Below are 57,671 nucleotides of genomic sequence, written 5' to 3'. Positions count from 1 at the left end.
TTTCTCCCAGCATCAATCGCCTGCCGCAGCATCTTCGCCCACCGGGAATTCACGCGGTCGACGCGGCCGATCTGCTGCTCAACCACGCCCGGATTCCACTCGGGATGCAGCAGGACAACGATCCGGCAGCTCTCGTGAAGATTGAGCCCTTCGCGCCCCACAAGCGACTGCGCTACGAGCACGCGCGGGAAGCTGTTCGACCGGTTGAAGGCGAGTTGGATCATACGGCGCGTCTGCAGCTTGGTTTCACCGTACATCAGCCGGGCGAATCCCCCTTGCCGGCTTGTGTACCCTTCCCGCAAATGCTCTTCGAGGACGTTCCAGGCCCTTGCCGCTTGTTCCTCGTCGAATTCCTCTCCTTGTTCCTCGCCGCTATCACGGTCCGCGACCGCTTCTACCAAGGCTCGGAATGCGCTTGCGAGGTCGGCATTAGATGCATCCGGACCGTCGGTATTTGCGGCGATAGCCCGTGCCAGCAGAGCCATGTGGCGCTCGTCTTCTTCATCATCGCCGGTCACGGGCGCCGTCTGGCGTCCGATGGCATCGAGAATGGCGAGGCATTTGCCGTTGGCTTCGTCATGCGCCAGCCCTGCACGCAGACGCACGAGAAGCCCTTCTCGCTGCCTCGCACGCTGGCCGCTTTCCCGGCGAAGTTGGGCCAGGAGGTCGTCGAGCCGGGTCAAGTCCACCTTCGACGCTAACTGGCGGTGTGCGGCGTGCACGGCTGGCCACTCGTCTTCATGCACCTTGGCTTGCGGCCAGGGGGTCGCTTGCTCGACGGCCTTAAGCATCTGCCGCGCATTGAGCAGCCTCACCAGGGCGCGCATGGGGCGGGTAAAGCGTCCAAAGACCAGCACCTTTTCGCCCCGCTCGGTTTCTTCTTCGATGGTTCGGATGGCCGCCAGGATCGCCGGATGATCGAACAGGATGTCCGGATCGTTTCCGAGCGCATTTTGCAGGACGGACGCCCACAACGCAGACCGATTGCCGGCCGGTGGCCTGGCAACCAGATCAAGACCAGACGTTCCCATCTCGTCATCGGCCTGAGCCCGGTCTTCCTCAACCTGCCTCTTATCCTCTTCCTTGTCGTAAAATGCTTGATCGATGACACCAGCAAGGCCATGACCGTTACCGATGGTCAGGCGCAATCGTTTCGTCCGGCTATCCATCACAGGTTCCCGAACAACCGATAGCGCCTCCGCCGCACAAACCGCCTGGCGCCAGGCCGGACTTAGGTCGTTGAACTCAACAGCGACCTCCCGCAGATGCCGATAGTCGTGTTCGGATAGCCCGCTTGCCTCTTTGAACCTGAGCACATCTTCGTCTTCGCGCTTGTCGCGTCGCAAAAGATAAGGCTGGAGCGCATTATGGAACTGTGCGGCGGCCTCTCGATATCCGTCCCGCACTGCGCTACTCGTTCGCCAGCCCAGTCGGAGGCGACGGATCGCCTGCGCATAACGCTCTGTCGCCTCAACGACTGGCTGGCGTTGTTCCGTGGTCGTGGCAATACGTTTGAGCGTCGATTCCCATTGCCCGACATCGAGTTCGATGGGCGTGGCCGTCAGCGCGAGGCGACGGCTATCACCACCTGTAAGGATGACGTTTTCGACCACGGTAGACAGACCGCCGTCCTTCGAGCGATTTTTGTGCGCCTCGTCCACGATGATGAGATCGAAGGCTCCAAGACCCAGCCCGACGACCTTCTCAAACCAAACGCGAAGCGGCTGACAGCTGCCGTAGTTTTCCGCGTTGAGCGGGGCGGGCCATGTCACCTCCGAGAGAAGGCATGAGAGCAGGCAGCGCGCGGGATTGCCTGAGGACGAAGGTACTGCTCCTGCGATTGAATTTGCTGCGGTCACGACACGTTTCACATAGGCGTCACGATAATAGGCATCGTGGTAGCCGCGGGGTACACGCCCTTCTATCAATCGACGGGTTGCCGCGTAGACCTCCGGAAGCAGGCACCATCGCCAAGTCTGCGGGTTCTGTCCGAACCGCCAGTTAGAAAATAGATGGGAAATCATGATGATGGACTGCTGGAACCACGGGGCCGGGCCAGGTTCCTCGTTGTTCCAGGCTTCAAAATAGCCGTGCAAGCTGCGAACCACCGGCAGGACATCTGTCCCGCAATCGCGGAATTCCTTCGTCCACTGGAAGCTCAGGCCGGGCGGGATGACGACCGCTGATCGGCCGCCACTTTGCACGACTGCGGTGGCCACAAAGACCGCAATGCGTGTCTTTCCCATGCCGACCTCGTCGGCGACAATCACACCGTTGCTGCCGATGCGGTCGGCGATTGCCAGAAGGCTTGCGCGTTGCCCGTCATTGAGTAGCCGAGCAAACGCAGACGAAGGACACGCCATGTCTTGGAGGCGGCGCGCAACTTCCGCCCATCCCCGAAACTGCTGCTTCAACGCAGTTCCCCCAGCTTCGCGCAGTTCTCAAGCTGCCAGGCCGCGATAGCCGCATTGAGTGCAGCCTCGTAGCGGACGCCTTGTTGCGTCTGCGCGGTCGCGGCAAAGGCCGGCCGGAAGGCTGGTGCCAACAAAGGGTGTAGCGGATTAAGCGAGATTGACCGGAACGCCCTTACAACCTCGCTGTCCTTCGCCTGCGTCAGTACCTGTTCGAGACGGCTGCACCACATCGCCCAGTCCGTTACTGCGATGGCGATCTGCTTGGCTGCAATATCCTCGACTAGGATCATCATCCGGCGAACCGGGTAGGCGGAAGGCGGTGTTACTTGGGCAACCCCTTCGGCGACGACTCCGTCGATAGCATCCATCGCATCACTGCCCGCCAGTTCCTCATCCTCTGGCGGCATCGGGAAATTGGCGAGCTGGATCCATGCTTCTTCCAAATCGAGCGTGGGCAGATCGGCGGCGCAATAACGGCCATAGCGGTCGATGACCGGCACACTGGCCGTTCGCATACTCCCTTCGACTGACCACGCCACGGTCACCTGCCGCGGACGCTTTCCTGGCCAGGCGAAGCTGCCATTTGCAAGACGCTCGCACGGGCACCCGTCGGGATCGAGCAACTCAAACGCCTCCAATACCTCCCCTTGCGTGGTGAGGCTCACCCCTTCGGGCCACTCGCTCCAGAGGAACAGAGCGACGGGCGCGGCAACGAAGGAGGCATCCCGCTCCGGCATGCCTTGCCCTGCCTGTAGCGTCGGTAAAGGTGTCTCCTCCGCGTCGTCCCAATGAATGGGAAGCAGGTTGGTGACGACATCCGCTCCCTCGTCTTTTTTGCCCTCTACGGACCACCTCAGGGCTTCAGGGGCGAAGACGACACCGGCTTCGAGGTTTCCTACCCAACCTGCCTTGTTCATGAAGCCGGGGTTGGTCAGGTTGCCGGAGCCGAGATAGACCCATGGGCGGCTGCATTTGTTAGACTTTTCGCTCCAATTGGCATTGAAGATGAATTTGGCGTGGAGAGCGCGCGTGAAGGCGCCAAAGTAGGCCGGCATGCAGGCAGCGTGTATGGTCCAGCCCTTTTTCTCGATCCAGGACTGTCGCGCGGCGACTACCTGACAAGCGAGCGGGTTGACGAAGAGGTCCTTTTCGCAGCTCATTGTGACTAGCGATTTCTCTTTCAGAATCTCAAATATCTGCTCAGGGACGAAGGTGTCAATCGCCCCTTCGCCCTCGAAAAAGCCAGACCCCAGTGCAAGATAGTTGCGCCTGACATTGCCCCCGTGATGCCTCACGAGGTCTGGAAGCTGTTCAAATAGGGAGCGCTCCCGACTGTCGAAGAAGTGGGGAGGGTATTCCTTCTGGCGTTTGGCAATCTGGCCAATCCATGCAGCAAACTTGGCTGCAGCACTGGTCGACTCGTTGTCTTTCCCTGCAATGCGTTCGAGCGGGCGAAGATCGAAGAATTGCTGGAGCCAGGACAGGAAATCCCAGGCTGCGGCCAGATCGGTACGGTCCTGAGGAGCGACGTTATTGTTCGTATCCCGGCCGAGGATATCGAGGTGCCAGGCGAGGTCGAGGCTTTCTTCAAGCGTCTGGCGTGTCCAATTGCCGGTTGACACGATGATGCGTAGGACAAAGCGGTCGCTGTCCACGCCCCTGAAGCCGATGACCGCGACCTTGGCGTGCAGGAGTGCAAAGGGCAGATTCGCAGTCTTTACGGGCAGATGCAGAGCGCCCGGTGCTTCTGCGGGCGCAATTTGTGGATTTCCGGGATCGAGCATCACGGCCAACAGAATCCGGCCCTGATAGGCACGTCGAGCCCGGGTCAGGCCGGAGAAGCGTTCAAGGGCATCCTCCAGGAAACCGGCATCGGCCGCGTATCCGCAAAGCCAGCCGAAGATTCCCTGATACTGCTCGGGCGGATCAAAAAGCTGGGCGAGAGAGGCTGGCTTGAAACTCATGCCGCTTCTTCGGCCGCCGGAGGGTTCAGGAAATCTGCAAGTCGTCCCTCAAGGTCCAGATCGAGGAGATAAAGATTGCGGACGCGGCTGGAGATGCCGGCCGGGACAGGCACGCGGCCCGCATTGTCGGCATCTGGTCCCTCGCCTTCATCATCCGAGATTTCCGCTTCAGGCTGTCGGGAGAAAGCCCCGCCCGGCAGCACATCGTTTCCGACCAGCCGCAATACTCGATCATCGCGCCTGACGAGGTTCCGGATGATGGCCGCAGAATCACCTTCTGTGCACTCGCGGCAGAAAATCGTCGCCATGCGCCCTTCAGTCGGGTCTTTGTCCTCATCCAGAAAACGCTGCGCCGCTTCACGTAGTGTCCCAAGCCGCATCTGTACGGGGGAGAGCGTGTACGCGGCGTCTGCAGCGAGTTTCGGCGCAGCCAGCGGCGCCATCTGTGCCTCAATGGCGTTCAACACGTCGATGGCAGCGTCTCGCGCTGCGAAGAATCGGGCGCCCAGCCGAAGATCGTCCCAGTGATTCGCATCAAGTATCGCTGGCTTCGCCTCCCACCCGGCAGGGCGATTCACATCAAGAGAGCGAACCCAGCCAAGGGCGTTCTTCCTTCGGGCCGCTTCGGGGTTCTGGCCAGCACCTTCGCAGAGTTTGTCGCGAACGAGTGCCCGCGCATCAGGCGGCAAAACAATCAAAGGCGAAAGGGCATTCTGCAGATTGTCTGTGTCTCTGATGACGGCACCGTCTTTGGCGCGTCCGAGCAGATAGTCCTCAACGGTGGCGTTATACGGCCTATGTCCGGCCGTGGCGGCTTCGATCAAATCCATGCCGGCTTGTGTACAACGAAAACTATTGAACCGCTGGCTCCCAGGTTCAACGAAGCCAAGATCGACCAGAGCTTCCACGGTCGCCATACGCATGGGCTGAGTGACATAGAATCGTGGCTGGCGCAGTCGCGAGAAGGTCAGGTCGTCTGTGCCGGCCAGCTTTTGGCTGCCGCGCAGCCGGGAGTCACTCGTCCAACCGTTGCTTCTAAATGCACACCAGCACGCCAGCGCCTCCACCGCATTGGCAATCTCTATTGCCTTGACGTTGGTGCTGATGAAGCGCAGCCGATCGGCAATCCGGACGCCAAGCGTCGCCAGAAAAAGTTGCTTGGCAAACCACACCCCGCCCAGGCCAGGCACAGCGAGTTGGTTGAACTTTCGCACGGCAGCCCCCAAACCGAGCGTCCGCGTTCGACGCGATCCCGCAAGCTGTTCGGGTCCAAGCAGCCCCCATCGCATGGCCGGCAGCTGGTCTATCTGGTCCTGCCCAAATGCATCAATTGCCACCTTTCGACGCCTCCCTGATTCCCGTTTCCTCTTTATCTACGCGTCCAAATTACACGGAAATCCACATGCTGACATGATGAAGATCAAGAGAAAATTCATTATTAAAAAACTTTCGGGCAAGAATCTAAGGAAGAGTTTTTAACTAAATAATGCCTGCTATGCGGAAATTACTTCTATCCCCCTACATGTCCGAGATGAAGGCGAAAGCGGTCATACTACTTGACGCCATCCCCCTAAAAAACTTTTCCTTCTACCCGACTTTTTTCTTCTTCCGACCCACAGCCTTTTTCTTCGGTGGTAGCGCTTTCTTACCCTGCATCAGTAACGGCGCAAGGAATTGCCCTGTGTAACTTGCTTTGCACGCCGCAATGTCTTCCGGCGTTCCTTCGGCCACCACCTCACCACCACCACTGCCGCCTTCGGGGCCGATATCGATGATCCAGTCAGCGGTCTTGATGACTTCGAGATTATGCTCGATCACCACAACAGTGTTGCCCTGATCGACCAGCGCGTGCAGCACTTCCAGTAGCTTGCGAACGTCTTCCGTGTGCAAGCCCGTCGTTGGCTCGTCGAGGATGTACATCGTCCGACCGGTTGCCCGACGCGCCAGTTCCTTGGACAGTTTCACACGCTGCGCTTCACCACCGGACAGCGTCGTGGCCTGCTGGCCGAGCGCAACATAGCCGAGGCCGACTTTCTGCAGGATGGCAAGCCGGTCGCGGATACGGCTCTGGGCCTGGAAGTAGGGAAGGGCCTCGTCCACGCTCATGGCCAGCACGTCGGCAATCGACTTGCCTTTGAACTTCACTTCCAGTGTTTCACGGTTATAGCGCGCACCTTTGCAGGCATCGCAGGTCACGAAAACGTCCGGAAGGAAGTGCATCTCGATCTTGATGACGCCGTCGCCCTGACACGCCTCGCAACGACCGCCCTTCACATTGAACGAAAAGCGTCCCGGCTTGTAGCCACGCGCCCGACTTTCCGGAAGTTCCGCGAACCAGTCACGGATTGGCGTAAACAGGTCCGTATAGGTCGCTGGATTGGAACGCGGCGTGCGGCCAATCGGGGACTGGTCGATATCGATGATTTTGTCGAGCAGTTCGAGACCATCCACCCGTTCGCAGGGTGCAGGAGTCTGGGACGACCCCATCAGACGGCGCGACAATGTCTTATAGAGCGTGTCGATCACCAGCGTGGATTTACCGCCGCCGGACACGCCCGTCACACAGGTGAATGTTCCAAGCGGGAACTGTGCGGTCACATCTTTCAGATTGTTCCCTGTTGCACCACGAACTGTCACGAAACGCTTTGGATCGATCGGGCGGCGTTCCTTCGGCACCTCGATGCGTTTACGACCAGAAAGATACGCGCCGGTCAGGCTCTCCTCGCACGCGGCAACCTCGGCTGGCGTACCGCTCGCAATGATCGTTCCACCCTCGACACCCGCTCCCGGTCCCATGTCGATCAGCCAGTCGGCACTGCGAATGGCGTCCTCATCATGTTCGACAACGATCAGGGTATTTCCAAGAGCTTTCAGGCGCTGGAGTGTGACAAGAAGGCGCTCATTGTCGCGCTGATGCAGCCCAATGGAGGGTTCGTCCAGCACATACAGAACACCGGTCAGCCCGGAGCCGATCTGGCTGGCCAGACGAATGCGCTGGCTTTCACCGCCGGAAAGAGTAGCCGAACCGCGCGAGAGCGTCAGGTAATCCAGCCCCACATCGACCAGAAATTTGAGACGATCGTTGATTTCCCGCAGAATACGTCGAGCGATTTCCGCTCGCTGTGGAGTAAGGGTCGACAGAACGCTCTTAAACCACGCATGGGCGTCCCGGATCGACAGATCAGAAGCCTGCGCGATATTGAATCCCGCAACTTTTACCGACAGAGCTTCAGGCTTCAAACGTGCCCCATGACATACATGGCACGGCTTATCCGCCTGATATCGGGAAAGCTCCTCACGTTTCCAGATACTGTCCGTATTTCTCAGACGCCTCTGAAGGCTGGCAATCGCTCCCTCAAAAGGCTTCGTAAGCGTGTGAGACTTACCTCCGTCCCGATAAACGAAGTGTATATCTTCAGTCGTGCCATCAAGAAGGACAGACCGGGCCTCCTCGGGCAGATCACACCACGGAGTATCCATGCGGATACCGAGATGTTTGGCCACGCTTTGCAGAGTCTGTTCGTAGAGCGGCGTCTTGTCGTTTCGCCATGGCGCTACGGCGCCCTGCGCCAGCGACAGACGCTCATCGGGCACAATCAGGCGCGGATCGAAAAACGTCTCACTGCCGATCCCGTCACAGGCCGGGCAGGCACCTTGCGGGGCGTTGAACGAAAACAGCCGGGGCTCGATCTCTTCGAGGGTAAAACCACTGACAGGACAGGCAAACCGCGACGAGAAAACCGTCCGCTCTGCGGGCTCGGCGCTATCGCGCTTCACCTCTTCCGCATAAACCAGACCATCCGACAGGGAGAGCGCCGTTTCGAAACTGTCCGCAAGACGGCTTTCGATGCCGGGCTTAACGACGATACGGTCCACCACAGCCTCGACCGTATGCCGCAGCTTGCGATTCAGATTCGGAACGTCCTCAATCTCGTAGAGCTCTCCGTCAACTTTCGCACGAGAAAAACCCTTGCGCTGAAGCTCGGCCAGTTCCTTGCGATATTCGCCCTTGCGGTCACGAATAACGGGGGCCAGCAGCATCAGGCGCGTTCCTTCCGCCATGGCCATGACGCGGTCCACCATCTGGCTGACCGTCTGCGCCTCGATCGGCAGGCCAGTAGCGGGGGAATACGGCACACCCGCCCGCGCCCAGAGCAGCCGCATGTAGTCATGGATTTCCGTGACCGTGCCGACTGTCGAGCGGGGGTTCTTGGAGGTCGTCTTCTGTTCGATGGAGATTGCCGGAGACAGGCCTTCGATCGAGTCCATATCCGGCTTGCCCATCAGTTCAAGGAACTGGCGGGCATAGGCGGACAGGCTTTCGACGTAGCGACGCTGGCCTTCGGCGTAGATGGTGTCGAACGCCAGAGACGATTTGCCCGACCCGGACAGGCCGGTGATGACCGTCATCTGATCGCGCGGGATATCCACGTCAACGGACTTGAGATTATGGGCGCGGGCACCCTTCACACGGATAGCGGGGCCTGAAACGGGTTTGGCTGTCATCGTCCGGTCGAGTGTCCTTGTGCACAGACTGGACAATATAGGACGAGTTGAGGGAATTTACAGTGAGCAGGAGCACTTTCTTCTCAAACGCTCTTTACTGTCCGCCGTGCGACGGCATTCCAGTATTGCCTGCGCCGATATTCCCATATCCAACGCCGCCACCGCCTGTGTTGCCCCACCCGACGCCTCCCTGCATGGTGCCGGATGCCTGCCCCCCACCCTGACCGCCGCCCTGCGGGGAACTGCCGTTGCTACTGCCGGAACCGCCATAGCTTCCGTAGCCTCCGCCCATACCCGGCGAAATGATCACCTGGGTCGGCGGGGGAGGATATCCCTCGTAGCTCTCTCCACGCGGCGCGGAAGACTGACTGCCGCTGGAATAATCCCATTGCCCCCTGGCCTGCCCCGAGGAGGACGTGGAGTAATCCTGCGCCAGTGCAGGCGTGGCCATGAGGACGAGCCCGGTCGCCATTCCGAAAACAGTCCGCATATTCATGTTCCCCGTCCTCACTACAGTGAACACAGAAAGCCGGATTATTCTTCACAGGAGGTTGATGGCCACACATTTATAATGTGCAGCCATCAGAAGAGTGGAACGGAAAGGCTTCGTTCGCTCCGCTCAGGGTGAGGCTGACAACCGGACGATCAGGCCGTCAGGCCCCCATCGACACTCAGAGCCGTGCCCGTGATGTAGGAAGCCCGTTCACTGGCGACGAAGCCGACCAGATCCGCAACATCGGACACCTCTCCATAAGCGGGGATGGCAAGCTGCGCCCGAAGAGCATCACTGGCGGCACCATCGGCCGGGTTCAGTTCGGTGTCGATCGGTCCCGGCTGGATGACGTTGACGGTGATCCCTTTCGGCCCCAGATCCCGCGCCAGCCCTTTCGCAAACCCGACCAGTCCCGCCTTAGTCGCGGCGTAGATGGAAATCCCCGGTACGGGCACGCGTTCGCCGAAAGCGGAACCGATGAGGATGATGCGACCGCCCTTCGGAATCACGCGCGCCGCCGCGACGGACTCCACGATCACCCCACGCAGGTTGAGGTCCAGCGTGCGGGTGATGTCTTCCAGCTTCATCTCGTCGGGACCACCATAGGGATAGGCACCGGCGTTGCAGACCAGAACGTCCAGACGACCGAGGCCCTTCACCACCTTACCGACCAGCGCTTCGTTATTCTCGAGATTGCCACTGTCGGACTGGATAGCCAGAGCTTTCCGTCCCAGTTTTTCGGCTGCGTCCGTCACGCTTCTGGCGGCGTCCGCATTCCGGGCATAGGTAATGGCGATGTCAAAGCCATCCCGGGCCAGACGCTCGGCGATAGCGCGGCCAATGCCGCGGCTTCCACCGGTGATAAGGGCCACACGACCTGTCATTGAAAACTCCCCGCGATAGAGATCCGTAACCGGGCCGCACGGACGCTCCGCGCGGCCACCGGCTTTGAGTGCCGACCCTCCGGTTTCCCCCGGCGTGATCGGTGACCGGCATATCAGAAAATGTCTTTGATCAGGTCATCACCAATACCGAAGCCCGCGCCGGCGGCGACAGCCTGACCAAAATTCGAGCCAAGGAGATTTCCAAAAAAACCTCCCGATTGCTGCGGCTGCGGGGCTGCCTGCTGAACTGGCGCCTGCGCATAGGCCGGAGCCGCCTGAGGCATCTCGCTGGTCGCTGCGGCATGAATGGCCTGCAAAAGACCCGTCACCTGCTGCTGTTCAGCCTGAAAGGACAGCGCAACTTCACGGAGATCCAGCAACCATTCACGCGCCTGCTGATCGCCGCCATTCGCCGCCGCCTGCAACTTGCCTCCCAATGTCTGGAGAGCCTGCGCTGATTGCTGGGCCTGCGTCTGCAACTGGGTGTAGGTCTGGTCGATCGTCTGCACGTCCATGACTGAACTCCGTCCGGAATGTTGAAGACGGCACCTTAGAGCGTGATCAAAATTTTGTCAGGCGACGGACTGCATTGCCCGGCAAGGAAGAATATCTCAATGAGGGAACGAAATCCCGGCTGGTAGGAGGAGGCCGTCCGGAACGGGAATGGTCCGCAACACGTCACCTGTTTACCGACACATGCCGCAGGGGCCTCAGCGCCCTTATGATAAAGAAAGGAGGCTCGGCCACACTCATTCACCAAAGAAGCCCCTGTATTCAGCGCCGCTTCTCTGAAGCATAATACTGCCCTCACAAATGCCGCCACAACAGGAGCGACATAACGGGAGTGTATTGCACTTCTACATATACAGATTGATTTTATTGGATAAAACTAAAGGCGGATGGTGGAGCTGAGGGGAATCGAACCCCTGACCTCCTCATTGCGAACGAGGCGCTCTCCCATCTGAGCTACAGCCCCGCCTTTATGGACTGCATACATATCGGTATGCTTCCGCTTGTCAAGGGCTATCCACCGCCGGAAACCACGTCATATTGTGCAGGAGTCAGGGCTCTGCGGACCGTGGCCGCCTGTGCGCACACTTCTCGAGAAAGGTATGATTTTCCGTGTATGATCTGTGGCATCTGCTGCTGGTAGTCGCAAGACTCTATGAAGCAGTCATCATCATCTTTTGCGTATTCAGCATGCTTCTTTCGTTCGGCGTGCTTGATACCCGTAACCGTATCGTATGGCAGGCAGGCCGGGCGCTCAGTGCACTGGTGGAACCGTTGCTGGTGCCACTACGGAACATCCTGCCCGCCTTTGGCAACGTGGACCTTTCTCCCCTCGTGATCCTTCTCGTGCTCCAGTACCTTGTCGAGCCCTTCTTCGCCCGACAGATGATGGCCAGCTTCCTGGGCTGAAGCCCTCACCGTTTCTTCCGTAATGACCGGCGAACTAATGCCGGTCACAACTCTCGGTCAGCCGATTGAAATAAAGCCCGGGCGAACATGTGACCACATTGCTGGGCACGGACGGGGCCGCCGGCGCTGAATAAACAGGATAACTGCCATAGCCGCCGTATCCGTAATTCTGCGGAGGCTGCGTGTAGCCCTGATTGTAATCACCGTAAGGCTGAGCATACGGCTGAGAGTAAGGCTGGGCGTAACCGCCATACCCCCCCTGATAATAGTTCCCCGAACCCGAAGCCGCCGCTGCGCCGATGGACATTCCTAGCAGCGAACCGAAGGCGAAGGGTGCACCCCAACCCCAACCCCAGCCCCAACCGCCGTAGCCACCCCAGTAAGGGTAGCCGCCCCAGCCATAATAAGAGGGATAGCCTCCCCAGCCCCATCCCCAACCAGGGCCCCAGCCTCCTCCCCAACCGCCGCCGCCCCAGCCACCGCCGCGAAAACCGCCACCCATGCCGCCGGGACCACCACGAAAACCACCTCCGCCAGGACCACCAAAGCCCCCACCCCCGGGACCACCGCGGAATCCGCCGCCTCCCGGACCGCCGCCCATGCCCCCACCGCCGGGGCCACCACCACCTCCGTGGCCTCCGCCGCCTCCGCCAAAACCACCGCCGCCGCCTCCACCACCGCCACCATGGGCATATGCGGGGGCCACAGCACCCATCACCAATGCCACGGCGGAAACCTGCGACAAAAGCTTGAAACGGTTGATGTTCATGACGCTCCTCCCGGAAGCTAAAGCCGAAAACCCACCCTTAACCCGCAACAGACAACCACCCGGAAACCCGGAATGACAGTGCGGACAGTGGCTTTATCCTGCATATGGGCACTCTTCCCGAGCCATGCCACAGAAAGCCTGCCTCCTCTACGCAACATAACGTAACCCCTACCCGCTGCCGGTTTATGACCGAATAACGACATCTCCGGGACAGCGTGTTCTTATTTGTAACAGGCCATTCCCGTCAGGGATCACCAGAGACCTACGATTTCCGCATTCCTGTTCAGTGGTTTCCGGAAGAAATCGTCACTGTCGGAATTTCTCCAAAACTGTTGTTGCTCCGATCTATGTCGGGGATCACCCTGTCCGGATCGAGAATGGCGGTGCGAACCGGTTGTGTGCCCGCCACATCCACGGTCAGTTCATTCCGGAGCATCCACGTTTCCGTAGGAATCCGGATACGCGCGGCGCTCCCGTCCATCCATGTGACCTGCAACACGACGGGCAGCGGGAGCCAGCCCTTGTTCACCACCCGTACAAGCGCTCCCTTCTTCGGGTCGTTCTCCACATAGGACACGGGTCCAACAGCGTAATCAGGCGCCCAGTTGTTGAAATACCACCCACGCCAGAACCACGACAGGTCCTCACCGGTTTCGCTATTCATGAACCGGAAGAAATCCGATGCCGTCGGATGATGGAAAGCCCACTCACCGACATAGGCGCGGAAGGCCCTGTCGAACCGGTCCGGACCGACAATCTGCTCCCTCAGCAAAGTCAGGCCATAGGCCGCCTTGAAATAAGAGACAGCATGCCGATACTTTTCCGATACCGTGTCTGAAGGCGCCATCAGAACCGGCGATGCCGGATCCATCAGAACACTTACAATATCCACCGCCGGGTTTCCGGAAACAGGAGCGTACTCCGCATCATGCTTCGGCGCGAACTCGCCGCTGTTGAAATGAACGGACGCAAGCACGTCGATGAATGTGTCAAAACCTTCATCCATGAAGGCATGACGACGTTCATTCGATCCCACCACCATCGGAAACCACTGGTGGCCCAGTTCGTGTGTTGTCAAAGAGAAGAATTGCGGACCGCGCGATTTCGCATCTTCGAACGCTATGCCAGGATATTCCATAGCAGCCCCATGCCCGGCAGCATTGATCGCATTGGGCCAGGGGTAGGGAGACCATTGCGAGGAGAAATACTCGATCGCGTGTTTCACATAAGACGTGGAGCGGTCCCAGCCCTGAGCACCGATTCCTTCGACCGGATAGAATGACATGGCAAGACGCGGTTGAGCCTGCCTGTCCTTTTCACTGCCCCCCGGAAGCGGAGGCAGATCGAGTTTCGCGGCATCCCACAGAAAGGCCGCGGATGCCATGAAGGCGACGTCCCGTGTATTGGCCATGTGGAAATGCCATGTTTTCGTTAAAGGCTTTTCCGATCCGGCTGCCAGCTTGTGGTCATCCGGTGTTTTCGGGTCCTTGCCGGCATCCGCCTGCACGGGCACCGGGGGGGCAGCAGGCGCTTCCACTTCAGCCTGCGTGCGGATCATGATGCGCTGCTCACTTTTCGCCGCCTGCGCCAGTCGGTCGCGCTGTTCCTGCGAAAGCACATCTGACGGATTTACCAGCGAGCCGGAACCCGCGACAACGAAAGCAGATGGCACCGTCACACTATAATCGAAATCGCCGTAATCGAGATAAAACTCCTGCCCGAGATAGGGTGCGGTGTCCCAGCCACGAACATCATCATAGACGGCCATGCGCGGATAGAACTGGGCAATCTCGTAAATATCGCCATTCTTGCTGGAAGAAACTGCCGTCCGCCCGCCCCATGCACCTGGTATCGTGTAGTGCCAGACAATCCGGATGCGCCGCTTTTCGCCTTTGTGCATCGCGTCAGAGAGAGAAAGCTGCATCCGCGTGTCGGAGATGACCGGAACCAGCGGCGTGCTGCGTCCTTCGTCCTCTATGGAAACGCTCTCGATCGCTATGCCATCGGTATGAAACTGATGGCGCTCAGGATTAGCGAAATCGGCGCGCGATCCTTCACGGTACATATTCTGATCGAGCTGCACCCATAAAACATCCAGATCGTCCGGACTGTTATTGGTGTAGGTGATGATCTCGCTGCCTGACAGGGTGCGGTTGACCGGGTCAATGGTGACCTTGATGTCATAATCCGTCCTGTTCTGCCACGCCTGCGGGCCTCGCCGTCCGCTGCCGGAGCGGTACATGTTTGCATCTTCCGGATAGGCCAGCGGGGCGAATATCCTTGTCGGGTCGGGAACCGGAGGATTGCCTGCCTCTGCGGCGCAGGCAGCGCCCGAGGAAACAGGAAGAGCCAGAACCGCGAGCACCGCGGCCAGTCGCCACCCTTTTTGTCCTGAGCCTGTGCCCGCCTGCGGAAGAGATCGAGGGGCCGACCTCCTCGAAACGGAAAAGGAAAGGCTGAAAAAACAGGGGCGCTTCACGATTGCAGTCTCCCGACACCAGCCGGAGCGACCAAAACTGCCTGACCGGATGACGTCACCATGGCGAATGCTGTATCGTCCTCCATTGTCATCCTCATGTGAAGGGCACACGATACAGGCCATGATCCGTCGTCTCCTGCCGGCTCTTCTGAGCATCTCATTGTCACACGCTGCCCTCGCGGCATCTATTTCCGGCAACGAAGCGGCGGCCACAGCCACCCGGTTCGAAACCATCCGCGCCGATCCGACGCAGCTTTCGGTGTTCATGAGAGGGTTTCCGAAAGGCGCGGACCTGCATAACCATCTCGTGGGCGCGATCTATGCGGAGCATCTGCTCGAATGGGCACGGGAAGACCAGTTGTGCGTCAATCCGGTCACCGGGGCTATCGGTCCCGCCAAATGTGTTTTCGGCTTTCATGCGTCCAGGGAGGCCATTCCCGCGCAGCAGGTCATTGAGGATTCCGCCCTGTACGCCGGGGAAATCGATGCTCTTTCGATGAGGAATTTCGTTCCCACACAAGAGGAGCATTCCGGGCATGATCATTTCTTCGCGACCTTCGACAGGTTTCTGCCCGCGACGACAACACATGACGCCGATATGCTTGTGGATGCTCTGACACAGGCTGCGCGGGATCACATTACCTATATCGAACTGATGGTTTCACCAGAGTTAAGCGCTGTCGCGCGCCTTGGTTCCTCGACAAAAGTTGCTGATGAAAAAGACATTTCCCACGCGGAAGTCCAGCTCACTCCCCACCTCAGGTCTTTCGTGAAGCTCGCGGGGAGCGAAACGGACAGCATGGAGCACAAGGCCCGTGCGGCCCTGAAGTGCGACACAAAGGACGCCCTGCCGGGCTGCAATGTCACTGTGCGTTACCTCTACCAGACGGTGCGCACGATGCCGCCGGGCATGGTTCTCGCCCAGATCGCGTTCGGTTATGCGCTGACACAGGCCGATCCACGCTTTGTGGGCATCAACATTGTGGGAGCGGAAGACAACCCCATCGCGATGCATGACTACACCCTGCACATGCAGATGTTCCATGTGCTGTCGGAGCACTGGCCTGACGTGAAGCTGTCCCTTCATGCGGGAGAGCTTTCCGAGGGGCTGGTTCCGCCTGAAGGGCTGGACACGCACATCCGGCAGGCCGTGGAAATTGCCGGTGCCTCCCGCATCGGACACGGCGTGGACATCATGCAGGAACGCGACCCCTATGGCCTGCTTGATGAACTGGCCAGACATAATATTCTGGTCGAGATCAATCTGACCAGCAACGCCCAGATCCTGAATATTCAGGGCCCGAACCACCCGTTCATGACCTATCGCGCGCATGGTGTGCCGGTCGCCCTGTCCACCGATGATCAGGGCGTCTCCCGCAGCACGCTCACCAGTGAGTATATCAGGGCCACCATCACCTACGGCCTGTCCTATCCGGACCTCAAAGACCTGTCGCGGATGGGACTGGAACATGCCTTCCTGCCCGGCAAAAGCCTGTGGGAGTCGACGCGACCGTTCCGCATCGCGTCCGTCTGTGCCAGCGTCAGACCTCTCGAGCCGAGCGATAACGGCCCCTGTCACGATCTGCTGAGTCAGAACGAGAAGGCCACGCTGCAATGGAAACTGGAAGGTGACTTTGCGCGCTTCGAACACAGAATGGCTGCTGGCGAGCCGCTGCAAAACTGAAACCGGCTGGTCGTGAAGGGTTTGTCGATGCGTTATCTTCCTGTTCTTGCCTCTGTCGCGGCACTGTTGGCCACTTCCGGCGTCGCTGTCGCGAGTCCGGCGAAAATCCCGGTCAGGGTGGTGCTGGTGACAACATTCGAACTAGGCAAGGATTCAGGCGATATCCCCGGCGAATTTCAGAACTGGGTGGAAAAGCTCCCACTCAGCGAAGAACTTCCCGCGCCGGGAAGCTATCACGAAGTTCTGCGCTACAATCCTGATCTGCACGTTATCGGCATCGTGACGGGAGAGGGGCCGGCGCATATGGCTTCGGCCATGACAGGGCTGGTGCTCGATCCGCGTTTCGATCTGCGCAAGGCCTATTTCATTCTTGCCGGAATTGGCGGCATTGATCCGGAATTCGGCTCTGTGGGTTCGGCTGTCTGGGCACCGCGGGTCATCAACGGCGGGCTGGCGCATCTGATCGATCCTCGCGAAATTCCCTCGGGCTGGTCTGATGGTTTCGTTCCGGTGCAGGGTGACCGCCCGGACCTTGAGCCGGTTCCACCCCTGCACTCACAATGGGGCGATATGGGCTACACGCTGAATCCCGGACTGGTGAACTGGGCCTATGAGCTGACCCGATCCGTCGAACTGCCCGATGCATCATCCCTCCAGGCAAACCGTGTCCGCTACAAAGGTTTTCCGAAAGCACAGACTCCCCCGGCGGTGATGGTCGGCGACACGCTGTCCTCGGAGACATTCTGGGTTGGAGCGCGGATGAACCGCTGGGCAGAACGATGGGTTAAATACTGGACGGAAAACACAGGAACTTTCGCGACGACAGCGGAAGAGGATATTGCTTTCATGCAGGCTCTTTCCGCGCAAGCGAAAGCAGGGCGGGTGGATATCAATCGTGTGCTGATTCTGCGAACGGCCAGTAATTACGATATGCCGCCACCGACGGAAACGGCTGCCAGCTTGCTGAAAGAAGAAGCGAACGAAACGGGCTTTTCAGGCTTCGTGCCTTCTCTGGACAGTGCGTGGCGGGTGGGAAGCGTAGTGGTGAAGGAACTGGCCCTGCACTGGGAAAAATACGAGAATGAGACACCAGAAAACAAGTAAAGACATTTTACTTGCAGCCATTCTGCATGGCTTCGTCTGACCACTCCATGAACAGTTGGAATGCCCAGAATGTTGAAAGATTAAAATTTATATATGATGCGTTTCTGAACGTGACCTTCAAAGCACCTTAATATAACGTTTTCGTGAACACACCGGAAAGCCATGGAAGCTCCGGGTCTGGCTGAAAATTTCTTTTCGGCGAGACAACCATTTAAAAAACAAGACTGTTTCAGGAGACGGTATGTCCACAGTGACATGGACGGGCGCGCAGAGCAGCGTCTGGACGAATGCAGCGAACTGGGACAGCGCCTCTGTTCCGCATTCCTACGATGAAGTCTCATTCGGAGAGGGCGCAAGCGTATTTCTCTCCGCGAACGAAGCAGTCGGGGGCCTTGCCGTGTCTGGCGCCGTCACCATCGCGGCCAGCGGAGAGTCACTCGATAATGGCAACTACAGCCTTTATCTCGAAAAAAATTCAGTTCTCAGATTGCAGAATGTCAATCTGACGACGAAGGATCTCGAGGGAGATGCATCCGAAGCGACGATCATCCTTCAGTCGTCGGGTCTGACCGTACAATACGGAAACACGCTTACCGGCACGGTCATATTTGATGACGTCAAGAATTCGGATGGCACCACAAGCGGTTCCACGATCGATATCGTCTATTATGACAGCAGCAATACATCCAGTGCGGCCATAACTGGCTTCAGCAATTCGGATAAGATCATCATCTCGGGCAATGAACCGACCGATGTGCATCTGGTGCTCAACGGCGATGGTGTCACCTACAGTCTGCAAGGCACACTCTGGGGCGCTACCCAGACCCTGTTCCCCGATATCACCCTGGCCTCGGGCGTCACACCGGCTGACTTCACCTATACAAAAAACAGTGATGGCAGCTATACATTCGCATGTTTCCTTGCAGATTCCATGATCCGCACCGTGCAGGGCGATGTCCCTGTGCAGGATATCCGGATCGGGGACCAGATCGTCGCGATAGTGAATGGCCACCCCACCCTCCGAAAAATCGTGTGGACAGGAATGGCCAGCGTGTCAGTGCGTAGCGGCCTTCCCGATGACGAAGCCGGCTATCCCATCCGTATTCTGAAAGATGCCTTCTCTGACAATGTTCCGTCAAAGGACATGCTGATCACGTCAGAACATTGTCTTTTTCTTCAAAACCGGTTTCTTCCCGCCCGTATTCTGGTGAACGGTCGTTCCATTTTCTACGACAGATCCATCACCACCTATGATTATTATCACATCGAAACCGAACCCCATTCCGTCATTCTGGCGGACAATGTGCCGACGGAAAGCTATCTCGATACGGGAAATCGCTCCTCTTTCCGACAAGCAGGCAAAGTGGCTGTGCTGGCAGCCTCCCGGCACCTGACATGGAAGCAGGATGCTGCCGCTCCGCTGGACGTCACACCAGCTTTCACTGAAACTCTCTACCGGACCATCGAGACACGCGCTGTCCGGAATAGCGTCGAGCGGAAAACGGATATTCTCCAAACCACCAGCGATCCGGATCTTCACCTGATGACCGCTCGGGGCGATATGATCCGCATGGAACGGAAGGCGGGTCGGATTTCTTTCTTCCCGCTACCGGCAGGGGTGAAGTCCGTGCGCCTTCTGTCCCGCACAAGCCGACCACACGATGTCATTGGGCCTTTCGTGGATGATCGTCGCCAACTCGGTGTGCTGGTGGGACGGGTCATGCTCGCTCAGGGACAAAACTACCTTGAGATGACAGAGCATTTCCACAATGAGCAGCTTGCCGGCTGGTTCGCACCGACGTCTCATCAGGCGCGCTGGACAACCGGTGATGCACGGCTCTCGCTTGAAGGTGCTGATGTCACGCGTGAGGGCGTTCTGGCGATCGAAGTGCTCGCGGCTGGCCCTTATCCTGTTCCCCACGATATCGCCCCGGTGATGGCCATTCCGGCCTGACCTCTCAGAGGGAACGGGATTTCAAGAGCCGTTTCCTCATGATGAGGTTTTCAAAAGACACGGACTTTCAAAACAGTTCAGGAACCGGCATCCTTTTCTCTCGCCGTGAACCACGGCGTCATCCGCCGGATCGCCTCTTCGATCAGAGCAGTGGAAACGGCAAAGCTGAACCGCATGAAATGCCGTCCCTCCACCGGGTCGAAATCGACCCCCGGTGCGGTCGCCACGCCCGTGTCCCTCAGCAATCGGATGCAGAAGGTAAGACTGTCACCCGTCAGATGCCCGATATCGGCATAGATATAGAACGCCCCGTCCGGAGGGGCGATGTGGCGCAGCCCCCAGCGCGGCAATGCAGCAAGCAACAGATCACGGTTGCGCTTATAGGTTTTCACATGCTCATCAAGCTCTTCGCGGCAGTCGAAGGCCACCAGACCGGCATGCTGGCTGAGCGAGGACGGGGGTAGAAACAGATTGCCCACACGCGCCTGCACGGCGTCCACCCTGTCTTCCGCCGCGACCAGCCAGCCCAGCCGCCAGGGCGCCATGCTGAAATATTTGGAGAAGCTGTTCACGACCATCGCCGACTGATCATATTCAAGAACGCTGTGCGCGGGCTCGCCAAAGGTGAGGCCATGATAGATTTCATCCGAGACGATGCGGATCTTCTTCCGTCGGCAGACAGCGACGATCGCCGCAAGTTCAGGGTCGGACAGCACTGTGCCGGTCGGGTTGGCGGGGCTGGCGACAATCAGACCTTCTGGCGGTGGCTCCAACGCGTCAATGAGCGCGGCGGTCAACTGGAACCGCTCTGTTTCCCCGCACACGATCTCCACCGGTTCCATGTGCAATGTACGCAATGTGTTGCGATAGGCGACATAGCCGGGGCGCGCCAGCGCCACGCGTGCGCCGGGAATGAAACAGCTCGTCAGGGCGAGCAGCAGAGCGGGAGAGGCACCTGAGGTCAGCACGATGCGTTCGGGGGAGACCGTTACGCCATACTGCTCCATGTAATGACGGGCGATACGCTCCCTGAGCGGCTGGCTCTCCCAGTAACCCATCGGGTCAGTGTCCAGAACATGATGCGCCCGCGCGATGGCGGCCTCCGGCGCGCCTGTCGAAGGCTGGCCGAATTCCATGTGAATGATGCTGCGCCCCTCGGACGCCAGACGATGCGCAACGGTGCTCAGCGAAATGGTGTGGAACGGGTCGATCTGGGGAACGGTCATGAGCAAAAGTCCGAAAGCCGGGCAGGATGGGGCGATCCTGCCTCAAACCGGACGCGCCCGCCATTCGTCCGTTCGGTTTCCTGATGCAATTCTGTATAGCATAGTGCATAATAACGCTCTATCCAGCCGCCACGTGAAAGCCAGAGACCATCGTGCCTAACGCAGACAGCACCCGCCGCAGCCTTCCCGATGTGTTCGCCAGCGTGCATGTTCCCGGCCCCGGCTCGTCCACGCTGAAACGGTTTCTGGCTTTTGCCGGTCCCGGCTATCTCATTTCCGTCGGCTACATGGACCCCGGCAACTGGGCAACCGACCTGCAGGGTGGCGCCCAGTTCGGCTACACCCTGCTCAGTGTCATCATGCTCTCCAACCTGATGGCCATTCTCCTTCAGGCATTGTCAGCGCGGCTTGGCATCGCCACCGGACTGGATCTGGCTCAGGCCTGCCGTGAACGATTTCCACGCGGGATCAACCTGCTGCTCTGGATTGCCTGTGAACTGGCGATCATCGCCTGCGACCTTGCGGAAGTGATCGGCACCGCGATCGCGCTTCAGCTCCTGTTCGGGTTCTCGCTGCTGACCGGCTCCCTGCTCTCGGCGCTTGATGCGTTCATCGTGCTGCTCCTGATGGGACGCGGCTTCCGCTATCTCGAAGCCTTCGTCATCGGTCTGCTGTGCATCATCGCGGTCTCGTTCGCCGCGCAACTGGTCATGGCAGCTCCCCCCGCGGCCGGTATTCTCCACGGGTTCGTGCCGACAACCAGCATTCTGACCAATCACGCGATGCTCTACATCGCCATCGGCATCGTCGGCGCGACAGTGATGCCGCACAATCTCTATCTGCACTCTTCCATCGTGCAGACCCGTGCCTATGAGCGCACCCCGGACGGAAAGCGTGAAGCCATTCGCTTCGCCTCACTCGACAGCACGATCGCGCTGTCACTGGCGCTGTTCATCAACGCAGCCATCCTGATCGTCTCCGCCACGGCCTTTCATGCAACCGGCCACAGTGACGTGGCCGACATCAGCGTCGCCTATCATCTGCTCTCACCGGTTCTCGGCGCAGCGATGGCCTCGACCCTGTTCGCCGTGGCCCTGCTCGCCGCAGGCATGAACTCGACCATCACCGGCACGCTGGCCGGACAGATCGTCATGGAAGGCTTCCTGCACCTGCATCTTCCCGGCTGGGCGCGGCGGCTGCTGACACGCTCGCTCGCCATCATCCCCGTTGTCGTCGCGTCGGTCTGGTTCGGGGACCGGAGCGTGAACGAGCTCCTGCTGCTCAGTCAGGTGATTCTGTCCATGCAGCTTCCCTTTGCCGTCATCCCGCTCGTCTGGTTCGTGACGCGCCGGGATATGATGGGACAATTCACCGTCTCCCGGCCTGTGGCAGTGCTGGCGTGGCTGGTGGCGGCCATTATTCTCGCACTCAATTTCGAACTGCTTTACGGAACGCTGACAGGCTGAGGTCTCGGAACGGCTTGGGCAATCACGGCTAAAAATCTGTTTCAAACGCTCTCTGCTGAGCGAGAACGTCTGTGAGGCCGCGCACGACCGGCGTGTGTTTTTGAGCATTGAAGCGATGCGGCCATGCGGGCCGTGAGCATCCGAGGGGGGAAAGCGCGCGTCCGCTCGCGAGCAGAGAGCTTTGGAAACAACCTTTCAGAGCCTGTTTGGAACTTCACGGATAAGCGTTTTTTCGCATGAGATTAGCACCCATGGCGCCGAGGATCATGGCCTGTGGCCCCGTCGATGTGGCACCCGTAATCACGCGTCACTCATTACCATTTCGTTGTCCATCCGAAGGGTCCGTCCCACAACTCATCGGGATCGAACAGTCTGTCCCCGGCGTGATGCCTTCAATATGGAACATGCGTGCCGCGGAAGTCGTACCGAATGCCGCGCACATCGTCTTCAAATCGTCGCGGGCAGGTCTCGCTTCCGCCTCGCCGCGCAGGAGAGAGATGCAATCTGATGCGGCCCGTCCCGCGAGATAACCAAGCAGCGGCCAGAACGCGTCATCGGATCAGCAGGCATCGTGACTTCAATGATACGCTGTGGCCGACGGTTGGCATCGAGGCGGCAATGGATGATTTCACAAGGACGAAGTTGAGATAAGCCGCCCATGAGCTTGAGGCGGTCAAAGGCCCCATCCGTAAAGAGTATAGTCCCTCACAACCAACGCTTGCAGATATCATCGACACTCATCCGAGCACCTGCGCTGTCCGAAATGTTGCCGGCCGTCAGGTTGACCATCAAAGGGCGTCCATTCGTATCGACGCAATATGGCGCTGACGACCGTCGCCGGCATCATCGCGGGACAGGCAGCATATCCTTCTCCTTCCGCCCTATACTGTCGTGATTTCAGTTGTAAGACCGTCCGCCAGCCACGGCGGAAGACTTTTCTCCACGTGCCCTGACATTGCCGCCTCAACACAGGCGGCAAGACTGCCGAACCGCACCGGGCGTCCTGCAAGCCCCGGTCCGTAATGGGCGTATTTACCAGAATTCGTCATGACGGCCCGTGTGCGGGATGGAAGGACCGGCTCGGAAATCGAGCACCAGCACAGATCCGGCAGAACCCTGACACCCGCCGCCTGTAGCCGTGCCAGCGTCCCCTCCGCCCGCAATTCTCCAATCACAGCCCGACCTGCGGTGACCATCACCTCAACCTCCGGGTGTCGTCGCCGTCCCGCGCCTAAAGCCAGATCGAGTGTGTCAGCCAGCTTTCGGCATTCCGTGACCGACGCATGTGGACTGCCGATCGCGACAAGATCGATCTCCTCTGGTCCTTCATTCAACAGTGACCAGCCCGCAGCCATGTCCCGGATGCCGATCTGCACAACCTCCACCGGTTCATCGAACACTCCGTCCGCCTCCGGCGTGATGCCTTCAATATGGAACATGGGTGCGGCGGAGGTCGTGCCGAATGCCGCGCACATCGCCTTCAAATCGTCGCGGGAGGGTCTCGCCTCCGCCACGCCGCGCAGGAGAGGGATGCAGTCTGATGCGGCCCGTCCCGCGAGATAGCCAAGCAGCGGCCAGAACGCATCATCCGGATCAGCAGGCATCGTGACTTCAATGATCCGCTGTGGCCGACGGTTGGCATCCAGATAGACCCCGGACTGAGGCGCCCGTCCTGTCACGGCAATACATAGATCAAGAAAGTCGGGATGCTTCGCCGTCCGTGCTCCGAGCACAGTATTCGCGAAAATCACCGCATTGGATTCCGACCAGGCGATCACCTCGTCTTCCTGTGGGGCTTCATCCAGAAGATAGGGCGAACAGGTGAACGTCGCCCGACACCCCATCCTCACATAAGCATCCGCCAGCCTCTGCGCCGGAACGCCGAATGCAGGTGGAACGCCTTGCTCGCGCCAGTGGTCACGATCGACGGAGATTGCGTTCATCGTGGTCGGAATGCGCACCCGCGCTTCGGCCTTCTCCATCGCTTCGGCAAAGGTCAGATTGGCCGGGCTGGCGTAAATACAGCCATCGATATGCCCGCGTGTGACATCGACCAGACGGCGGGCACCCTGCTGTGCCGCCATGCCAAAAATGATCCGCATGGCCTGCTGCGCTGCGGGTCCCTCGCGCCCGGCCAGCATGGCGCGGTCGTCTTCCGTAAGGTCGAGTGTTGCGGCCAGTGGCGGCAGAAGAGGGAAGTCCAGAGGGAGACCTTGGGTGTCGCCTCTGATCGCTGCTCCGGTCATCGCCAGATGCTCTGTCTGGAACAGCGTGTCGAAGACCTTTGCCGAGAGGCGGGCTACCGGGACGGTCATGCCGAACATCTCCGCCGCGACGAGTGCTCCCAATGTCAGGACGTCCTCCGCTTCGGAGAAAACGAACGCCGCAGGAGCCTGTCCGTTCAGGATCAGATCGAGCAGCACGCCCGACCCGGAGCAGGACCCCCGGCTTGTGGGCATCAGCAGGACCGCGCCGCTCAGGCACATCCCGTGCAAGGGATGGTGCACATCAATCACACGACCGGTCGCAGGATCGACCCCTCCCCAGAAGCTGAGCGCCTCCCGCGTGGCAATGACCGGGCCCTGCGCCTGACCTGCCAGAACGGCGCGACAGCCTGCCGCCTGATCTTCGGAAACACTCATCGCCACACTTTCGCCTTGTGCAACAGGGCTCGACCCCATACCGTTACGGATACGATATGATCTGGTCGCCGCATAGCCAGCGCATCCACCTTCTTTCGACCCGGGTCCGGGGGAGGCCGCCTGCATGAACAATCCTGACAGCCCAGCCGAAGCACGCCTGAAATCCCGCCATATCGCGATGATCGCGCTGGGCGGCATTCTCGGGGCAGGGCTTTTCGTCGGCAGTTCCACCGTCATCGCGGTCGCCGGCCCCACGGTCATCATCAGTTACCTGCTCACCGGTCTTCTCGTCATGCTGGTTCTCAACCTGCTGGGAGACATGGTGCTCGGCAGACCGGGTCTAGGCACTTTCATTCACTATATTGCCCGTGGTCTCGGTCCATGGGCGGGTTTCACCGCCGGATGGCTCTACTGGTGCTTCTGGGCAATCATCATCGGAAGCGAGGCCATCGCAGGCGCTCTCCTGCTGCAACCATGGATCCCGCTGCCTGTATGGATGGTCTCCCTCGTTCTCGTCGCCGTGGTGACGGGGGTGAATCTGGCTTCACCCGCCTCGTTCGGCGAGGTTGAATTCTGGCTTGCCGCCATCAAGGTCGCCAGTATTGTCGGCTTTCTTTTCCTTGGTCTCGCGTTTGTCTCGCATGTTTTCGGGCATGCGCCGCCTGTTACGGATACCCTCTTCAATCATGGCGGTTTCGCACCGCACGGGCTTGCCGCCATCCTTGTCTGCGTTCCCCTGATCATGTCCTCCATGATGGGATCGGAAATCGCCACTATCGCCGCCGCCGAAAGCGAGGATGCCGAACGCAATCTGGCCCGCGTGACACGCTCCACCGTCCTGCGCGTCTGCACCTTCTATATCGCCTCCGTGGCCATGATCCTGTGCATCGTGCCTTGGGAGACTGTCACGTCAGGTCAGTCGCCCTTCCTCGCGGCCCTTGATCGCATGACCATTCCCGGAGGTGCGACCATCATCCGCATCGTCAGTTTCAGTGCGGTGTTTTCGTGCCTGAATTCTTCGGTCTACGTCACGTCACGCACACTGAGCAGCCTCGCGGCGGCCGGACAGGCGCCGCGATGGCTGGGTGCACCCGGCCCCGGCCGCACGCCGGCGAAAGCCGTTCTGTTCAGCGCGGCCATCGGCATGATGCTTGGTTATACCTCCATCCTCGCACCGGGCGCGGTCTTCGCTTTTCTGATGACGGCCTGTGGCGACATCATTCTTTTCATCTATCTCGCCATGGTGATTGCTCACGGTCGCATGATCCGCAGTGGCGACCTGCCCCGCCGCCCGGGAATTCAGCTTTATCCGTGGGCCAACGTGATCGCCGGTGGCGGCATCGTTGCCGTGCTGACCGGCATCGCTCTTGATTCCGGGCAGCGTCTCACTCTCTTCGGCAGCCTCGGCCTGCTTGCCCTCACCCTTTTATCTTACGGTCTGATCAACCTGCATAAATCCCGGGAACACAGCCCCGGTTCCTCTTCGATCGTGGTCCCGAGCTGAAATGTTGCGTTTGCTGCGGAAACAGCACCATGCCCTTTTGCAACCATGACAGTTTTCAAGAGCAGTGCACCGTGCCCTTCGCTCTCCTGAAGATGCGGGTTGCCCCGGTCTCATCAGAACGCGGCCTGCCCCCAGCCACACCTTATTTATCAGGACCTGAACAAGGTTCCGCACACCTGCTTCCCGGCCGTCTGCCGCATTCAGCGGGTGTGTACGTTTGACTTGCACGCCCAAGCACGGCCATCATAAGGCTGAACCGGAAGCCCGCTCCCGAGAGGCAGCGGGCCATTTCTGTTTCAGCCCTTTCAATCCCTAGATGGACACACGGCTCCGATGATTTCCGCCCTGATGCCGACCTACAACCGCGCTGACCTCGCTTTCGAGCGGGGCGAGGGCGCATGGCTGTACACGACAGACGGGCGACGATTTCTCGACTTCGCGGCCGGCATCGCCACCAGTTCCGTGGGACACGCCAACCCGCATCTGGTGAAGGCCATCGCCGAGCAGGCTGGCAAGGTGATGCATGTCTCCAACCTGTTCCGTGTGCCGCAGGCCGAGCGCCTTGCCGCCCGGCTGGTGGAGGCGACATTCGCGGACAGCGTGTTCTTCTGCAACTCGGGCGCGGAAGCGAACGAAGGCATGGTGAAAGCCGTCCGTCGCGCGCAGGCGAAAAGCGGCCACCCCGAACGGACCCGCATCCTCTGTTTTGAAGGCGCGTTCCACGGCCGCACGCTCGGCATGCTGTCGGCGACCGGCAACCCGACCTATCTCGACGGGTTCGGAGAGCGCGCTCCCGGCTTCGACCATGTGCCGCTCAACAACATGAATGCGGTGCGTAACGCCGTGACGGCGGAAACGGCGGGTGTGATGCTGGAGCCCATACAGGGCGAAAGCGGCATCAAGCCTGCCGATACGCGCTTCCTTCAGGAACTCCGCGCCATGTGCGACGAGTTCGGCCTGTTTCTCGCCTTTGACGAGGTGCAGACGGGCGTCGGACGCACCGGCAAGCTGTTCGCGCATGAGTGGGCGAACGTGACGCCGGATGTGATGTCCTCGGCAAAAGGACTTGGTGGTGGTTTCCCCATCGGCGCGATCCTTGCCCGTGAGGCCGTGGCAAAGCATCTCACACCCGGAACCCACGGCACGACGTTCGGCGGCAATCCGCTCGCCTGCGCCGCCGCCAACGCGGTTCTCGACATCATTCTCGCTCCCGGTTTCCTGGACCGCGTGCAGGAACGCGCAGCCTTCCTCAACACGGAACTGGATGCGGTGATCGGCGACTTTCCGGACGTGTTCTCGGAACGTCGCGGCCTCGGTCTGCTGATCGGCCTGCGCTGCGTGCCCAAAGTGGCTGACGTGCTTGCCGCCACGCAGGCTGCGGGCCTTCTTGCCGTCTCCGCCGGAGACAATGTTCTGCGGCTTGTGCCGCCACTCACCATCTCGGAACAGGATTGCCGCGAAGCCGTGAGCCGCCTGCGGCAGGCCGCTGAAACCGTCCGGGCCGCTACACTGGAGACTGCCTCGTGACCGCCTCTGCCAAACCCGCCTTTCCTGATCAACAGCCTTCGGGGAAGGCCATCCGCCACTTCCTGGACCTGCGTGATCTGGACAAGGCGACGTTGCGGCAGATTATTGACGTGGCAGCAGGCATGAAACGCATGCAGCGCGGTCGCACGCGGCCACTGCACCCGCAAAAGCCACTGGAAGGCCGCGCCCTCGGCATCCTGCTGTCCAAGCCCTCCACCCGCACCCGCGTCTCCTTCGAAGTCGGGGTGCGCCAGCTTGGTGGAGATGCTGTGGTGCTGTCGGCCAATGACACGCAACTTGGTCGCGGCGAGTCCATCCCCGACACGGCGCGGGTTCTTTCCCGCTTTGTCGACGCCATCGTCCTGCGTACCGGCCGAACCGCCGCCCTGCACGAACTGGCCACATGGAGCAGCGTGCCTGTCATCAACGGTCTGACGCCGGACTCTCATCCGGTGCAGATCCTTGCCGACATCATGACGTTCGAGGAACACAAGGGACCGATCGCCGGACGGACGCTGGCGTGGGTGGGAGACGGCAACAATGTTGCAGCCTCCCTGATCGAAGCCGCAGCTTTGTTCGACTTCACGCTGCGGATCGCGACGCCGAAACAACTGACACCAAAGCCTGAAGTGGTGGCCTGGGCCCGCACGCGCGGTGCAAAGCTCCTGCTCACGCATGACCCGCGCGAAGCCGTGGAAAACGCGGACTGTGTCCTGACCGATACATGGGTCAGCATGTCCGACGAAGCCGCCGCAGACCGCATCATCCTGCTTGAACCCTACCGTGTTGACCGCACTCTCATGGCGCTGGCGGGGAAAGACGCCCTGTTCATGCATTGCCTGCCCGCCCATATCGGCGAGGAAGTGACGGAAGAGGTGTTCGAGAGCACGAACTCGGTTGTGTTCGACGAAGCCGAGAATCGGCTGCATGCCCAGAAAGGTCTTCTTGTCTGGGCGCTGTGCGGTGACGACTGGACCCGGTTCGGAGAGGAGGCAAAATGAGCGACAAGACAGGAAACGACGCGGACAAAATCGTGGCGGCGGGACCGGAAAACGGCCCGGCGCTGGTGTCCTCCACGGAAGAGGGACCGGCTGCTCCCGGCTGGCTGGAGCCAGAAGTGGACAAGGCGCTGACCGTGCTCGGTCTTCCGGCCGATAAGCTGCAAACGTTCCGTGATTCCTATATCGACTGCCTTGCCGCCGCGCCGCGCGGGGAGGATCTGGACGTCGCGCATGACGCCTGCCGTCGCGGGCTGCTCGCGGCCCTGAGACCGGCGTTCACTCTGAGCGATGAGACGGAACGCAGGCTTGAACAGGCGCTTGAGGCGGTGGAAACCCGTCTGACGGCAGACCTGTAACACCGACGGGCGCGTCACCATATGTCTGCTTCAGAGGTGGCGACGCCGCATCGAAGAGCAGACACACGCAAGGAGAGGCATGTTGGAAACCCCCGCGTTTCTTGATCGAGGTCGTCCGGAGGTGCCGGACGTGGTGGTGCCGGGGGGTATCACGCCTTTCCATCTTGCGGGCCGTCCCGTTCGCGGACGGCTGATCCGTCTCGGACGACTGGCCGACGCCCTTCTCACACGTCATGACAACAATCCGGCGATCTCCGCCCTTGGGGGGGAGGCCCTCGCGATGGTCGCGGCACTGGCCAGCGCCCTGAAGTTTCAGGGATCGTTCTCGCTTCAGGTGAAAGGTGACGGCCCGGTCAGCCTGCTTCTCGCGGACTCCACCGATACCGGCGCACTGCGGTTCTACGCCCGGCAGGATGAGGACAAGCTCGAACCGCTGCTGGGCTCCGGCAAACCGGTTTCGGACCGGGAACTGACCGGCGACGGCTATATGGCGCTGACTGTTGATCAGGGACCGGACATGGACCGCCATCAGGGCATCGTCGAGATCACCGGTGACAGTCTCGCAGACATGGCGATGCATTATTTCACGACCAGTGAACAGCATGCGTGCTGGCTCATGCTGGCCGCGCGCCACACGGACGCCGGATGGCGCGCCGGCGGGTTGATCCTTGAGCGCATCGCAGACGGGGGGGGCTCCGATGTCTCCGGCGATCCGGATGTTGAGGTCGCGATGGATGAGCGCACGGAAGATGCGTGGGATACCGCTGTCGTGCTGGCGCGCACCCTGACGGACGGGGAACTGCTGGATGACGGCCTGTCGCCGGAAACGCTGCTGTATCGTCTGTTTCATGAGGTGGACCCTGTCCTCGGCCAGCCACGGGCACTGGCCTATGGCTGCCGCTGTTCCAAGGCGAAACTCTCGGATGTGCTGTCACGCTTCTCGGACGATGACCTCGACCACATGACGGAGGACGGCGCCATTACGATGAAATGCGAGTTCTGCAATCATGATTTCCTGTTCGACCGCACGACGGTCGCTCATCGTGCGGAAGCGGACACCTGAGCGTGTTCGCGGATACTTCCCGATTTCAGGTCCAGCAGGGCCTGAGACCGTCACTCAGGCGTTAAGACAGCAGGCAGAAAAGAATGTCCGGGACCTCCGCACAGGATAAAGCCTATCCCGAGGATGATGGTCGTATCATCGTCAATCTCGATGGTCAGTCACACACTCTGAACGTCAACAACCAGCCGCTCAGGCGGTTCTATCCGGGCTGGGCTCCTTTCGCCCTGCATGTGAGCCTGCTGCCAAATCCGGTTCTCCGCCTCCGTCATGATGACGGGCTGGAAGCGTTCTGGATCTTTGACAGGACGTTCAATTACCGCGCCTCCCGCTTCGAGGATCTGACGCCCGAAGAACAGGACACTCTGGTAGACTCTGTCGCCCCCTATTTCAGGACATTGGTGACTACCGCGCTGGAAGCCCTGCGACCGGGCGAGGTTCCGTTAACCGAAAAAGTCCGCAACCTCGGTCGCATCCTGTGTGAAAACCTGCTCTCAGCTTGGTTGCAGCGCTTCCCGCCTCCCGGGTGCTTCACCGCCGCCATGCTGCCTGCCGAGGGACTTTCCTTCCGTCCGGATACCCCCCCTCTGAAAGCTGCTGCTCTCACGCAGTTGCTCTCCATTGCAAAAGGACTGGCGGCAAAGAGCACACCCGTCGTCCTGTCGCCTTATGGCGGCGCTGTACTGCGTGGCTACACAGTATTGCGCCTGCGCGACATGGAACTGACACGGTTCGCCGACCCTCACGCCAACATCGTTCTGTATGTCGGCACGGTGCACCCTGCTGATGACGCTGAAATTTCCGTCATCTATTGCCCGCAGCAGGATATCATCCTGATGGAGCGGCAGAACGATGTGGCTGAACTGATCCCGTTACGTCTCCTGTCGCGATTTATCGGCGATGCACGTTACGTGGAAGAAGCCCCACAGGAACTGACGATCGAGTTCGGACAAGCGGGAAGTCCGGGAGGCTTCACTCTCGGTGCCGCTTCGTCACTGCCGGGTTCGTTGCCGACGCTTCCGGGCAACTGGAACGGACAGCAGAACAACGGGGCCAATGCCGGAAGCCAGTCACTTTCTCCGCTGTCCCCGAACGCATTTGGGGTTCCCGCCATTCAGGCGCAGATTGGGCAAAAGAGAGGTCCGGAAGAGGAATAAGGTATTTCTCGGTGACCAGGACAGAAAGACCGTTCATGTTGCATTCTGCTGAAGCACTTCATGAACGAAATATATGTGCAGACATGGAGAAGAGCGGGATGGTTCGCCTCGACAAAGGGTTCGGTCTACTGGCGCGTCGGGCACGGATAGCCGTGATGGCCGCTTCTTTCGGTTCTATGGGTCTTCTCGCAGGCTGTGCGTCCGACGATGATGCCGTGACGGTATTTCCCCCCTATCAGTACAGCTATCTCAATCAACTTCACCTGAATATCGCCACCCTGCAGATGGCCGATCATGCGACGCCGGGATCCGTCCCCGGAGATGAGTCCGGACAGGCTCCCATTCCGCCCGATCAGGCGCTGATCCAGATGGCGCAGCAGCGTCTCGTTGCAGCAGGAACGACCGGCTCAGCCGTCTTTACGATTGATCGCGCCTCCATCGTTCATGAGCCCGGCGGTATGCTGGCTGGCCGTCTGGACACGCATCTTGATGTCCTGTCCTCCACGGGGCAGCAGGTCGGCGAAGCGGAAGCCCATGTGACCCGTGAGATGAAGCCCGACCTCAGCAAGGGGGATGCGGACAGCAAGGCCAATCTCTATGAACTGACGCGTCAGATGATGCAGGACATGAATGTGGAACTGGAATTCCAGATCCGCCACAACCTGAAGGACTGGCTTGTCGATGCCGGTGGCATGCCGACGGCAGGAGCCATTCAGACGGAATCTCTGGATGGTTCATCGGCCAAGACTGGAGCGTCTAGCGCGGCGACTTCATCAGCGGTGTCCGCCGCGACACCCGCGACGACCTCTGCATCCTCACCGGCCCCCGAAGTAGCCAATTCAGCGACGCCCTCACCCTCATCAGGAACCACCGCAACCTCCACCTCGGCAACCTCCGCCGAACCGGATGCCATTTTCCCCGGTGGTGTTGCAGGTGACACTACAGACACAAGCACCACATCCACTCAGAAGCGGTCTCCCGCCAGTGGCTATCTCAAGTTGCCCGCCAGCAAGATGACAAACTGAATCTTTCGGCAGTTTGTCTACAGATATGAAAAAGCCCTTCTGTAGTCAGAAGGGCTTTTTCATTATGGAACAGGATGGTCAGGATATGTCATGTCCATGCCTCACCACGCGGGCAAAGAACGCACCTCCCGGGGATTCAACTGTTTCCCGGCGTTGCGATAATTTTTCCTTTGCAGGACCCGATGATGCCCTTAACTCGGAAGGGGGCTCTATCTGCCCACGCAAAAGACCGAGAAGTATCCGAACGGTTTCCTTTTCGAGATCATTGGTGAAACTGTAATACATGGAACGGGAATCCCGGCGTGCCGCAATAATTCCCGCGCGCCGCAGGGTACCTATCTGCTGACTCAGCGTCGGCTGTCCGATCCCAGTCCGTGTTTCGATGTCGCTGACCGCCAGCGCCCCATCAAGCAGTAGCGTCAGGATCATGAAACGCTGGGGTTGCGCAAAAAGCTTGAGCTTATCAGTCAGCTTACGGGCTTCTTCATTGTCCAGACGGTTCATTTCTTTTTCGCCTGTTTATATTGAAAGAACCATGCAGGCCCAGCCGATGTCACTTCATCCTGGGTGACAGGGCCAGTCAGAACCACATCTCCGCCCGGTTGCCATCCCTCGGGCGTCATGACGCCGTCTCTGTCCACCGTCTGAAGCGCCTTGACCACGCGCAGCAATTCCTCGATCGAACGCCCGATAGAAGCGGGATACCAGTTGATGGCGCGGATAACCCCGTCGGTATCAACGACATACACCCCGCGGATCGTCGCGCTGCTTTCCGCATTTTCATCCAGCATCCCATAGGCCCGGGCGATGACCATCGACGGGTCTTCGATAACCGGAAAAGGGATATTGATGCCGAAGCATGATCGGATCGCCTCCAGCCACGCCAGATGAGAGGGCAGACTGTCGATCGACAGCCCCACCAGTTCGCAACCAATCTCCGCGAATGCATCGGCATGGCGGGCGAACGCGATGAATTCGCTCGTACAGACAGGCGTGAAATCGGCCGGATGGGAAAAAAGCAGCACCCACGAGCCTCGGAGATCGCTGAAGGTCAGTGATCCCTGCGTCGTCCGCGCGGTAAAATCCGGTGCGATATCACCAAGCTTCGGAGGGCACATATCATTCCCCCCAGCTGGCAGGGCCGGAGGTAGTCCTGTCATGTTCATCATTTCCAAACGCAATACATCTGACGCATTGTTAATTGATTTACTAATATTATTAATTTTTTGCCCTGTCATGCCTGCATGAAGCAAAATTCTTTCCTGCCCTCCCACTCGTGAAAAGCCTGCGCTTCTCCGGTGGATGATCCCGAATGAGGATGGGGACGCTCATACTCACTTCCATGACGGAATAGCGGGCCGCAAACTTCCCGCTTTATCAGGAAGAAAAACAACTGTGTCATTTTTCAAAGGATATCTGGGGCTTCTGGTCAGCGCTCCTGTCTCTGTAGCGCTGGAGGCGACAGGAGCGGGCTATACGCGCCAGAGCATCGCCTTCACAGCCACAGGGGACGGCCGCCGTACCCTCTCCGTCTCGCCTTCCTGCAGCTTCGGATATGCAACCGCAAGCTGGGGTCTCATTACCGGTCTGGCCCTCTTCGTTGACAACACGGCCGATGCGCAGCCGCTCATTGCATGGTCGGTGCCACCACGTTCCATTGCGACGGGTCAGACATACTCCGTTTCTTCCGATGCGCTCTCTCTTCTGATGCAGACGGACGGCTTCTTTTCGAGCGGTGATCGCGTGGGAATGTCCGACAGTGGCGCGGAGATCATTGCACGCCAGCCTGTTGCAATTTCCCACGGAATCCTGACCGCCGCCGTAGGAGGAAGCGCTGCCGCTTCAGGAGAGGGAAGTGTCACCATTTCTCAACTCAATCTGACCCTGTCTCAGCTTTTACAGGGTCTGCCCACTACCGATCCGGGAGATGGTACATCCTTGTGGCTCAACGCCAATCTTCTGGCACTTTCCACAAAAAGCTAAGTCAATATTTTCATTCTCATTTAAATTATATGGATTTTTTCATTCGTGTCTGACCCTGTCGTCAAAACAACACTGGACGGTGACAATCTGATGCCTGAACATGGCATCGACCCGCGTCAGTTCGCCAGCCAGAATGCCAGTGCACCCATCGCAAACCAGCTTTCCAGTGCAAATTCCAGCGTTTCTGACCCAACGGTTTCCTCGACCCCGGTAAAAGTCATCACAAGCCCGGGCGCTCATTTCCAAATGGTCTTCGCTGAGCAAGGCGACATTACCTATGATGTGACACCTGACCAGTCTCTGGATTTGACGTTGACAGGTGGGACATCGAATATGCTGCAGAATCTGACGCTCGTTCTTCGTCAGCCTTCAACTGCTGGCTTTGCCGTCAGCCTGCCTCCTGCCCATTATCAGGATGGCGCCCCGCCCGCCGTCAATACGAACGCGGGTACTGCCACCATCATTTCCTACCTCACAGATGATGGCGGCAAGACGATCTATGGCGGCCTGTAATATCCACCGCATCATGGATAGATCATCAAATATAAAAGAAATAAACTGAATGGATATAGACAGTCTTTTAAGCGTTGCACTGAAAATAATTCCGTCTTCCTATCTGGCCACAGCAACAGCGATCATTTCCTTCATCATCGCGGCATGTGCTCTTGCCGTAAGATTTTGGAAGCCACCGGCAAAAAACTCACGATGGCTTGGCTTTTACCGGATAGTCAGCGCACTGGCACAGGCACGCGGCTGGAATGCCAATGCTTATCAGCCAGACAGAAAAGCGATCATGGTCCCCAGTTCGCAGGACAGATCCGAAGTTGCTGAAAATCTTGGTCTTAAAATAGACGAAACACGCCCATGACTAAAAAAGCCTTCCCGGTGTTTATCCCGGGAAGGCTTTTTAGTTCATGTGTATTTATCAAAAACACATGAACCTTTACCCTAAAGACCAGACGGAAAGCTTATTCCTCGTCTTTATCCTTGCCATGCTCAATCTGATGAATCTGGTCCATCAGCGCCCCGATCTTGTCATGGCGATCCTTAGCTGCCGCCAACTGGTCTGCTGTCAGGATGTCACGGATCTTAACGGCAGTGGTCAGATGAGCTGCATTTTCCTTTGCTTCCAGATCATCCTGCTGCTGGAGCAGATCATTGAACTTCGTCTGGTCAACCTTACCCGGTGCCAGCAGAAGGGCATCAAACTGGGTATGAAGATCACGTTCCTGCTTGTGAAAAGCTTTCATGGAATCATGACCATCATGCATGATTTTCTTGACTGCATCTTTCTGCTTCGCAGTCAGGTCTGTCCCTTCCAGGAAAGGAAGGAAAGCGTGTCCCGGACCGGGAGCGCCAGGAGGCCCCATTGGAGCGGGACCAGGAGTGGCATGAGCCTGTCCAACAGCCAGGGAGCCAACAGCAAGAGCAGCAATCAGAAATGAACTACGTTTCATGAGACCCTAATTCCTGTTTCAGTGCAGACAAGACATGTCCCGTCTGCATACTGGAGACAGAAGAACAACTCCTGGTGTCAAAAAAATCGCAACTTTGATACGAAATGTAAGTCAATCCTGACATTATGGTTATGTTTTTTAAAATCAGAATGGTTTCACGATAACCATGATCACAATCACCATCATAAGCAGCGTCGGCGCTTCATTGGCGATCCGATAAAATCTTTCGGAGTGCGTGTTTTCATCGCGTGCGAAGTCCGAACGCCAACGGGCGCAAAAGCCGTGAAAGGCAAACATCGCCAAAAGGGCGGCCATTTTCACGTGCCACCATCCTGCCATCCAGTTGATGACACCCGGCGTCATAACCAGCAGGACTCCGAAAAACAGGGATGCCACCATGGCCGGATTCATGATGGCCCGCAGCAAAAGACGTTCCATTGTCTTGAAACGTTCACTTTCGGCAGATCCTGAACTGACCTGACAATGATAGACAAAAAGCCTTGGCAGATAAAAAAGACCGGCCATCCACGCCATGACGGACATGAGATGAAAGGCCTTGATCCACGGATACCACGGCAGAAGCCCGTCGATCATGAGCCGCTTTCGCGCTGAGTTTCCAGAGCGTGCTTCAAAATGACAGAGAATTCCGAAAGTTTGCTGATTCTGACAAGACCCGGCCAGTCAGGAACGGGTTGTCCCTGTGCCCTGAGCAGCACGCACGTCATGCCCGCATCAAGCGCCGCTTTTGCACCTGTGTCGCTATCCTCCAGCACCACACACGCGGCTGGCTGCACGCCCTCTTGGGCAGCCGCATGAAGATACACAGCCGGGGACGGTTTGGGCTTCTGCATGTCGATCGCTGAATGAATGCGGTCCTGATCCAGAAGTTCACCCAGTCCACTGCCGCTGAATTTAGCGTCCATCTCCAGCATGGATGAATTCGATCCCACCCGCACAGGCAGTTCCAGCGCCAGAACCTGTTCCAGCATCTCCCGCGCGCCTTTTATCGTCTCCACTGACTGGCTGAAGGCGTCGACAAAACGGTCTCGCATCGCGAAAGACCAGTCATCGGGCAAGCGGCACCCACTCTCCTTCTCGATCTCCCCTTTCAGCAAGGGGAGAGCCTTGCCACCGAAACGGGTCACGGCCTCTTCATCGCTGACCGCCAAACCTGCTTCGCGCGCCGCACCCGCAATAAGCCGGCAACTCAGTCCTTCACTGTCGATCAGGACACCATCGCAGTCGAAAATGACCAGTCTCAGACGACCATTCGGCTCAAGAGCGGATGTCATTCATCAGACCTTTCGCAAAGCCGCAAGCAACTCACCCACATGCTCGTGCGGCGTTTCCGGCAACACACCATGCCCGAGATTGAAGACATGAGCCCGGCCACGTCCGGCTTCACGAATGGACAGGGCTTCGCGCAGCATGCCCTCACCACCGGCCAGAACGGACACAGGGTCAAGATTACCCTGCAGGACAAGGTTCGGACTCACCTGTTTCGCCACCGTCGTCAGATCGGCTCCCGTATCGAGCGCCATCGCGTCCACACCGGTTTCACGGGCATATTCGGGCGACATCACACCGGCGAGTCTCGGAAAACCGATGACCGGCACATGCGGGTAGCGGCCCTTCAGGTAGCTTACGATCTGACGTGTCGGGTTGATGACGTGCCGACGGAATTCCTGCGGCGGCAGAAGCCCGGCCCATGAATCGAACAGCATGACAGCCTGCGCACCGGCCTCGATCTGGTCTGCCAGCATGGAAGCCGTCGTTTCGGTCAGCAGATCGATGAGCCGGTCGAACAGGGCCGGCTCGCGGTAGGCCATCAGACGGGTCTGGGCGAACTCCCTCGAGCCGCCGCCCTCGACCATGTAGCAACCGACAGTGAACGGCGCCCCGGCAAACCCGATCAGCGTCACCGTGTCGGGAGCAGCCGCTCCAACCTGTTCGCCCAGGGCCTTCCGCACACGCCGCAGCGTTTCGCCCACCGGCGCTGTGCGCTCCGCGATACGTTTCGGATCGAGACGCGCCAGATCAGCGGCACTGCGGATGGGCTCCAGAACCGGGCCTCGTTTCTCGATGAATTCCAGCGACTGGCCCATAGCCCAAGGCAGAATGAGAATATCCGAGAACAGGATAGCTCCGTCCATGGCGAAGCGGCGGATGGGCTGAAGCGTGATCTCGGTTGCAAGATCGGGCGTCATGCAGCGAGTGAGGAAATCCGCCTTTTCCCGAAGTGCACGAAATTCGGGTAGAAACCGTCCAGCCTGACGCATCAGCCATATCGGAGGCGGCCACATGGCCTCGCCCTTCAGGGTGCGCAGAAGTCGTCGGTTCTCATCGGTTCCGTGTGTGGTGGTCACTATCCGTCCGCCGTTCGTTTGCAATCAGTCCCTCATCTCTAACGAAGAAAAGAAAATAAAGAAATGATGTGGTTTCTATAGGGGGTGTGTATGTCGGGGTACCCGGCTTTCCAAAAATGTACCCCAGTTTTCCCCGACTGTGTACAGAATGTATCACACTGGAAAATATGGGTTTTCAGGAGTTATCCAGAAATCCCCCGCAGAGGGCTGTGTACAATTCACCGTACCCTCCGCTTTGGCACTTGTCCCCGGTACTCGGTACTCTCCCGAATGGTGTCCCGTACTATCCCCATGTACCCCAGTAACGCACAAAGTACTCGGTACAGTACTCACCGAAGTACTCACCCCCGAAAGCGGGATTATCCTTGGGTGGAGTGCATTCAGGAAAAGGCATAGGAAAAATGATCGACTCGAGTACTGCTGCTGACGAAGTACTGGCCCCTTCTTTCCTTTCAGCAAAAAGCCGCCTCGTTCTGGCCAGCGGATCGAGTGCGCGTCAGGCCCTTCTCAGGGAAAGTCGCGTGGATTTCACGGTGCGAACTGCTGATATTGATGAAAATGAGTACAAGCAGGCTGGGCGTGAAAAAGGGCAGGACGCGTCTCAGGTTGCGCTGTGTCTCGCGGAGGCGAAGGCCGGAACCGTAGCGGCCACGGTGGGAGACCCGGACGCCTGGGTGATTGGGGCCGATCAGATGCTGACCTGCCAAGGAGCCGGTGGCAGCGAATGGTTTGACAAACCGTCTTCCCGGCAAGGGGCGCGGGCCCAGCTTCTGCGTTTACGCGGGAAAACCCATCATCTTCACAGCGCCGTCGTTCTCTGGTGGCAGGGACGGGTGATGTGGACGCATCTCGCACAACCCGCGCTGACCATGCGGAGCTTTTCCGAACAGTTTCTCGATGCCTATCTTGAGAGTGAAGGAGAGGCCTGTCTCGGGTGCGTAGGGTCTTATCGTCTGGAGGGGACGGGGATTCAGCTTTTCCAGCGGATCGAAGGCGATCATTCCGCCATTCTCGGTCTGCCTCTGCTGCCGTTGCTGAACGCTCTTCGGGATTTCGGTGTTCTCGCCAAATAATTCTGTTTCTCACGATAACGGGACTTGTCAGGGCTTCTCCCTCAGGTTATACGCGCCGTCACTCGGACGATGTCGTATGATAATCGTCCCGATGGGGCCATAGCTCAGTTGGGAGAGCGCCTGAATGGCATTCAGGAGGTCGTCGGTTCGATCCCGATTGGCTCCACCAGTTCCCTGAAAATCAGTGGAACTGGTCGGAAATAACATTCCATTTTTTCCAAAAATCTTCGGTTAATCCCTGCCTGCGATTTTTCATAGCGCGTGTGGACCTTTTTGTTACGTTGCGGTCAGTGTTTCTGGCTGCGCGAAGGTCATCGCATGATCTGCATCGCTGCGTGGATATCCGGCCTCCTCACAGCTTAACCAGACCGGACAGCATTCATGCTAGGAAAGCCCTCATTGTGAAATTTTCATTTGGGCTTCAGCAATGTCAGTCATGTTTTTTCCGCGTCCAAAAGGGGTTTCTCCTCCCCCATCAGCGTCTGCGAAAAACCAGACGATAAAATACGGCCTGCTGCTGGCTGCCCTCTCGATTTCCTTGCTGGTGCGTCCATGTTTTGGCCAGACTGAACATGGTCTTCCTGCCGGAGTCCCTTCATTTCTCAATGACATTCGTGGCGCGCAGGCTCTGGATTGGGTCGATGGACAGAACCGCAAGACAGTAGAGACCCTGGAAACGGATACACGCTATCAGGCTTTCCATGAGCAGGCGCTTTCGGTCCTGCAGAGCAAGAAAAGACTGGAAGTTCCCACATTTCTAGCAGGCCAGATCTGGAATTTCTGGCAGGATGCCCATCATCCGCGTGGTGTGTGGCGTCGCACCACGCTCGCGTCTTATCGCTCCACGTTGCCCGGCTGGCTGACAAAGCTGGATGTTGATGATCTGGCGAAAAAAGAACATGAAAACTGGGTATTCGACGGTGCGGACTGCCTGAAGCCGCAGGAAAGATATTGTCTCGTTGCCCTTTCACAGGGGGGAGAAGACGCCGATACGCTGAGAGAATACGACACGCAGGCAGGCCTTCTGGTGACCAGCGGGTTCGTTTTTCCACGTGCGAAACAGTCTGCCGCATGGGTGGACCGCGATACGTTGCTGGTGGCGCGGGACTGGGATGGCACGGGAGACATGCTGACATCTTCGGGTTATCCGTTCGTGGTGCGGCGTGTGATCAGAAATGAATCTTTCGATCAGGCTCTGGAAATTTATCGCGGTGAAAATACCGATGTCGCCGTTGATCCTCTGGCGCTGACCGATGGTGATGGAAATCGTCTTCTGCTGATCCGGCGGTCGCCGACGTTCTTTTCCAGTAAATTTGCTGTTCTCAATGGCATGGATACAGCCTTTCAGGGTAAAAACGGCGGCACATTACATTGGCTTCCATTGCCAAACCGCCTTGAACTGAAAGGCATGATCCACGGATTTCTGGTGTTTGTGCTTGGTGAAGACTGGACGCCTTCCGGCTCGAACAGGATTACGGCAGGCAGTCTTGTCACTGTCGATCCGAAAACTGATGATCTGAATGTCAGGGTTCTTTTCACGCCGGGTCGGACGCAGGCGCTGGATGATGTCGCCGTGACACGAAACAGCGTGATCGTGACGTATCTGGACAATGTTCGTGGACGCGCGATGGTTTTGCATGTGCGGAATGGCGCATGGCAGCATGTCGTGCTGCCGTTGCCGGATATGTCATCTGTCCATATCACGGATGCCGATCAGCAATCGGATGCTGCGTTGCTGAAAGTGGAAGGATTTCTTGATCCGCCACAGATATGGCTTGTAGGCACCACTCAGGCAGGCGTTGAAAAGATCCGTCAGGCAGCGGGACTGTTCGATACAAAAAATCTTGCGGTCGAGCAGCTTCAGGCCCGTTCGGCGGACGGAACTGTCATTCCCTATTTTCTGGTCAGGCAAAAGGGAATGACAAATGATGGTCATCACCCCACCCTCCTGACGGGCTATGGTGGTTTTCAGGTGTCCATGATGCCGTCATACGATCCTGTTCTGGGTCGTCTCTGGCTGACGCAGGGTGGGACCTATGCCGTTGCAAACATTCGTGGTGGCGGGGAGTTCGGACCCGCATGGCATGAAGCAGGGCGCAAGACGCACAGACAGAAATCCTATGATGATTTTTACGCTGTTGGTCTGGATCTTGTGAAACGTGGCGTGACGTCCCGGGAGACACTGGGGATTCGTGGCCGTTCCAATGGCGGTCTTCTCATGGGTGTCGAATTCACCCGGCATCCTGATCTGTGGAAGGCCGTCATCATGGGCGTGCCTCTTCTCGATATGATGAACTTCGAAAACATGGCGGCAGGATCATCATGGATCGATGAATATGGTTCCATGAAAAATCCGGATGAAGCTCGTTTTCTGAGTGCGATTTCGCCTTTGCAGCATCTCAGGGCCGATGTGCATTATCCAACCCCTTTCATCTTTACCTCGACCTCCGATGATCGGGTCGGACCCGTGCATGGGCGTCGTTTCGCGGCTCGCCTTGAATCCCTCAAAAAGCCTTTTCTTTACTATGAAGATGTCGAAGGTGGTCATTCAGGGACAGTAAATGCGGAGGAGGTGGCTCACGAACGCGCGCTCGAAGCGGTCTATCTCGCGCAGCAATTCACACCCGCAAACTGATTTTCAGAAATAATTCATGAAAATCTAGAGAAGGCGGGTCACTTTCAGAACAAGCCATGTTCCGAGCATGATCAGGAAACACAGGCCACCGGCAATCACAGTGCCCCAGTCGCCTCCTGCCAGAAACATACCGCCCGTGTTCATCCCGAAAAATCCGGTGACGAAAGTCGCCGGCAGCATGAGGGTTGTGCCAACGGAGACGATATAGAGACGTCGGTTCGTTTCTTCCGCCTGCCCGGATGTCAGTTCATCCTGCAGAGAGCGGGCGCGATCCTGAAGCGCGAGCAAATCATCGAGCGCCCCGTGAATCTGGCGCTCGGAACGATCGCGCAGATCGTCTTCCGCCCATTCGGGAAGCTCCAGTTCTTCATCGTTGAAGATACGATTGACCGGAGCGATGACCCGTCGCAGTTCTGTGGTGCGGCGACGCACCTGACCCAGCATGCCGCCCATTCGGCCGAGATCGGTATCGCGATCGAGCAGCAGCAGAACGTCCTCGGCCCGGTCCAGCTGATCGTCGAGCCGCGACATGGTGCGACGGGCCGTATCGGCGAATTCCAGCAGCGCCATATCGACAAGAGACGCTGGGTTTTCGGGCGTTTTTTTCCGCTGAAGTTCCCGATACACCACGCCGAGGGCCGGAACCGGATGACGACGGGTGGTGATGAGCAGGTTCGGTCGCATTGCAAAGCGCCAGACGCAGACGTCGCGGTCATCGTCGGACGCGGCATCGTCAAAGGCGGGCAATGCGCCGTAAACAAGCTCGCCATCGGCTTCAAGCCGCGCGCCGCCATCCGTGCTCGTCAGGGTCTGCTTGGCGTCATCCGACAGCGAGGGAATGGCTTCCACCTGCGCACGGGAGCGCGTGTGAACGATATCGAAATGCAGCCAGCCCCAGCCTTCCGGCGGAAAGGCCGGATCTTCGAGGCATAGGCTGACCTCTTCCGGTGGCAGCTTGACCGGTTTGGTGTCGGGTGCACAGAAAATCGCCCACACCAGACCATCGGCAAGAGCATTTGTCAGGTCAGAGGGGAGAGAAGAACTCGTCTGGGTCTCAGGCATCGTTTTCCCTCCTTTCATCCGCAGCAGAACAGGTGTGAGTGTCGGTGGGAGTATGGGCGGCCCGTTTCAATCGCGATGTGTGATCTGACACAGGACAGGAAGGCTGACAATGCGTGTCTGACTTGGGAAGACGAAGAGGTTCCATCTTCCGGACAGACAGAAAGCGCCTCAATAGCCAGGAGTTTCCTGCGCCAGCTTTATCTCCGGACGGGACTATGCCTCAGGAATTCAGGACCGGGCCTGCTTCACGGGAATGGAGGGGCAGGATCGTTTCCGCCCGCAGGCCGCCCGTTGGCCGGTTGGCCAGCACGAAGACGCCGCCTGCACGTTCCACTTCCCGTTTCACGATGGCGAGCCCCAGCCCCAGTCCGCCTGTGCGGCGTGAACGGGAAGATTCCACGCGGTAGAATGGCGTGGTGACACGTTCGATTTCAATATCGGGAATACCCGGTCCGGTATCATCGACATCCACGATCACGCTGTAAGGGGTTTCCTGAACGGAAATCGATGCCGACCCGGCGTAATGAAGCGCATTTTCCACTAGATTGGTGAACACCCGCTTCATTGCGAGCGGGGGGAGGACAAGCGGCAGCCGGTCCGGCCCGTTATAGACGACATCGGCACCCCGATCCGTTGCATCATCCATGATCGTGGTCAGGATCGCGGCGAGGTCGGTCGAACGCGGTGCCTCCCGTTCCTTTTCCCCGGACAGATAGGCCAGCACGCCATCGACCATGGCTTCCATCTCGTCGATATCGGCCTCGATGGCTTCCTGAGCTTCTCCGTCTCCGAGAAAGCCGGCGCGCAGCCGAAGGCGTGCCAGAGGCGTGCGCAGATCGTGGGAAACCGCTGCAAGCGCTTCCGTGCGGTCTTCAATAAGGTGGGAGATACGTTCCTGCATGGCGTTGATGGCGTGAGCAAGGCGGCGCACCTCACGGGGGCCTTTTTCGGCCAGAGGCTCCCATTCTCCTGCGCCGATCGTGTCGGCGACGGTCGCCAGCGCCCGTAAGGGCAGGCTGAGCGAATGCACCAGCATGGCGGCAGCCAGCAGCACTGCCAGCGTGACGATGGCTGCTGTCGCCAGTCCCTGTGTCACGACATGGCTGCGGAGAATGTCCGGCGCCGTGAAAGTGAGTTGGCTACTGTCCTGGAGAGTCAGGGCACCGCTGATATCGGTCCATCGGCCGGGGCCTCCGGGAGAGAGGCGCAGATCGACGTGGCCGAGAATAGGGTTGGCTTTCACCAGCCGCTCATGAAGAGGAACCATCCCCTTGGGCTCGATGACCAGTTCCTTGACGGCCACTGCCGGGCGCCAGGTGATACGGAGGTCGTCCGTCGAGAGCATGGTCGAGAGCACGGCACGGGTATTGGCGGGTGCCCCGTCGATGACGCGGACATCGGTCGCCAGCCGTTCACCGATAAGATCGAACCGGTCACTGTCCTCGATGACGGCTTCGGCCCGCTCGTAGAGTGTCCAGCTCGCGACAAAGACGACGCCGATCGAGGCCAGCAGGACGAACAGAACCCGCCCCATGAGGCCGCGCGGCCACAGGAGAATGCGCCGTTCGCGAATGGCCGGGGCGGCGTCCTGAGCCAAAGCGTCGGCAGTCAGACCCGGTCGACCGCGGCCGTGAAGATATAGCCCTGCCCGCGCACCGTACGGATGAGACTGTCCGCCTCTGTGCCCAGTTTGCGACGCAGACGGCTTACCAGCACGTCAATGGAGCGGTCTGACACGTCCCCCAGACGGGTGCGTGACAATTCGAGCAGCCGGTCGCGTCCGATCACCCGCTGGGGATTATCCAGAAAGCTGACCAGCAGGTCATGCTCGGCCCCGGAAATTTCGACGATCGCGCCGGACGGATCATACAGTTCGCGCCGTCGCAGATCGAGCGACCAGCCGGCGAAGTTGATGACTTCCCGCCGCTGCCGTCCGGGTGCGGGTGCAACAGCGTTCTTGCCACGCCGCAGCACGGCGCGAACGCGGGCAAGCAGTTCCTTCTGGCCGAACGGCTTGGCGACATAGTCGTCCGCTCCGAGTTCAAGGCCAAGAACCCGGTCCAGTTCTTCGCCGCGCGCCGAGACCATGATGATCGGAATGCGCGTGAAGGATTCATCCTCCACCCCGCCCCGGATTCCGCCCTGACGGAGCGCCCGGCAAAGGTCGAGGCCATTCATCCCCGGCATCATCACGTCGAGGATGACGAGGTCGGCGGCTTCCGTCTCCAGCGCTTCCCACATGGAACGGGCGTCCGGTACGGCGCGGAGGCGGTAACCGTCTGCCTGAAGCGTGCGGCTCAGAAGGGTCCGCATCCCCGCGTCATCCTCCACGATGAGGATACGGGTCGGAAGATCCTGCAAATCGGCGTCGTGCGATGCGTATTCGTTCATTTTTTTCGCATGGTCCGGTTCGTGGAACAGAGAGTGATTGTATCCTCTTTGTTGCAGGACGTCGAGAATGGTTCGCAATTCAGCAAACGAGACTCCCCTCCGTGCGACAAATCAGGCCGCCACCCAGCACGCGTGTGCCGTCATAGAGCACGCAGGCCTGTCCCGGCGCAGGCAGCGCTGGTTCGTCCAGAACGACTTCAGCCACGTTTATGCCAAGAGCTTTTACGGATGCAGCACGGGGTTTTTCCCGTGCGCGAAGCTGCACCATGCACCGCACGGCCTCACCGCTCGCTTCGTCCGGCGGGGTTATCAGCCAGTTCATGTCCCGCAGACGGCATGTCGTCACCATCGAGCTTGCGCGTGGGGCCACGACAATCCGGCGCTTCCCCGGTTCGATGCCGACCACCATCTGGCGTTCACCAGCGATCTGGGCAGCATCGCCAAGGCGCTTGGTCTGCCCCACGGTGAAGCGTGTCACGCCCTCGTGGTGCCCCAGGACATTGCCGCTCCGGTCCACGATCTCACCTTCTCCGCGCATATCCGGTCGCAGGTTCTCGACGAGATCTGAATAGGTGCCGTTCGGGATGAAACAGATATCCTGACTGTCGGGTTTGTCCGCCACCAGCAGGCCGAACCGCTCCGCCTCCGCGCGCACGGCGTCCTTGTCGGGCATCTCGCCCAGCGGGAAGCGCAGGTAGTCAAGCTGGTCGCGGGTGGTGGCGAACAGGAACCAGCTCTGGTCACGGTCCGCATCCACGGGGCGGTGCATCTCCGCACCCTTTTCCCCGTCCATGCGGCGGACATAATGGCCCGTCGCCATCGCATCCGCGCCGATGTCCTTTGCCAGACCGAGCAGGTCCGTGAACTTCACACCCTGATTGCAGGCCACGCAGGGGACCGGGGTCTCGCCTTCGGCATAGGACGTGGCGAAGCGCTCGATCACGCTGTCACGGAACCGCTGCTCCGCATCGATGACGTAATGGGGAATACCGAGCCGTTCAGCGACCTCGCGAGCGTCCTGAATGTCGCGACCGGCGCAGCAGGCACCTTTTTTGGCCGCCCCCCGGCTGTCATAGAGCTGGAGGGTCGCGCCGATGACCTCATGCCCCTGTTCGACAAGGCGTGCGGCAACGACCGAACTGTCCACGCCTCCGGACATGGCAACGAGAATACGCATGATGGTCAGGCCCCTTTCCCGGGTGGAACGTCCAGCCCCTGCCGTCGTTCTCCCGACGGGGCCGAGCCGGTCCTCAGCTCTTGCGCGGCAGGCGGACCTTCAGTCCGTCCAGTGCGTCACTTATGATAATCTGGCATCCGAGGCGTGATGTTGCCTCAAGCCCGAAGGCGAGGTCCAGCATATCCTCTTCATCCTCGGTCGGCGTGGTCAGTTTGGGCGCCCATGACGGATCGACGATCACATGGCAGGTGGCGCAGGCCAGAGAGCCTTCGCAGGCGCCTTCCAGATCGACACCGTGTTTATGGGCGATTTCGAGGACGGAAAGACCGACCGGTGCATCGACCTGGCGTTCGGTACCATCGGGCTCGACGAAAATCATGTGAGGCATTTTGGAATTCTCGCTCAGTCTGTCTTTTGGGCGAAGGTGGAGGCCCTCACCTTCTGTACCGCGCCGGCCAGCAGGTCCGCCGTGCGCGCAATATCGGCGGGCGTGGTAAATCGTCCGGGCGAGAGACGCAAGCTTTCCGCCGCTTCGGAGGGCTCCATCCCCATGGCCGTCAGCACGTAGGACGGCGTGAGATCGGCCGAGGAACAGGCTGAGCCGATCGACAGCGCCAGATGAGGGAGAGCTTCGATCACTTTCATGGCCGGAGCGTCATGCAGGCGCAGGCTGATGATCCCCGGCAGTCGGCGTGCGTCTTCCCCGTTGATGGAAAACGCGACCTGGCGTGTGCCAAGCCCATGAAACAGCTCAGCTGCCAGACCGGCCAGCCTGTCATTATCCGCTGACCATTCCTTCCGTGCGATCCGCGCGGCTTCCCCGAAGCCAGCCACCAGCGTGGAGGGCAATGTCCCGGATCTCAGGCCCCGCTCCTGCCCTCCGCCGGAAAACAGGGGCTCCAGCCGAACGCGTGGCCGCCTGCGGACGAACAGCGCTCCCACCCCTTTCGGTCCATACATCTTGTGCGCCGAGAGGGAGGCCAGATCGAGGTTCAGCGTTTTCACGTCGATGCCCGTCTTCCCCGCTGCCTGAGCAAGATCGGAATGCAGAAGGGCTCCGGCCTCTTTGACGAGACCACTGAGGACGGACAGGTCCTGCAAAATACCAGTTTCGTTGTTGACGGCCATGATGCTGACCAGCGCCGTTGGGACGGACAAGGCTTCGCGCAGACGGTCCGGATCGACGTGTCCATTGCGGTCCAAACCGAGAATGATCGGTTCGAACCCTTCCAGCGCCAGATCGCGCACGCTTTCCAGCACGCATTTATGCTCCGTCGCCAGAGTGATGATCCGCTTTCGCCCGTCGCCCTGCCGTGCGCGGAACCTGGCGGCTCCCTTGATGGCCAGATTGTTCGCTTCCGTTGCGCCGGACGTGAAGATGATCTCTCGCGGATCTGCCCCGATCAGTGCGGCGATTTCAGCACGCGCCGTTTGGACGGCCTCCGCAGCCCGCTGGCCGGGCGCATGCGTGCCGCTGTGCGGGTTGGCGTATTCCTCGGCAAAAAGAGGAGCCATCACCGCCATGACACGCGCATCGCAGGGCGTGCTGGCGGCATTGTCGAGATAGATCTCCTGCATGGGGTCTTTCAGTGCTGGTGGCGACGTCTGTATGGGGAGAATGGTGAGTGGGGGAAGGGGACGCAAGAGGTCGCGCGTGCGCTGTCGCCGGGCCGCCAAAGGGATGGAGCCGCTTGATGGGCCGGACGCGTGAAGTCGAACAGGTCGTCCAGCAGACCACCCGTCGCGTCGAACGAGCCGCCGCTACGGGGGATGTTTCAGGAAAGGGGGCGTTTGGGAATATGTCCCCGTTCGGCCCCATTCAGGGCAGGCGTTCCCGGCAGGTTGGCTCGGTTTGCCCAAACGTTTTCGAAGGGGGCATTCTTCAAAGCTGCTATCGCGCGGCGTAAGATGGCCTAATCCCTTACGCTGCTACTTTCTTCGCGATAGCCAGCAATCTTCATTCTTCCTGCCGTCACGTGACGGAGTGTAAATTCACCATTGTTCGGTTTTCCTCATCCCAGAGCGTGTTGACCCGGGCTTCCCTGACTCCATCCCGCCAACTCAGGACCTTTACGTGTTGAAAAACCGGGTGAGCCTCGTGACAGGCTATCAGGCGGTAATTGGGAATTCCGGGTGCCGCGTGGTGCACGTGATGGGTGCCGATATCGCCGGTGAACCAGCGGAAGATTCCTGAGAGACGCAGAAACGAGCATCCGCCCACCACGGCATCAAAGCTATTCCATTGCGGATTTTCAGACCACTGAACCCCTTCGAATTTGTGCTGCACGAGAAAGAGCCAGACGCCGGTCACAGCGGCAGGATAGATCACCATGAAGCTTACAAGGGCTACGAATTTCAGTCCGACGACCCAGATAAGGGCTCCATAGCCCAGAATCAGGCAGAGATTGGTGAGCCAGACGCCAAGCCGCTCCCGCACCCAGTGACGTGGCGTGTCAAACGCAATGCGATAAACGATGAAGAAAATGATCGGGGGCATCACGAAGATAGTGAGGATCGGATTTTTGCTGATCCGATAGAGAAATTTATTCAGCCGTGTCATTTTCTTATATTCGGCGACCGTCATGCAGTCCGAATACAGGTCGGACAGCCGTCCCCGGGTGTCCATGTTGTTCCACGATCCATGGTGCACAGCGTGGTGCTTCTTCCAGTGATCGTAGGGGGTCAGAGTCAGCAGTGAGCATGCGCGCCCGACCAGATCGTTGGTCCACCGGTTTTTGAACAGGGAGCCGTGGCCGCAATCATGTTGCAGGATGAATGTGCGTATGGACAGCCCGGATGCAAGCGGGGTCAGCAACAGCACACTCCACCATCCATGTGTAAGCCCCGCATACATCAGAACGTAGCAGGCCAGCAGCAGACCGACGGTCGAGCCCAGCTGAAAGAGACTGACCCCGAGCTGCGAGCCCTGATACTGCTTTATCGATCTGAGTGTATGGTCGGAATACCCTGAAGCCGTCAGTTTTTCAGGCGCACATTGATTCATGACATTCCATAGATTTTAGGTGTAACTATAGGCCTATATAGTCTTTGCATTTAATAATCAATATTAATTAAATCGAGAAATTGTAACAATAGTTTCCTCAATTAATATTTAAAATTGCTATAAACGTTTTTTCCTTCCTTTCTATTAAGTCATAGACCTTTCCCCATCGAGGCCCGTTTGCCCGCCTTTTTCTGCTGCCGAATTCGTAAGTGGTGGCTCCTTTATGCGGGGGGCATAAAGAAGGCTATTGAAAAGAAAAGATATAGACAGAAAAACAAAACATGCAGATGAGGCGAATTTTTTGTCTGGGCCAGTCAGCAGCCTTTATGGAGAGCTGATATGGTTTCGATAGGGGCCACTGTTTATAGAGATGCCACCTGAAAATTATTTTTAAGTAATGATTTGACGCATGGTCGGCGGTGATCACCGGTACGCGCGAGGTAGCTCAGGATTCTGGCCAGCCTCCGCCCACGTCCTGCTGCCCTGTTAGAAGATTCTCTCGCCGGCGCACGGGTAGGGGCATGGTCTGGGCTACTCGAACGCAAACGGACAGGCTGTCCCGAATGGCTCCATCATCTGTGCAGCTTTGAATGCAGATGTGTGCCCGATAGTGCGCGGGGAATCTTTTGTTCAGCGACCCGGCTTCCATGCCCGCGTGCTTTGATGTGGTCGCCATCAATCATCAGCTGCTTTGACCCACCCTCTTCGCCACCAGTTTCCTGATCAGGGTATGTTCTCCCCCTTTGGAGGAGAGCTGTCGGTCGAGAAAAAATCTCCGGAGACGGCAGCATTGTGCGGCTACTTCTGTCTGGTGACCGAAACAGTTTTCATGTCGCTCTTCTGTTCCCGTAGTCATCGCTCTTTCAGAGCCTGAGCCAAACACCATCCCGACACACTGACGTGCGCAGAGTGTCATCGGGGTGACGGCACTTTCCTGCACGCCGCCCCGATAAAGCAAACCTGTCCTCACTCAGCCGGAACGTAAACCTTCCCTCCGGCTTCACGGAATTCCCGGCTTTTCTCCTCCATTCCCGCGATGCGCTGGGCATCGTCGCGGATGTCCTGAGAAATCCGCATCGAGCAGAATTTCGGGCCGCACATTGAGCAGAAATGCGCCGTCTTGTGGGCGTCTTTCGGCAGCGTCTCGTCATGATAGGCACGGGCCGTATCCGGATCGAGCGAGAGCTTGAACTGATCCTCCCAGCGGAACGAGAAACGTGCACGGCTCAGGGCATCGTCACGCAACTTCGCAGTGGGATGTCCTTTGGCCAGATCGGCCGCATGGGCCGCAAGACGGTAGGTAATCACACCAACTTTCACGTCATCGCGGTTGGGGAGGCCGAGATGTTCCTTCGGCGTGACGTAGCAGAGCATCGCCGTGCCGAACCAGCCGATCATCGCCGCGCCGATGGCGGAGGTGATGTGGTCATAGCCCGGTGCAATGTCGGTCGTTAGCGGGCCAAGCGTGTAGAAGGGGGCTTCGTCACATTCCTTCAACTGCTTGTCCATGTTGGCCTTGATCTTGTGCATCGGCACATGGCCGGGGCCTTCGATCATGACCTGACATCCCTTTGCCCAGGCGATTTTCGTCAGTTCACCCAGCGTTTCCAGTTCAGCGAACTGCGCGGCATCGTTGGCGTCCGATATGGAACCGGGACGCAGGCCATCGCCGAGGGAGAACGAAACGTCATACTTGCGCATGATGTCGCAGATGTCCGCAAAATGCTCGTAGAGGAAACTCTCACGATGCTCCATCAGGCACCAGCTCGCCATGATCGAGCCACCGCGTGAAACGATGCCGGTCACGCGCTCGGCGGTCAGGGGAATGTGCGCCAGACGCACACCGGCATGAATGGTGAAATAATCCACGCCCTGTTCGGCCTGCTCGATCAGCGTATCGCGAAACACTTCCCACGAAAGCTTGGCGACGTCGCCGTTGACTTTCTCCAGTGCCTGATAGAGCGGCACGGTACCGATCGGTGTCGGCGCATTGCGCAGGATCCAGTCGCGGATGTTGTGAATGTTGCGGCCGGTGGAGAGATCCATGACCGTATCCGCACCCCAGCGGATCGACCAGACCAGCTTTTCCACTTCCTCGGCAGCCGACGATGTGACGGCGGAATTGCCGATATTGGCATTCACCTTTACGAGAAAGTTGCGCCCGATGATGACTGGTTCAAGCTCCGGGTGATTGATGTTGGCCGGGATGATGGCGCGGCCACGGGCGATCTCGTCACGCACGAATTCAGGCGTCACGAATTCGGGAAGAGTCGCACCGAAATCTTCACCATCCGCACGTCGGGCCGCAGCACCCTCAGCGGCCTTCTGACGGCCAAGATTCTCGCGGTGGGCCACATAGATCATCTCCTCGGTGATGATCCCGGCACGGGCGAATTCATACTGCGTGACGTGCGCCCCACTGCCTGCTTCCAGCACCATGTGCGGTGCGGGACAGGGTGCAACGAGGCGATCACCCGTTGCGCCGCCATTGTCTTCCAGCTTCACCGCACGAGGGATTGCTTTCTGGAGGCCGCGTTTTTCCAGCCACCCGGCGCGTGGTTTAGGCAGTCCCTTTGCCACGTCGATGGCGACATCCGTGTCCGTGTAGGGGCCGGAGGTATCGTAAAGACGCAGCGGTGGTTCGTTAGCGGACGGATCAAGCGCGATCTCGCGGAAAGGTACATGAATTTCCGGGTGATCTTTAGGACTGGAATAGACCTTCTGCGACCCCCAGACGGGGCCGGTTGTGACGTGACCTGGGGCTGGGGCCCCCGTGGCGGCACCCTTGGGTGTAACGTGGTTCATGACTGCGTCCTCGCTTACGTGCAAGGAACGGATCGGGCCGGATGGGTCTGCCGTGGCTGTACGGACGCACGGCGCTGCTCGCGGCCAGACCAGTCCCTCCGCCGGTACTAACCGGATCAGGTTCCCCAGCGCTCATATGAAGCGCCGGCAGGGTCGCCACACCGTCCTGCCGCGCAGGTGCCAGTGGCCTCTCAGTTCCTTTGGGCGGAACCCCCCTTGGTAGTTCCCATCAGGCCGCAAAAAGGCTGCTTTTGTCAATGATCGCGTGAGCAATGACGAGATCGTGAGGGATAGAGTTCATGGAGCGCCTGTCGCGTCAGGAGGGCGGATGAACGGGTTGGAATATCGTCAGAAAACGTGCCAAGGGCATTTTTTGCACCGGAGTGGGCACGCGATAATCCTGCATCTTTCTCCAAATACTGGATCAGTCTGCGTCTGGTAACAGATCATGTTTTATGGTTCAGGATAGATGAATCACTATAATTCTTCAGAGGATTTCTGGATTTTCTATCTACCGGAAGAATTTCGTGTCATTACATGTCATTTATTGCAAATGATAATTGTTATTAATTGTGGACATCCCGGCTCTGAGATGTCACAAACCCGTGATCGAAAATCCTTCCTTAATAAAAGGCACGACACGTTGATGTCTTCCGTTCTTCCTTCGCTCCGTTACGTTGTCTGTTTCGGAACAGCTCTGTCTGCGGTCTCCCCGCTCGTGGGGGAAGATGCCTGGGCCGCCGGTCGCGATGCGCCGGTGGAGGAGGCATCTGACAGGGGCGCCCGGTCGTCGGTCGCGCTTCATCCAGAGTCTCATCGTGGAAAGAGCCTGGCGAAAAAGAAGAAAAAACAGGACGATTCTGAAAAAATCCCTGGCAGCATCGAGCAGCTTCTCGTGCTCGGACATCGACCGAACGCTTCGACGGACGGAACCGGCACATATACGGTCAGTGCGGTGACGACCACAAAGATGCTGATGAAGCTTCAGGATGTTCCACAGTCCATCTCTGTTCTGAGCACCCAGCAGATGAAAGATCAGAACCTGAACACCGTGGATGCTGCCCTGAAGCAGGTCGCCGGTGTGAATGTAAATCTGTACGGTGATGGAACAGCAGGGTATTCTGCACGCGGTTTCGCGCTGCAGCCGCAATATGATGGTGTACCGGCATCAGGTAGTCTCAATTTGAGCCAGCAGTATGATCTGGCGATCTATGACCGGATCGAGGTTCTGCGGGGACCGAGTGGTTTATTGCAGGGAGCGGGCAGTCCGGCTGGAAGCACCAATTTCGTACATAAGCGGCCAACGGAGGAGTTTCAAGGCAACGCCTCATTCTCCGCCGGGTCGTGGAACAATTACCATGCGACGGTCGATGTGGGTGGCCCGATCGGCAACTCGAAGATTGTCTCGACCCGGCTTGTGCTGGCGGGAACAGACCGGAATTTCTTCTATAAAAATGCCTATGATCGCCGATGGACAATCTATTCCGTAACGGATGTCCATTTGTCGCGTCATGATACTCTGACCGTGATGGTTTCTTCCCAGAGCAATGACACCATGCGTTTTATGGGACTTCCCCGCAGCAGCACAGGGGCGGATCTCAAGCTGCCCCGAAACTCCTTCATCGGTGCGAACTGGAATGCTTCGGCGGTGCCGATGACAGAGGTGGAAGCGCAGCTTGAGCATCTCTTCAGTCATGGCTGGCGCGCCCGCGTCAATGTGCGGCATCGGAGCTCGGAAACCACGCTCCAGTACGCTTATCTCAACAGCTATAATGCGAAAACTCAGACCGGAAACTTCGTTGCCGCAAATACAAAATACAGTGAAGTCAATGATGGTGTGGATGCTTATGTAACGGGGCCCGTGCATCTGTTCGGGCAGACGCACCAGTTGATGCTGGGCTCGGATTTCAACCATTATGTTTATAATGGAGGGGGAGCGAGCCTGACTGCGACGAGCGATCCGCAACTGGGCGGAATTTCCGCTTTTGCTCCGGCGCTTCTGTCGGGTGTCACGCTGCCTTCCGTGAAGAACCGTTACCGGGAACCGACGGATCAATGGGGCGTGTATGGTCAGGCGCAGATCAAACCGGTCTCCAGCGTCTCCATCCTTCTGGGAGGACGTATCAGCGGTTATGTCAGCAAGGAACAGCGCGTTGGCCCGACGCGGGGCGCCTCGGACACGCAGATCGATCAGCAGGGTATTCTGACGCCCTATATCGGCGGCGTCTGGCACGTTATTCCGTCGATTTCACTTTATACCAGCTATACATCCATTTTCTCGCCGCAGTCGGCTTTCGACACGACTGGACGGCTTGCCCCCGTTCGCGGCAATCAGATTGAAGGTGGGGTAAAGGGAGACCTGCTCGACCATAAGCTGGGATTCACGCTTGCCGGCTACAAGATCATCCAGCGCAATCAGGCAGTGTATAATGGGGCTCTGTCGGCGGTCTGCGGACCGTCACGCAATGATGACTGCTATGTGGCGACAGGAAAGACCCGTAGTCAGGGTGCAGAGGCGGAAGTCATTGGGCGCCCGGCGAACGGGTGGGATATCAATGCCAGCTACACCTTTAACGACAACGCCATTATCAACAATGGAAATGCCTCACAGGCCGGCCTTGTCTATGCCTCCAACTCGCCCCGTCATCTGTGGAAACTCTGGACACATTATCGTTTTGAGCCTTATCCCGGTGCTGAGAAGAATATCTGGAGCATCGGTGGGGGCATAAATGCGCAAAGTGGGACATTCGGGAACAGCAGGCTGGTCACACAGAAAGGGTACATCGTGGCGTCCCTGCAGGCCGGGTATCAGTGGAACCGTTATCTGGCGGGCACAGTGACGCTCAATAATATTTCCAACACCCGCTATTATCAGCGCCTCGGCACCGTTTATTATTATAACTACTATGGAGAGCCACGAAATTTCATGTTTACCCTGCGCTCAAATTTCTGATGTCTCCGGATTTATCATCCGCACGGCAGAAAGCCTTCGTCTCTCCCTCGCGTCTCGTGGGACGGGTCCTCGTAGCATTTGTGCTGGCCTGGGCGGTCGCGCATTTCCTCACGCTTGGATCGTCTGGCTGGGGGCCGGGTAATCGGCATGACGCCATGATCTTCGGTCAGATGATCGCGGTTGCTGCTTTCCCCATTATGGGACTGCTGGCTTTTGGCGCGTGGAAGCGGCTGACAGGACCGGTGATTGTCGCCTGTGTGGCGTGTCTCGCCGGTCTGGCGACGCTTATCCACCTATGATTCAGGACAGGTTGCGTACACGCATGGGATGGCTTCATGCGTGGAGTGGGTTCGTGTTCGGGCTGCTTCTGGTCTGCATCTTTGCCTCCGGTACGATCGCTGTTTTCGACACTGAACTGACGCGCTGGCTGCAACCGGAGGTGCCGCCTTCAGCGACCGCCCTGACGGATGAGGCGCTTGAAGAAACCTTGCCCACGATCAGGAAACTGCTTGAGCGGGATGAGAAACCTTTTATCACCCTCCCGTCAGAGCGTGATCCGATCCTGCGTGTGCAGTATCATGACGGTCACGAGTTTCTGAACATTCCCTTTGACCCTGGCACCGGACAGGAACTGGCTGCCCGCGCGACGGTGGGCGGAACGTTCTTCTATGACCTGCACTACAGCCTGAGAAATGGCGATACTGGCATCATCTTTGTGACGTTTTCGGGGCTCATGCTTCTGATCGTGCTTGGATCAGGTATTATCATTCATCTGAAAGAACTGATTCCCGATCTGCTGGTTTTGCGTCCGTTTTCCGCACGTCTGCGCGCATGGCTTGATGTACATGTCCTTGCCAGCGTTCCATTCCTGCCATTCGCATTTATGATGGCTTATACAGGGACATTTCTGCACACCCGTTCCATTCTGCCACCGGTCTCCTATCTGGCTTCCATCAACGCGGCGATCACACCCGTTGCTGTTCGGGCGGAATCGCCTGCATTACAAAAAGAAAAAACGGTTGTGCCTGCCCTGCCGCCTCTGTCTCCCCTCCTGCATGACGCCGAAAAGGTGGTCAGAGCAGGACAGGTCGGTTTCATCCTTTTTCTGCCAAAGAATATCCTGATCAGTCGCACGGATGCCTCCGGCCCTGCCCGCACACGTGAACATGTCGATTTTTCGTATGATGGTCATTTCATAAGGCATGTCCTGCTGACCACGCCCCTCACACGCACGCAACAGGTCATGGAAGGCATCCATTACGTTCGCTGGGGTGGTGCTGGGATGCGCTGGCTGTATTTCATCTCGGGTCTCGCAACCACAATCATGATTGGAAGCGGACTTGTTCTCTTTTTGATGAAGCGTCGGCGTCTGTCCGGAGGCCGTGTTATCTTCCGTCTGGCGGAGGGACTCACGGTGAGTGTGCTGGTGGGTTTTCCTTTGGCCTGTTCAGGATTTTTCTGGGGAAACCGGTTGCTTTCCGGGGGATCTGAGCAGCGCACGCAAGAGGAAGTGACCGTATTCTTCCTGATATGGGCTGCAAGCGCCGTGTGGGGTATGGGCGGCTGCCTCATGAAATGGAGGGTGCAGGTCTGGAGAAGTGAGCTTGGGCTTCTTGCTGTTCTGTCTGCCCTGCTGGGGCCGCTTGACCTGCTGACCCGGTCGGGCGGGACCGTTTTTCACACGCCAACCGTTTTTGCCGCCGTGGATCTGATTGCTTTGTGCGTCGCGGCTGTTGCCTTTCAGATCGCCCGACGTCTCGCATGATCGTTCTGTGCAGTGTTCTCTGGATTGTCAGCCTGTCCGTGCAGGCGGTTTCTGAACCCCGGATGCTGCGGATCGCAAGACGGGAGGCCGTTGCGCCTGCTCTCACAGTTCGCCTGATGCGCTGGGTCTCGTTGGTGGGATTGCTTCTGTGCCTTTACCAGCGACCTTCCACGGCCCTTTTCGTGTGGCTGGGATCGTTTTCAATCGCGACGGTTGTCGTGGCGCTGGGATGGGCATGGCGGTATCGAGGGGTGCAAAGGGTGCGACGCACGGGCGGCGGAAGCTGAAGAACATACGTCTCCGGGAAAGATCAGGCCGCTCCTTTGGATGACCTGTCGTTGGAAATCCAAAGTTCCAAAGAGAACT

Annotated in this window: 46 protein-coding genes, 2 tRNA genes and 2 pseudogenes (1 of these 50 only partly in view); 22 read left to right on the top strand and 28 right to left on the bottom strand. The window is 58.6% G+C overall.

From position 1 onward, the window contains the following. The 8 genes from GOB81_RS10810 to GOB81_RS10775 form a co-directional block, all read right to left on the bottom strand. Positions 1-2,414 carry the 5' portion of a helicase-related protein gene (locus GOB81_RS10810; RefSeq protein WP_173570426.1) on the bottom strand. The gene continues 223 nt to the left of window position 1, outside the view, so 2,414 of the gene's 2,637 nt are visible here — the first part of the coding sequence; its start codon is at positions 2,412-2,414; its stop codon lies off the left edge, out of view. Beyond that, positions 2,411-4,378 (bottom strand): phospholipase D-like domain-containing protein, encoded by a 1,968-nt coding sequence (locus GOB81_RS10805; protein ID WP_173570425.1) that lies wholly within the window; start codon positions 4,376-4,378, stop codon positions 2,411-2,413. The genes GOB81_RS10810 and GOB81_RS10805 overlap by 4 nt, the downstream gene beginning before the upstream one ends. Beyond that, positions 4,375-5,715 (bottom strand): hypothetical protein, encoded by a 1,341-nt coding sequence (locus GOB81_RS10800; RefSeq protein ID WP_173570424.1) that lies wholly within the window; start codon positions 5,713-5,715, stop codon positions 4,375-4,377. The genes GOB81_RS10805 and GOB81_RS10800 overlap by 4 nt, the downstream gene beginning before the upstream one ends. Before the next feature lie 250 nt (positions 5,716-5,965). Beyond that, a complete protein-coding gene (gene uvrA / locus GOB81_RS10795; RefSeq protein ID WP_173570423.1) occupies positions 5,966-8,884 on the bottom strand; it encodes an excinuclease ABC subunit UvrA in 2,919 nt (972 codons plus the stop codon). 94 nt (positions 8,885-8,978) lie between these two features. Then, a complete protein-coding gene (locus tag GOB81_RS10790; RefSeq protein ID WP_242010200.1) occupies positions 8,979-9,380 on the bottom strand; it encodes a hypothetical protein in 402 nt (133 codons plus the stop codon). Positions 9,381-9,529: 149 nt separating this feature from the next. Further along, positions 9,530-10,261 (bottom strand): SDR family NAD(P)-dependent oxidoreductase, encoded by a 732-nt coding sequence (locus tag GOB81_RS10785; protein ID WP_173570422.1) that lies wholly within the window; start codon positions 10,259-10,261, stop codon positions 9,530-9,532. A gap of 113 nt (positions 10,262-10,374) precedes the next feature. Next, entirely contained in the window at positions 10,375-10,776 is a 402-nt protein-coding gene (locus GOB81_RS10780) for a hypothetical protein (RefSeq protein WP_173570421.1), read from the bottom strand. A gap of 385 nt (positions 10,777-11,161) precedes the next feature. Further along, a tRNA-Ala gene (locus tag GOB81_RS10775) sits at positions 11,162-11,237 on the bottom strand. 146 nt (positions 11,238-11,383) lie between these two features. Between GOB81_RS10775 and GOB81_RS10770 the strand changes: the two genes are divergently transcribed. Continuing rightward, entirely contained in the window at positions 11,384-11,680 is a 297-nt protein-coding gene (locus GOB81_RS10770) for a YggT family protein (RefSeq protein WP_173570420.1), read from the top strand. A gap of 34 nt (positions 11,681-11,714) precedes the next feature. Here the strand turns inward: GOB81_RS10770 and GOB81_RS10765 are convergent, their stop codons facing one another. Both GOB81_RS10765 and GOB81_RS10760 read right to left on the bottom strand, forming a co-directional pair. Next, the gene (locus GOB81_RS10765; protein WP_173570419.1) at positions 11,715-12,449 is read right to left on the bottom strand and encodes a hypothetical protein; all 735 of its coding nucleotides are present in this window, start codon (positions 12,447-12,449) and stop codon (positions 11,715-11,717) included. Positions 12,450-12,732: 283 nt separating this feature from the next. Then, positions 12,733-14,814, bottom strand: a complete 2,082-nt coding sequence (locus GOB81_RS10760) for a M1 family metallopeptidase (protein WP_408736925.1) — start codon at positions 14,812-14,814, stop codon at positions 12,733-12,735. A gap of 235 nt (positions 14,815-15,049) precedes the next feature. Between GOB81_RS10760 and GOB81_RS10755 the strand changes: the two genes are divergently transcribed. From GOB81_RS10755 to GOB81_RS10745, 3 genes are all read left to right on the top strand, one after another. Beyond that, positions 15,050-16,612: an adenosine deaminase family protein gene (locus GOB81_RS10755; protein WP_242010199.1), complete on the top strand. Its 1,563-nt coding sequence runs from the start codon at positions 15,050-15,052 to the stop codon at positions 16,610-16,612. A 27-nt stretch (positions 16,613-16,639) separates the two neighbouring features. Continuing rightward, complete coding sequence (locus GOB81_RS10750) at positions 16,640-17,716, top strand: purine nucleoside permease (protein ID WP_173570417.1); 1,077 nt, start codon at positions 16,640-16,642, stop codon at positions 17,714-17,716. A gap of 241 nt (positions 17,717-17,957) precedes the next feature. After that, on the top strand, positions 17,958-19,670 hold the full coding sequence (locus tag GOB81_RS10745; protein WP_173570416.1) for a Hint domain-containing protein: 1,713 nt from the start codon (positions 17,958-17,960) through the stop codon (positions 19,668-19,670). Positions 19,671-19,747: 77 nt separating this feature from the next. Here the strand turns inward: GOB81_RS10745 and GOB81_RS10740 are convergent, their stop codons facing one another. Beyond that, the gene (locus tag GOB81_RS10740) at positions 19,748-20,896 is read right to left on the bottom strand and encodes an aminotransferase class I/II-fold pyridoxal phosphate-dependent enzyme (protein WP_173570415.1); all 1,149 of its coding nucleotides are present in this window, start codon (positions 20,894-20,896) and stop codon (positions 19,748-19,750) included. Positions 20,897-21,048: 152 nt separating this feature from the next. On the opposite strand from GOB81_RS10740, the gene GOB81_RS10735 reads away from it, so the two are divergent. Beyond that, positions 21,049-22,362, top strand: a complete 1,314-nt coding sequence (locus tag GOB81_RS10735) for an Nramp family divalent metal transporter (RefSeq protein WP_173570414.1) — start codon at positions 21,049-21,051, stop codon at positions 22,360-22,362. A gap of 307 nt (positions 22,363-22,669) precedes the next feature. Here GOB81_RS10735 and GOB81_RS18030 read toward each other — a convergent pair. The 3 genes and pseudogenes from GOB81_RS18030 to lhpI all read right to left on the bottom strand — a co-directional run. Next, positions 22,670-22,906: pseudogene (locus tag GOB81_RS18030) on the bottom strand (aconitase X); the annotation flags it as partial. A gap of 164 nt (positions 22,907-23,070) precedes the next feature. Next, a pseudogene (locus GOB81_RS17710) lies at positions 23,071-23,207 on the bottom strand (IS5/IS1182 family transposase); the annotation flags it as partial. A 36-nt stretch (positions 23,208-23,243) separates the two neighbouring features. Further along, positions 23,244-25,004: a cis-3-hydroxy-L-proline dehydratase gene (gene lhpI / locus GOB81_RS10725; protein WP_173570413.1), complete on the bottom strand. Its 1,761-nt coding sequence runs from the start codon at positions 25,002-25,004 to the stop codon at positions 23,244-23,246. Positions 25,005-25,128: 124 nt separating this feature from the next. Between lhpI and GOB81_RS10720 the strand changes: the two genes are divergently transcribed. The 7 genes from GOB81_RS10720 to GOB81_RS10690 all read left to right on the top strand — a co-directional run bounded on the left by GOB81_RS10720 (position 25,129) and on the right by GOB81_RS10690 (position 32,634). After that, on the top strand, positions 25,129-26,508 hold the full coding sequence (locus tag GOB81_RS10720; RefSeq protein WP_173570412.1) for an amino acid permease: 1,380 nt from the start codon (positions 25,129-25,131) through the stop codon (positions 26,506-26,508). A gap of 333 nt (positions 26,509-26,841) precedes the next feature. After that, positions 26,842-28,035, top strand: a complete 1,194-nt coding sequence (locus GOB81_RS10715) for an aspartate aminotransferase family protein (RefSeq protein ID WP_173570411.1) — start codon at positions 26,842-26,844, stop codon at positions 28,033-28,035. Next, on the top strand, positions 28,032-29,036 hold the full coding sequence (argF, locus tag GOB81_RS10710) for an ornithine carbamoyltransferase (protein WP_173570410.1): 1,005 nt from the start codon (positions 28,032-28,034) through the stop codon (positions 29,034-29,036). Before GOB81_RS10715 ends, argF begins: the two co-directional genes overlap by 4 nt. Beyond that, positions 29,033-29,392, top strand: a complete 360-nt coding sequence (locus tag GOB81_RS10705; protein ID WP_173570409.1) for a hypothetical protein — start codon at positions 29,033-29,035, stop codon at positions 29,390-29,392. The genes argF and GOB81_RS10705 overlap by 4 nt, the downstream gene beginning before the upstream one ends. An 82-nt stretch (positions 29,393-29,474) precedes the next feature. Then, the gene (gene hslO, locus GOB81_RS10700) at positions 29,475-30,455 is read left to right on the top strand and encodes an Hsp33 family molecular chaperone HslO (RefSeq protein WP_173570488.1); all 981 of its coding nucleotides are present in this window, start codon (positions 29,475-29,477) and stop codon (positions 30,453-30,455) included. Positions 30,456-30,538: 83 nt separating this feature from the next. Beyond that, positions 30,539-31,609: a hypothetical protein gene (locus GOB81_RS10695; protein WP_173570408.1), complete on the top strand. Its 1,071-nt coding sequence runs from the start codon at positions 30,539-30,541 to the stop codon at positions 31,607-31,609. 98 nt (positions 31,610-31,707) lie between these two features. After that, complete coding sequence (locus GOB81_RS10690) at positions 31,708-32,634, top strand: hypothetical protein (protein ID WP_242010198.1); 927 nt, start codon at positions 31,708-31,710, stop codon at positions 32,632-32,634. A 78-nt stretch (positions 32,635-32,712) separates the two neighbouring features. On the opposite strand, the gene GOB81_RS10685 is transcribed toward GOB81_RS10690, so the two are convergent. Together GOB81_RS10685 and GOB81_RS10680 are read right to left on the bottom strand one after the other, a co-directional pair. Then, positions 32,713-33,138 carry an ArsR/SmtB family transcription factor gene (locus tag GOB81_RS10685; RefSeq protein ID WP_173570407.1) on the bottom strand — a complete coding sequence of 142 codons (426 nt, stop codon included), beginning with the start codon at positions 33,136-33,138 and terminating at the stop codon, positions 32,713-32,715. Beyond that, entirely contained in the window at positions 33,135-33,800 is a 666-nt protein-coding gene (locus GOB81_RS10680) for a peroxiredoxin (protein WP_408736927.1), read from the bottom strand. The genes GOB81_RS10685 and GOB81_RS10680 overlap by 4 nt, the downstream gene beginning before the upstream one ends. A gap of 229 nt (positions 33,801-34,029) precedes the next feature. On the opposite strand from GOB81_RS10680, the gene GOB81_RS10675 reads away from it, so the two are divergent. The 3 genes from GOB81_RS10675 to GOB81_RS10665 are packed head-to-tail and all read left to right on the top strand — an operon-like array spanning position 34,030 to position 35,485. After that, positions 34,030-34,617: a phage tail fiber protein gene (locus GOB81_RS10675; RefSeq protein ID WP_173570406.1), complete on the top strand. Its 588-nt coding sequence runs from the start codon at positions 34,030-34,032 to the stop codon at positions 34,615-34,617. A gap of 45 nt (positions 34,618-34,662) precedes the next feature. Next, positions 34,663-35,130 (top strand): hypothetical protein, encoded by a 468-nt coding sequence (locus GOB81_RS10670; protein WP_173570405.1) that lies wholly within the window; start codon positions 34,663-34,665, stop codon positions 35,128-35,130. Positions 35,131-35,179: 49 nt separating this feature from the next. Further along, positions 35,180-35,485 (top strand): hypothetical protein, encoded by a 306-nt coding sequence (locus GOB81_RS10665; protein ID WP_173570404.1) that lies wholly within the window; start codon positions 35,180-35,182, stop codon positions 35,483-35,485. Positions 35,486-35,585: 100 nt separating this feature from the next. Here GOB81_RS10665 and GOB81_RS10660 read toward each other — a convergent pair whose 3' ends face one another. The 4 genes from GOB81_RS10660 to hemE form a co-directional block, all read right to left on the bottom strand. After that, complete coding sequence (locus GOB81_RS10660; RefSeq protein WP_173570403.1) at positions 35,586-36,074, bottom strand: Spy/CpxP family protein refolding chaperone; 489 nt, start codon at positions 36,072-36,074, stop codon at positions 35,586-35,588. Between the two features lie 144 nt (positions 36,075-36,218). Continuing rightward, on the bottom strand, positions 36,219-36,668 hold the full coding sequence (gene hemJ, locus GOB81_RS10655; RefSeq protein WP_173570402.1) for a protoporphyrinogen oxidase HemJ: 450 nt from the start codon (positions 36,666-36,668) through the stop codon (positions 36,219-36,221). After that, complete coding sequence (locus GOB81_RS10650) at positions 36,665-37,366, bottom strand: HAD family hydrolase (protein WP_173570401.1); 702 nt, start codon at positions 37,364-37,366, stop codon at positions 36,665-36,667. The genes hemJ and GOB81_RS10650 overlap by 4 nt, the downstream gene beginning before the upstream one ends. Before the next feature lie 3 nt (positions 37,367-37,369). Then, positions 37,370-38,377, bottom strand: coding sequence for a uroporphyrinogen decarboxylase (hemE, locus tag GOB81_RS10645; protein WP_242010206.1), 1,008 nt, complete (start codon positions 38,375-38,377; stop codon positions 37,370-37,372). Positions 38,378-38,841: 464 nt separating this feature from the next. Here hemE and GOB81_RS10640 point away from each other — a divergent pair, with 464 nt between their 5' ends. The 3 genes from GOB81_RS10640 to GOB81_RS10630 all read left to right on the top strand — a co-directional run bounded on the left by GOB81_RS10640 (position 38,842) and on the right by GOB81_RS10630 (position 42,148). Beyond that, a complete protein-coding gene (locus GOB81_RS10640; protein ID WP_173570399.1) occupies positions 38,842-39,513 on the top strand; it encodes a Maf family protein in 672 nt (223 codons plus the stop codon). Between the two features lie 93 nt (positions 39,514-39,606). Continuing rightward, a tRNA-Ala gene (locus GOB81_RS10635) sits at positions 39,607-39,682 on the top strand. Between the two features lie 258 nt (positions 39,683-39,940). After that, positions 39,941-42,148 (top strand): prolyl oligopeptidase family serine peptidase, encoded by a 2,208-nt coding sequence (locus GOB81_RS10630; RefSeq protein WP_242010197.1) that lies wholly within the window; start codon positions 39,941-39,943, stop codon positions 42,146-42,148. A 24-nt stretch (positions 42,149-42,172) separates the two neighbouring features. On the opposite strand, the gene GOB81_RS10625 is transcribed toward GOB81_RS10630, so the two are convergent. From GOB81_RS10625 to thiC, 8 genes are all read right to left on the bottom strand, one after another. Then, positions 42,173-43,210: a CorA family divalent cation transporter gene (locus GOB81_RS10625; RefSeq protein ID WP_173570398.1), complete on the bottom strand. Its 1,038-nt coding sequence runs from the start codon at positions 43,208-43,210 to the stop codon at positions 42,173-42,175. Between the two features lie 220 nt (positions 43,211-43,430). After that, positions 43,431-44,807 (bottom strand): ATP-binding protein, encoded by a 1,377-nt coding sequence (locus GOB81_RS10620; protein ID WP_173570397.1) that lies wholly within the window; start codon positions 44,805-44,807, stop codon positions 43,431-43,433. Positions 44,808-44,818: 11 nt separating this feature from the next. Next, positions 44,819-45,601 (bottom strand): response regulator, encoded by a 783-nt coding sequence (locus GOB81_RS10615; RefSeq protein ID WP_173570396.1) that lies wholly within the window; start codon positions 45,599-45,601, stop codon positions 44,819-44,821. Positions 45,602-45,680: 79 nt separating this feature from the next. Continuing rightward, positions 45,681-46,778 (bottom strand): tRNA 2-thiouridine(34) synthase MnmA, encoded by a 1,098-nt coding sequence (gene mnmA, locus GOB81_RS10610; protein ID WP_173570395.1) that lies wholly within the window; start codon positions 46,776-46,778, stop codon positions 45,681-45,683. 73 nt (positions 46,779-46,851) lie between these two features. Next, positions 46,852-47,166, bottom strand: coding sequence for a ferredoxin family 2Fe-2S iron-sulfur cluster binding protein (locus GOB81_RS10605; RefSeq protein ID WP_173570394.1), 315 nt, complete (start codon positions 47,164-47,166; stop codon positions 46,852-46,854). Between the two features lie 14 nt (positions 47,167-47,180). After that, complete coding sequence (locus GOB81_RS10600) at positions 47,181-48,356, bottom strand: cysteine desulfurase family protein (RefSeq protein ID WP_173570484.1); 1,176 nt, start codon at positions 48,354-48,356, stop codon at positions 47,181-47,183. A gap of 394 nt (positions 48,357-48,750) precedes the next feature. Further along, on the bottom strand, positions 48,751-49,782 hold the full coding sequence (locus tag GOB81_RS10595) for a fatty acid desaturase family protein (protein WP_173570393.1): 1,032 nt from the start codon (positions 49,780-49,782) through the stop codon (positions 48,751-48,753). Between the two features lie 966 nt (positions 49,783-50,748). Beyond that, positions 50,749-52,587: a phosphomethylpyrimidine synthase ThiC gene (gene thiC / locus GOB81_RS10590; protein WP_173570392.1), complete on the bottom strand. Its 1,839-nt coding sequence runs from the start codon at positions 52,585-52,587 to the stop codon at positions 50,749-50,751. A gap of 646 nt (positions 52,588-53,233) precedes the next feature. Here thiC and GOB81_RS10585 point away from each other — a divergent pair. Genes GOB81_RS10585 through GOB81_RS10570 form a run of 4 tightly spaced genes read left to right on the top strand, consistent with a single transcriptional unit; the run spans position 53,234 to position 57,592 of the window. Continuing rightward, complete coding sequence (locus GOB81_RS10585; protein WP_173570391.1) at positions 53,234-55,540, top strand: TonB-dependent siderophore receptor; 2,307 nt, start codon at positions 53,234-53,236, stop codon at positions 55,538-55,540. After that, positions 55,540-55,839, top strand: a complete 300-nt coding sequence (locus tag GOB81_RS10580; RefSeq protein WP_242010196.1) for a hypothetical protein — start codon at positions 55,540-55,542, stop codon at positions 55,837-55,839. Before GOB81_RS10585 ends, GOB81_RS10580 begins: the two co-directional genes overlap by 1 nt. 23 nt (positions 55,840-55,862) lie before the next feature. Next, positions 55,863-57,305: a PepSY-associated TM helix domain-containing protein gene (locus tag GOB81_RS10575; RefSeq protein ID WP_194299878.1), complete on the top strand. Its 1,443-nt coding sequence runs from the start codon at positions 55,863-55,865 to the stop codon at positions 57,303-57,305. Next, positions 57,302-57,592 (top strand): hypothetical protein, encoded by a 291-nt coding sequence (locus tag GOB81_RS10570; protein ID WP_173570390.1) that lies wholly within the window; start codon positions 57,302-57,304, stop codon positions 57,590-57,592. The genes GOB81_RS10575 and GOB81_RS10570 overlap by 4 nt, the downstream gene beginning before the upstream one ends. Positions 57,593-57,671 lie beyond the last annotated feature (79 nt).

The organism is Acetobacter conturbans (assembly GCF_011516755.1).
Taxonomy (GTDB): domain Bacteria; phylum Pseudomonadota; class Alphaproteobacteria; order Acetobacterales; family Acetobacteraceae; genus Acetobacter; species Acetobacter conturbans.
The sequence above is the reverse complement of the archived record's forward strand: the minus strand, read 5'-3'. Positions and strand labels throughout refer to the sequence as shown.

Coding starts and splice junctions, on each gene's coding strand:
- GOB81_RS10720 (WP_173570412.1), top strand. CDS start 25,129: ATGAACAATCCTGACAGCCCAGCCGAAGCACGCCTGAAATCCCGCCAT.
- GOB81_RS10650 (WP_173570401.1), bottom strand. CDS start 37,366: ATGACATCCGCTCTTGAGCCGAATGGTCGTCTGAGACTGGTCATTTTC.
- GOB81_RS10570 (WP_173570390.1), top strand. CDS start 57,302: ATGATCGTTCTGTGCAGTGTTCTCTGGATTGTCAGCCTGTCCGTGCAG.
- GOB81_RS10640 (WP_173570399.1), top strand. CDS start 38,842: ATGATCGACTCGAGTACTGCTGCTGACGAAGTACTGGCCCCTTCTTTC.
- GOB81_RS10715 (WP_173570411.1), top strand. CDS start 26,842: ATGATTTCCGCCCTGATGCCGACCTACAACCGCGCTGACCTCGCTTTC.
- lhpI (WP_173570413.1), bottom strand. CDS start 25,004: ATGAGTGTTTCCGAAGATCAGGCGGCAGGCTGTCGCGCCGTTCTGGCA.
- GOB81_RS10680 (WP_408736927.1), bottom strand. CDS start 33,800: ATGAACATGACAGGACTACCTCCGGCCCTGCCAGCTGGGGGGAATGAT.
- GOB81_RS10575 (WP_194299878.1), top strand. CDS start 55,863: ATGGGATGGCTTCATGCGTGGAGTGGGTTCGTGTTCGGGCTGCTTCTG.
- hemE (WP_242010206.1), bottom strand. CDS start 38,377: ATGTGGCCGCCTCCGATATGGCTGATGCGTCAGGCTGGACGGTTTCTA.
- GOB81_RS10750 (WP_173570417.1), top strand. CDS start 16,640: ATGCGTTATCTTCCTGTTCTTGCCTCTGTCGCGGCACTGTTGGCCACT.
- GOB81_RS10625 (WP_173570398.1), bottom strand. CDS start 43,210: ATGCCTGAGACCCAGACGAGTTCTTCTCTCCCCTCTGACCTGACAAAT.
- GOB81_RS10660 (WP_173570403.1), bottom strand. CDS start 36,074: ATGAAACGTAGTTCATTTCTGATTGCTGCTCTTGCTGTTGGCTCCCTG.
- GOB81_RS10605 (WP_173570394.1), bottom strand. CDS start 47,166: ATGCCTCACATGATTTTCGTCGAGCCCGATGGTACCGAACGCCAGGTC.
- GOB81_RS10765 (WP_173570419.1), bottom strand. CDS start 12,449: ATGAACATCAACCGTTTCAAGCTTTTGTCGCAGGTTTCCGCCGTGGCA.
- GOB81_RS10785 (WP_173570422.1), bottom strand. CDS start 10,261: ATGACAGGTCGTGTGGCCCTTATCACCGGTGGAAGCCGCGGCATTGGC.
- uvrA (WP_173570423.1), bottom strand. CDS start 8,884: ATGACAGCCAAACCCGTTTCAGGCCCCGCTATCCGTGTGAAGGGTGCC.
- GOB81_RS10695 (WP_173570408.1), top strand. CDS start 30,539: ATGTCCGGGACCTCCGCACAGGATAAAGCCTATCCCGAGGATGATGGT.
- thiC (WP_173570392.1), bottom strand. CDS start 52,587: ATGAACCACGTTACACCCAAGGGTGCCGCCACGGGGGCCCCAGCCCCA.
- mnmA (WP_173570395.1), bottom strand. CDS start 46,778: ATGCGTATTCTCGTTGCCATGTCCGGAGGCGTGGACAGTTCGGTCGTT.
- GOB81_RS10630 (WP_242010197.1), top strand. CDS start 39,941: ATGTCAGTCATGTTTTTTCCGCGTCCAAAAGGGGTTTCTCCTCCCCCA.
- GOB81_RS10745 (WP_173570416.1), top strand. CDS start 17,958: ATGTCCACAGTGACATGGACGGGCGCGCAGAGCAGCGTCTGGACGAAT.
- GOB81_RS10615 (WP_173570396.1), bottom strand. CDS start 45,601: ATGAACGAATACGCATCGCACGACGCCGATTTGCAGGATCTTCCGACC.
- GOB81_RS10595 (WP_173570393.1), bottom strand. CDS start 49,782: ATGAATCAATGTGCGCCTGAAAAACTGACGGCTTCAGGGTATTCCGAC.
- GOB81_RS10585 (WP_173570391.1), top strand. CDS start 53,234: ATGTCTTCCGTTCTTCCTTCGCTCCGTTACGTTGTCTGTTTCGGAACA.
- GOB81_RS10740 (WP_173570415.1), bottom strand. CDS start 20,896: ATGACCGTTCCCCAGATCGACCCGTTCCACACCATTTCGCTGAGCACC.
- GOB81_RS10790 (WP_242010200.1), bottom strand. CDS start 9,380: ATGAATATGCGGACTGTTTTCGGAATGGCGACCGGGCTCGTCCTCATG.
- GOB81_RS10580 (WP_242010196.1), top strand. CDS start 55,540: ATGTCTCCGGATTTATCATCCGCACGGCAGAAAGCCTTCGTCTCTCCC.
- GOB81_RS10755 (WP_242010199.1), top strand. CDS start 15,050: ATGATCCGTCGTCTCCTGCCGGCTCTTCTGAGCATCTCATTGTCACAC.
- GOB81_RS10705 (WP_173570409.1), top strand. CDS start 29,033: ATGAGCGACAAGACAGGAAACGACGCGGACAAAATCGTGGCGGCGGGA.
- hemJ (WP_173570402.1), bottom strand. CDS start 36,668: ATGATCGACGGGCTTCTGCCGTGGTATCCGTGGATCAAGGCCTTTCAT.
- GOB81_RS10690 (WP_242010198.1), top strand. CDS start 31,708: ATGGTTCGCCTCGACAAAGGGTTCGGTCTACTGGCGCGTCGGGCACGG.
- GOB81_RS10805 (WP_173570425.1), bottom strand. CDS start 4,378: ATGAGTTTCAAGCCAGCCTCTCTCGCCCAGCTTTTTGATCCGCCCGAG.
- GOB81_RS10780 (WP_173570421.1), bottom strand. CDS start 10,776: ATGGACGTGCAGACGATCGACCAGACCTACACCCAGTTGCAGACGCAG.
- GOB81_RS10685 (WP_173570407.1), bottom strand. CDS start 33,138: ATGAACCGTCTGGACAATGAAGAAGCCCGTAAGCTGACTGATAAGCTC.
- GOB81_RS10665 (WP_173570404.1), top strand. CDS start 35,180: ATGGATATAGACAGTCTTTTAAGCGTTGCACTGAAAATAATTCCGTCT.
- GOB81_RS10600 (WP_173570484.1), bottom strand. CDS start 48,356: ATGCAGGAGATCTATCTCGACAATGCCGCCAGCACGCCCTGCGATGCG.